Annotated in this window: 47 protein-coding genes (1 of these 47 running past the window's edge); 26 read left to right on the forward strand and 21 right to left on the reverse strand. The window is 34.9% G+C overall.

What is annotated here, in order from left to right:
* A protein-coding gene (locus ACFOWA_RS02175; protein WP_378981321.1) for a M1 family metallopeptidase crosses the window boundary here: on the reverse strand, window positions 1-690 show its beginning. It extends 1,683 nt beyond the left edge of the window; 690 of the gene's 2,373 nt are visible here — the first part of the coding sequence; the start codon lies at window positions 688-690; the stop codon falls past the left edge of the window.
* A 12-nt stretch (window positions 691-702) separates the two neighbouring features.
* Window positions 703-1,287, reverse strand: a complete 585-nt coding sequence (locus tag ACFOWA_RS02180) for a HupE/UreJ family protein (RefSeq protein WP_378981323.1) — start codon at window positions 1,285-1,287, stop codon at window positions 703-705.
* 90 nt (window positions 1,288-1,377) lie between these two features.
* Between ACFOWA_RS02180 and ACFOWA_RS02185 the strand changes: the two genes are divergently transcribed.
* From ACFOWA_RS02185 to ACFOWA_RS02225, 9 genes are all read left to right on the forward strand, one after another.
* A complete protein-coding gene (locus ACFOWA_RS02185) occupies window positions 1,378-1,890 on the forward strand; it encodes a DUF6702 family protein (RefSeq protein WP_378981325.1) in 513 nt (170 codons plus the stop codon).
* Window positions 1,891-1,955: 65 nt separating this feature from the next.
* Window positions 1,956-2,600 carry a uracil phosphoribosyltransferase gene (upp, locus tag ACFOWA_RS02190; RefSeq protein ID WP_378981409.1) on the forward strand — a complete coding sequence of 215 codons (645 nt, stop codon included), beginning with the start codon at window positions 1,956-1,958 and terminating at the stop codon, window positions 2,598-2,600.
* A gap of 111 nt (window positions 2,601-2,711) precedes the next feature.
* On the forward strand, window positions 2,712-3,410 hold the full coding sequence (locus ACFOWA_RS02195; RefSeq protein ID WP_378981411.1) for a YjjG family noncanonical pyrimidine nucleotidase: 699 nt from the start codon (window positions 2,712-2,714) through the stop codon (window positions 3,408-3,410).
* A gap of 21 nt (window positions 3,411-3,431) precedes the next feature.
* The gene (locus tag ACFOWA_RS02200; RefSeq protein WP_378981327.1) at window positions 3,432-3,956 is read left to right on the forward strand and encodes a DinB family protein; all 525 of its coding nucleotides are present in this window, start codon (window positions 3,432-3,434) and stop codon (window positions 3,954-3,956) included.
* A 19-nt stretch (window positions 3,957-3,975) separates the two neighbouring features.
* Window positions 3,976-5,295 carry a flippase gene (locus tag ACFOWA_RS02205; protein WP_378981329.1) on the forward strand — a complete coding sequence of 440 codons (1,320 nt, stop codon included), beginning with the start codon at window positions 3,976-3,978 and terminating at the stop codon, window positions 5,293-5,295.
* Window positions 5,292-5,939: an FkbM family methyltransferase gene (locus ACFOWA_RS02210; RefSeq protein ID WP_378981331.1), complete on the forward strand. Its 648-nt coding sequence runs from the start codon at window positions 5,292-5,294 to the stop codon at window positions 5,937-5,939. The genes ACFOWA_RS02205 and ACFOWA_RS02210 overlap by 4 nt, the downstream gene beginning before the upstream one ends.
* A gap of 17 nt (window positions 5,940-5,956) precedes the next feature.
* The gene (locus ACFOWA_RS02215; RefSeq protein ID WP_378981333.1) at window positions 5,957-6,718 is read left to right on the forward strand and encodes a class I SAM-dependent methyltransferase; all 762 of its coding nucleotides are present in this window, start codon (window positions 5,957-5,959) and stop codon (window positions 6,716-6,718) included.
* Between the two features lie 206 nt (window positions 6,719-6,924).
* Complete coding sequence (locus ACFOWA_RS02220; RefSeq protein ID WP_378981413.1) at window positions 6,925-7,833, forward strand: sugar transferase; 909 nt, start codon at window positions 6,925-6,927, stop codon at window positions 7,831-7,833.
* Window positions 7,834-7,863: 30 nt separating this feature from the next.
* The gene (locus ACFOWA_RS02225; protein WP_378981335.1) at window positions 7,864-9,315 is read left to right on the forward strand and encodes an alpha-L-fucosidase; all 1,452 of its coding nucleotides are present in this window, start codon (window positions 7,864-7,866) and stop codon (window positions 9,313-9,315) included.
* A gap of 1 nt (window position 9,316) precedes the next feature.
* On the opposite strand, the gene ACFOWA_RS02230 is transcribed toward ACFOWA_RS02225, so the two are convergent.
* Both ACFOWA_RS02230 and ACFOWA_RS02235 read right to left on the reverse strand, forming a co-directional pair.
* Window positions 9,317-10,063: a class I SAM-dependent methyltransferase gene (locus ACFOWA_RS02230; protein ID WP_378981337.1), complete on the reverse strand. Its 747-nt coding sequence runs from the start codon at window positions 10,061-10,063 to the stop codon at window positions 9,317-9,319.
* Window positions 10,064-10,200: 137 nt separating this feature from the next.
* Window positions 10,201-13,389 carry a S41 family peptidase gene (locus tag ACFOWA_RS02235; RefSeq protein WP_378981339.1) on the reverse strand — a complete coding sequence of 1,063 codons (3,189 nt, stop codon included), beginning with the start codon at window positions 13,387-13,389 and terminating at the stop codon, window positions 10,201-10,203.
* A gap of 141 nt (window positions 13,390-13,530) precedes the next feature.
* Between ACFOWA_RS02235 and ACFOWA_RS02240 the strand changes: the two genes are divergently transcribed.
* From ACFOWA_RS02240 to ACFOWA_RS02255, 4 genes are all read left to right on the forward strand, one after another.
* Window positions 13,531-14,802, forward strand: a complete 1,272-nt coding sequence (locus tag ACFOWA_RS02240) for a glycosyltransferase family 4 protein (RefSeq protein ID WP_378981341.1) — start codon at window positions 13,531-13,533, stop codon at window positions 14,800-14,802.
* A 1-nt stretch (window position 14,803) separates the two neighbouring features.
* On the forward strand, window positions 14,804-15,646 hold the full coding sequence (locus ACFOWA_RS02245) for a PDDEXK nuclease domain-containing protein (protein ID WP_378981343.1): 843 nt from the start codon (window positions 14,804-14,806) through the stop codon (window positions 15,644-15,646).
* A 1-nt stretch (window position 15,647) separates the two neighbouring features.
* Entirely contained in the window at window positions 15,648-16,394 is a 747-nt protein-coding gene (locus ACFOWA_RS02250) for a glycosyltransferase family 2 protein (RefSeq protein WP_378981345.1), read from the forward strand.
* Window positions 16,395-16,536: 142 nt separating this feature from the next.
* On the forward strand, window positions 16,537-17,097 hold the full coding sequence (locus ACFOWA_RS02255) for a type 1 glutamine amidotransferase domain-containing protein (protein WP_378981347.1): 561 nt from the start codon (window positions 16,537-16,539) through the stop codon (window positions 17,095-17,097).
* Between the two features lie 63 nt (window positions 17,098-17,160).
* Here ACFOWA_RS02255 and ACFOWA_RS02260 read toward each other — a convergent pair whose 3' ends face one another.
* Together ACFOWA_RS02260 and typA are read right to left on the reverse strand one after the other, a co-directional pair.
* Window positions 17,161-18,204, reverse strand: coding sequence for a hypothetical protein (locus ACFOWA_RS02260; RefSeq protein WP_378981349.1), 1,044 nt, complete (start codon window positions 18,202-18,204; stop codon window positions 17,161-17,163).
* A 398-nt stretch (window positions 18,205-18,602) separates the two neighbouring features.
* Entirely contained in the window at window positions 18,603-20,408 is a 1,806-nt protein-coding gene (gene typA, locus ACFOWA_RS02265; protein WP_378981351.1) for a translational GTPase TypA, read from the reverse strand.
* 351 nt (window positions 20,409-20,759) lie between these two features.
* Here typA and ACFOWA_RS02270 point away from each other — a divergent pair, with 351 nt between their 5' ends.
* Complete coding sequence (locus tag ACFOWA_RS02270; protein ID WP_378981353.1) at window positions 20,760-20,984, forward strand: hypothetical protein; 225 nt, start codon at window positions 20,760-20,762, stop codon at window positions 20,982-20,984.
* Between the two features lie 18 nt (window positions 20,985-21,002).
* Here ACFOWA_RS02270 and ACFOWA_RS02275 read toward each other — a convergent pair whose 3' ends face one another.
* Window positions 21,003-22,415 (reverse strand): tetratricopeptide repeat protein, encoded by a 1,413-nt coding sequence (locus ACFOWA_RS02275; RefSeq protein ID WP_378981355.1) that lies wholly within the window; start codon window positions 22,413-22,415, stop codon window positions 21,003-21,005.
* Between the two features lie 137 nt (window positions 22,416-22,552).
* Between ACFOWA_RS02275 and ACFOWA_RS02280 the strand changes: the two genes are divergently transcribed.
* Entirely contained in the window at window positions 22,553-24,313 is a 1,761-nt protein-coding gene (locus tag ACFOWA_RS02280; protein ID WP_378981357.1) for a caspase family protein, read from the forward strand.
* 12 nt (window positions 24,314-24,325) lie between these two features.
* Here the strand turns inward: ACFOWA_RS02280 and ACFOWA_RS02285 are convergent, their stop codons facing one another.
* Window positions 24,326-25,135: an alpha/beta hydrolase gene (locus ACFOWA_RS02285; RefSeq protein WP_378981359.1), complete on the reverse strand. Its 810-nt coding sequence runs from the start codon at window positions 25,133-25,135 to the stop codon at window positions 24,326-24,328.
* A 167-nt stretch (window positions 25,136-25,302) separates the two neighbouring features.
* Here ACFOWA_RS02285 and ACFOWA_RS02290 point away from each other — a divergent pair, with 167 nt between their 5' ends.
* From ACFOWA_RS02290 to ACFOWA_RS02335, 10 genes are all read left to right on the forward strand, one after another.
* Window positions 25,303-26,010, forward strand: a complete 708-nt coding sequence (locus tag ACFOWA_RS02290; protein WP_378981361.1) for an esterase family protein — start codon at window positions 25,303-25,305, stop codon at window positions 26,008-26,010.
* Window positions 26,011-26,070: 60 nt separating this feature from the next.
* Window positions 26,071-27,108, forward strand: a complete 1,038-nt coding sequence (locus tag ACFOWA_RS02295; RefSeq protein WP_378981363.1) for an ATP-grasp domain-containing protein — start codon at window positions 26,071-26,073, stop codon at window positions 27,106-27,108.
* Window positions 27,109-27,137: 29 nt separating this feature from the next.
* Window positions 27,138-28,238 carry a carboxylate-amine ligase gene (locus ACFOWA_RS02300; RefSeq protein ID WP_378981365.1) on the forward strand — a complete coding sequence of 367 codons (1,101 nt, stop codon included), beginning with the start codon at window positions 27,138-27,140 and terminating at the stop codon, window positions 28,236-28,238.
* A gap of 7 nt (window positions 28,239-28,245) precedes the next feature.
* Window positions 28,246-29,073 carry a type 1 glutamine amidotransferase gene (locus ACFOWA_RS02305; RefSeq protein ID WP_378981367.1) on the forward strand — a complete coding sequence of 276 codons (828 nt, stop codon included), beginning with the start codon at window positions 28,246-28,248 and terminating at the stop codon, window positions 29,071-29,073.
* Window positions 29,074-29,207: 134 nt separating this feature from the next.
* The gene (locus tag ACFOWA_RS02310; protein WP_378981369.1) at window positions 29,208-30,395 is read left to right on the forward strand and encodes a hypothetical protein; all 1,188 of its coding nucleotides are present in this window, start codon (window positions 29,208-29,210) and stop codon (window positions 30,393-30,395) included.
* A gap of 308 nt (window positions 30,396-30,703) precedes the next feature.
* Window positions 30,704-30,862 carry a FeoB-associated Cys-rich membrane protein gene (locus tag ACFOWA_RS02315; protein WP_378981371.1) on the forward strand — a complete coding sequence of 53 codons (159 nt, stop codon included), beginning with the start codon at window positions 30,704-30,706 and terminating at the stop codon, window positions 30,860-30,862.
* Between the two features lie 11 nt (window positions 30,863-30,873).
* Window positions 30,874-31,464 (forward strand): Crp/Fnr family transcriptional regulator, encoded by a 591-nt coding sequence (locus ACFOWA_RS02320; protein WP_378981373.1) that lies wholly within the window; start codon window positions 30,874-30,876, stop codon window positions 31,462-31,464.
* 163 nt (window positions 31,465-31,627) lie between these two features.
* Window positions 31,628-32,158 (forward strand): YceI family protein, encoded by a 531-nt coding sequence (locus ACFOWA_RS02325; protein ID WP_378981375.1) that lies wholly within the window; start codon window positions 31,628-31,630, stop codon window positions 32,156-32,158.
* Window positions 32,159-32,213: 55 nt separating this feature from the next.
* Window positions 32,214-33,083, forward strand: coding sequence for a pirin family protein (locus ACFOWA_RS02330; protein WP_378981377.1), 870 nt, complete (start codon window positions 32,214-32,216; stop codon window positions 33,081-33,083).
* A gap of 358 nt (window positions 33,084-33,441) precedes the next feature.
* The gene (locus ACFOWA_RS02335) at window positions 33,442-36,846 is read left to right on the forward strand and encodes a glycosyltransferase (RefSeq protein WP_378981379.1); all 3,405 of its coding nucleotides are present in this window, start codon (window positions 33,442-33,444) and stop codon (window positions 36,844-36,846) included.
* 57 nt (window positions 36,847-36,903) lie between these two features.
* On the opposite strand, the gene ispF is transcribed toward ACFOWA_RS02335, so the two are convergent.
* A complete protein-coding gene (gene ispF / locus ACFOWA_RS02340) occupies window positions 36,904-37,383 on the reverse strand; it encodes a 2-C-methyl-D-erythritol 2,4-cyclodiphosphate synthase (RefSeq protein WP_378981381.1) in 480 nt (159 codons plus the stop codon).
* A gap of 57 nt (window positions 37,384-37,440) precedes the next feature.
* Window positions 37,441-38,628 (reverse strand): type IX secretion system outer membrane channel protein PorV, encoded by a 1,188-nt coding sequence (gene porV, locus ACFOWA_RS02345; protein ID WP_378981383.1) that lies wholly within the window; start codon window positions 38,626-38,628, stop codon window positions 37,441-37,443.
* Between the two features lie 617 nt (window positions 38,629-39,245).
* On the opposite strand from porV, the gene ACFOWA_RS02350 reads away from it, so the two are divergent.
* A complete protein-coding gene (locus tag ACFOWA_RS02350) occupies window positions 39,246-40,904 on the forward strand; it encodes an SUMF1/EgtB/PvdO family nonheme iron enzyme (RefSeq protein ID WP_378981385.1) in 1,659 nt (552 codons plus the stop codon).
* Between the two features lie 100 nt (window positions 40,905-41,004).
* On the opposite strand, the gene ACFOWA_RS02355 is transcribed toward ACFOWA_RS02350, so the two are convergent.
* From ACFOWA_RS02355 to ACFOWA_RS02405, 11 genes are all read right to left on the reverse strand, one after another.
* Window positions 41,005-41,505, reverse strand: coding sequence for a biotin/lipoyl-containing protein (locus tag ACFOWA_RS02355; protein WP_378981387.1), 501 nt, complete (start codon window positions 41,503-41,505; stop codon window positions 41,005-41,007).
* 2 nt (window positions 41,506-41,507) lie between these two features.
* Complete coding sequence (locus tag ACFOWA_RS02360) at window positions 41,508-42,092, reverse strand: DUF4159 domain-containing protein (RefSeq protein ID WP_378981389.1); 585 nt, start codon at window positions 42,090-42,092, stop codon at window positions 41,508-41,510.
* 131 nt (window positions 42,093-42,223) lie between these two features.
* Window positions 42,224-42,928 (reverse strand): 16S rRNA (uracil(1498)-N(3))-methyltransferase, encoded by a 705-nt coding sequence (locus tag ACFOWA_RS02365; RefSeq protein WP_378981391.1) that lies wholly within the window; start codon window positions 42,926-42,928, stop codon window positions 42,224-42,226.
* A gap of 8 nt (window positions 42,929-42,936) precedes the next feature.
* On the reverse strand, window positions 42,937-44,361 hold the full coding sequence (locus tag ACFOWA_RS02370) for a hemolysin family protein (RefSeq protein ID WP_378981393.1): 1,425 nt from the start codon (window positions 44,359-44,361) through the stop codon (window positions 42,937-42,939).
* Window positions 44,361-44,912 (reverse strand): inorganic diphosphatase, encoded by a 552-nt coding sequence (locus tag ACFOWA_RS02375; RefSeq protein WP_123203820.1) that lies wholly within the window; start codon window positions 44,910-44,912, stop codon window positions 44,361-44,363. The genes ACFOWA_RS02370 and ACFOWA_RS02375 overlap by 1 nt, the downstream gene beginning before the upstream one ends.
* Before the next feature lie 2 nt (window positions 44,913-44,914).
* Entirely contained in the window at window positions 44,915-45,571 is a 657-nt protein-coding gene (locus tag ACFOWA_RS02380) for a DedA family protein (RefSeq protein WP_378981395.1), read from the reverse strand.
* A gap of 309 nt (window positions 45,572-45,880) precedes the next feature.
* Complete coding sequence (locus ACFOWA_RS02385) at window positions 45,881-46,528, reverse strand: OmpA family protein (RefSeq protein ID WP_378981397.1); 648 nt, start codon at window positions 46,526-46,528, stop codon at window positions 45,881-45,883.
* 19 nt (window positions 46,529-46,547) lie between these two features.
* Complete coding sequence (locus ACFOWA_RS02390; RefSeq protein ID WP_378981399.1) at window positions 46,548-46,850, reverse strand: hypothetical protein; 303 nt, start codon at window positions 46,848-46,850, stop codon at window positions 46,548-46,550.
* A 20-nt stretch (window positions 46,851-46,870) separates the two neighbouring features.
* Window positions 46,871-47,839, reverse strand: coding sequence for a PorP/SprF family type IX secretion system membrane protein (locus ACFOWA_RS02395; RefSeq protein WP_378981401.1), 969 nt, complete (start codon window positions 47,837-47,839; stop codon window positions 46,871-46,873).
* A gap of 58 nt (window positions 47,840-47,897) precedes the next feature.
* Complete coding sequence (locus ACFOWA_RS02400; protein WP_378981403.1) at window positions 47,898-48,242, reverse strand: gliding motility-associated C-terminal domain-containing protein; 345 nt, start codon at window positions 48,240-48,242, stop codon at window positions 47,898-47,900.
* A 122-nt stretch (window positions 48,243-48,364) separates the two neighbouring features.
* Window positions 48,365-49,705: Ig-like domain-containing protein (locus ACFOWA_RS02405; RefSeq protein ID WP_378981405.1), on the reverse strand; the 1,341-nt coding region annotated here is incomplete at its 5' end.

Raw genomic sequence — 49,705 nt, forward strand, 5'->3', positions numbered from 1 at the left:
CCAACCTTGAAAATCGCTGTAAACACATAAACGAGGATACCATTGTGCCATAGTAAACAGGTAGTTCCCATCAGCAGGGAAAAACTCGTAACCACCACGACCACCAACAGACATTCTATCGGTAATTTTATAATTCCAATCTATGTTAAAAATATATTTCTGCCCGGTTCTTAATGCTACAGGCAAATCAATCCTCATCATAGTTTTATTAACTGTATAGCTTAACTTTTTACCAGTTGCATCAGTTAATTTTAAAACGTTTATACCAAAACCATTATTTGCTGTAGAACTAAGGTTATCAATGCTTTGAGTAGTTCCAACTGCAGGCATTTTTGTTGCATCCTGATAATTTGCACTCTTATCAGTACTGTGCTCATTTTCATCAAGCTGTAACCAAATGTAAGTTAAGGGATCGGGCGAATTGTTGGTGTAGGTTACGGTTTCGCTTCCTGTTAACAAGAGATTTTTTTCATCAAGTGTACACTTAATATTGTAGTCTGCCCGCTGTTGCCAGTATTTTACACCGGGTGCGCCACTTGCAGTACGCTGTTCATTTGGTGTAGGCAAAATGGTTCCTAACTGTTCAAATTTGTTTCCATGGTTGCTTCCAGGGTTGTTTTGAATGTTCTGAGCCATTGCCAAGCTTCCGGCAAAAGCCATTAAACCTGTTAATGTAAATAGTTTATTCATGTTTATATTCTATTAAAATGGGATTCTCTCTAAAGCCATTTTTAAAGCCAGGCTAAATACGGCTGCTGATATAAATAAAACCCAACTTGGGCGTTTTATCTTACTATAATTTAAAATTATAAATGTAGCAGCTAAAATTATAATAACTACAAAAATTTGTCCTGCTTCTAAACCAACATTAAAACCAAAAAGTCCCCAGCCAATATTTTGGTCTTTGGCTAACATCATTCGTATCGAGTTTGCGAAACCCATGCCATGTATTAAACCAAAAATCAATGCCAAATAGTAGTTTATTTTTATTGATTTTAAAGAAAAATCTTTAATAAACAAATTACTAACAGCGGTAAAAACAATGGTGCAAGGGATTAAAAACTCTACCCATTTACTTTCAAAGCGGATAACATCAGTTACACTTAAAAATAAAGTTAACGAATGCCCAATTGTAAAAGCTGTTACTAAAATTAAAACTTGCTTTAAATTGTGATAGCTATAAATGGCTACTAAAGCCAAAATGAACAATTGATGATCTAAAGCATCGGCGCTTATGATGTGTTCCCAACCTAATTTAAAGTAAAAGATAAAATCTTGTAACGGCATTATAATAAATTAGCTTTGTGAGCGAAGCTTTAGTATTTTTGATTGCATAAAATTAAAGTTTTAATTATAAAAAAGGCAAAATCGATATAAATGCATTTCTTAAATACCAAATTTGTTACCTTATTATTAGTTTTTGCGTTTATCAGTGGTACAAAAGCAGTAAAACATCCACTACATGTAAGTACGACTGAAGTAAATGTTAACGCAAAAGATAAAACACTCGAAATTAGCACGAAGGTATTTAGTGATGATTTTGAATCTGTTTTGGCAAAACTATACAAACAGAAAACAGATCTATCTAATCCGGCGCTTAAAACACAAATGGACGCTCTAATTAAGAAATATTTGTTATCTCATTTGCAGATTAAAACCAACGGCAAAGTTTTAGCTTTAAATTATATTGGTTTTGAGCAAGACCATGAAGCCATAAATATTTATCTAGAAGCAGAAAAAATTAGCGCACCAAAATCTATTGATGTAAGCAGTACGATCTTATACGATATGTTTGACGATCAAATGAGTATTGTACATGTAGTTAAGGGCGATGTAAGAAAAAGCACAAAAATTTTATATCCGGATAAAACATTTAAGGCAAGTTTTTAATTGATTATGAATAGTTACCATTTGGCTTAAAATGAAGTTAAAATATGCAGACTAAATTAAATATGATGACATTCGATTTAAGTAAGACAAAATCTATTGCCAATACTTTCATTGCCGAACTCCGTGATGAAAACATTCAAAAAGATTCTATGCGTTTCCGCAAAAACATGGAGCGATTGGGTGAGTTTTTTGCATTTGAAATCAGTAAATCGCTTAAATTCATCACCAAAGAGGTAACAACTCCCTTAGGAATTTCACAATGTGATGTTTTGGAAACACAACCCGTATTGGCTACAATTTTACGAGCCGGTCTACCACTACAGCAAGGCTTGCTAAATATTTTTGATAAGGCTGAGTGTTGCTTTATATCTGCTTACAGAAAAGTTAAAAAGAATGGCGATTTTGTTATTCAAATGGACTACATCTCAACGCCTGATTTAGATGGCAGGGTATTGATAATGGCAGACCCAATGCTAGCAACCGGGCAAAGTATGGTTATGTGTTGTAAAGAATTAATGAACCGATATAAGGTTGCAGAATTGCATATTGTAGCTGCTATTGCCAGCATAGAAGGCATTGCACATGTGAAAGCTAACCTGCCAAAAGCCAAACTGTGGCTTGGTGCAATTGATGAAGAAATGACTAGCAAGGCTTACATAGTGCCAGGTTTAGGTGATGCAGGAGATTTAGCTTATGGTGAAAAAATTTAAAAAGGATTATTTTAACAGAATTTTATAATGACCAAGATTTACTCATCATAAAATAATATCCAACCTAAACATTTCAACGTTTTAACCGTTCAATGTTTTAACTATTTAAAAATTTTGGAAAACAAAAAACACATTTTTTTCGACCTAGACCATACCATTTGGGATTTTGACCGTAATGCAGAAGAAACTTTAAATGAGTTGTACCGAGTTTACAATCTTCAGGAATTAGGATTAAAATCATGCGAAGAATTTATAAGCACATATACCGAAAATAACCACCAGCTTTGGGCAGATTATCACTTAGGAAAAATCACTAAAGATTTTTTAAGAGCTGAAAGATTCAATAAAACATTTCTCCAGCTAGGCATTCAGCCGGATGCCGTTCCGCACCAGTTTGAAGATGATTATGTTAGCATCTCACCTACTAAAACAAACTTGTTTGATGGAGCAGAAAACGTATTAAGTTACTTAAAAGAAAAATACACGCTTCACATTATATCGAACGGATTCAAAGAAACTACCTTAACCAAAATGGATCTTTCTGGATTAAATCCATATTTCAAAAATGTTATCATATCAGAAGATGTTGGTGCGAACAAACCTAATCCGGTTATCTTCGAACATGCATTAAATAAAGCCAAAGCAGCTAAAGAAGAAAGTATTATGATTGGTGATAGCTTAGAAGCCGATATATATGGTGCATTAAATTTTGGTATGGAAGCGATCTTTTTTAATCCCACCAAAAAAGAAAAACCTTTAGATGTTAAAAAAGAAATTATCCATTTAGAAGAGTTACTAACTTTATTCTAAGCTTATCTGCTATCTTTATTTATGAATTCGAGCAAAGTTAAAACTTCACTTCATCATATCATTGATGCCTATAAGGCAAAACTATCTTTATATCCTGATGATATTTTTCAAACAATGCCACCAATTAATGGCTGGAGTTACAGTGAAGTTTATGCTCATATCTTCGACTCTAGTTTACTTTCGCTATTAGCTTTAGAGAATGCTGCAAAAGGAAACGGAGAAAAACAGTCAACACATTTTGCAGTAAAACTGATTTTGTTTTTTGGATCTTTCCCGCCTGCAAAAAAATACAAAGTACCAAAAAGGCTTGCTGAGAGGGTGAAAAAGATAAGTAAAGCAGAAGCATTAGATTTTATTTTAGAATTTGAAAAGGCGCTAGATTTAACCTATCCTTTAATTGCTACGGCTAATTTGCATTCAAAAACAAAGCACCCAAGGTTAGGTTATTTAAATGCAAAACAATGGTTTAGATTTATCGAAATTCACTTAAAACATCATTTAAAGCAATTGATTCGCATAGAAAAGAGTTTTCAGCAAAGCGTTTAAATTTTACATCTTTGCTTTAATGAAATTACCCGCAATAAAAGGTTTTGATGAGGAAGCATTTAACAAGTATTTAAAAAATACGGGTTGGTTGATGTTTGGTAAAGGCCTTAGCTTAATTGTAAGTCTTTTAATAGCAAGGTACTTAGGACCGATTCTTTTTGGCGATTTAAATTTCGGATTATCACTGGTGGCAATTCTGGCCGCGGTGGGTGCTTTAGGGCTAGATACCTTTATCATCAGGGAAATTATTCAGGAGCCAAATCATAGAGATGAAATTTTAGGCACATCCTTATGGTTGCGAATTGCAACAAATGCAATTTTAATTCCGGTAGCAATAGGGATATATTTAATAAGCCATAATTTAAGCCCCAATCCTGGCGAACCTTTAACCCTATTGGTAGGATTGCTCGCCTTTGCATCCTTTTTCAAATCTTTTAATGTAATCGATGCATATTTTCAATCGCAGGTACAATCTAAATATGTAGTTCAGGTACAAAATATCAGCCTGATTGTAATATCATTAATCAAAGTTGCAATTATTACGCTTAAGCTGCCATTAATTTATATTGTATTTGCCTATGTTTTGGAAGGATTAATTTTAGCAGTTGGGCTAATAATCGTTTATCAAAAAAGAGGACTAAATATCTTTGACTGGCACTTTAACAAGCAAAGAGCTAAATCATTATTAATAAAATCATCTCCACTTATACTTTCTGCTGTAATGGTTTCCATTTACATGAAAATAGATGTAGTGATGCTTAAAAGCGTTGGCAGTAAAGCTGTTGGTATATATAGTTCTGCACAAAATTTAAGCGAGGCTTGGTATTTTATTCCGGTTGCAATTGTTACGTCAGTTTTCCCTGCGCTTTTGCACGCTCGAAAAACTGATTTAGAAAGGTATCAAAAGCGGCTTGGAAATTTGTATGATTTATTGGTTTATATAAGTTTACCTGTTGCGCTATTTATCAGTTTTTTTGGCTCTGCTATTATTCAATTTATCTATCAAGGAAAATATGAAGGCGCCGGACCAATGTTATCAATCCACATTTGGTCGGGTATTTTTGTGTTTTTAGGAAGCGCAAGTTCTCAATATTTAGTAGCCGAAGGGTTTACAAAAATTTCATTTTACAGAACTGCTGCTGGGGCCATAATTAATGTATTGTTGAATATATGGCTAATACCATTATACGGTGGCTTAGGGGCATCAATCGCCACACTAATCGCTTGCTTCATATCCACTTTTTATCTTTTATTAATCCCGAAAACCCGCCATCAAGGTATAATGATGTTAAAATCGTTATTTTTGGTGACGGCATTTCAAAAAATATTTAAACGTTGAGTACTCTAAAAGCATTAACAACACTAATTGCTAAGCCAAACAGGCTAAAGGCATTATTATCTTACGGACATAAAGGCTATTTAAACAGCATCGGCTGGTTTACTGCTTTCGATAAAAAACAGGCTGTAGATGGGAAAGGCAATGCGCTTCCCTGGGTAACCTATTCTTTTATCGACTTTATAAACTTTCGAATTAAAAAAAGCCATCATATTTTTGAATACGGCTCAGGAAATTCTACTCTTTTTTATGCAGAAAGAGCAGCTACAGTTACTGCAGTAGAGCATGATAAAGGTTGGTATGATAAAGTTAAAAATAGCAGTCCGGCAAATGCAGAAATGATTTTTTGCCATTTAGAACGAGATGGCGAGTATGCTAAAAAGGCAACTTTATTAGATAAAAAATTCGATATTATTATTGTTGACGGTCGCGATAGAGTAAACTGTTGCAAATACAGTGTAGATGCTTTATCAGCAAATGGAGTATTGGTTTTGGATGATAGTGAACGCCGCACATACCACCATGCAAGAATTTTTTTACAAGAGAAAGGATTTAAAGAGATCAGTTTCAGCGGAATTTCCCCAGGCTTGTTTTACGAAAAAGCAACATCCGTTTTTTACAAAGCAGATAACTGCTTAGGCATTTAAACTTCATACTGGATTTTATGATAAGCGAAGAAGTAAAAACAGCTTACGATAATTTTTACACCAATAGCGATGTAGCTTGGCGAATGCTTGGTGCAAAATATAAGGCTCAAAACATTATTGATGTATGCAAAAACATAAAACCAAAAAAGGTTCTGGAGGTAGGCGCAGGCGATGGAAGTATCCTTCATTTTCTGAATGAATGGCGCTTTGCACCCGAACTGAATGCTTTAGAAATAGCCCAAAGTGGTGTTGATATTATAAGAGACCGAAAATTATCACTGCTAAAAGAAGCACAAACATTTGATGGATATAAAATTCCTTATGAAGATGATGCCTTCGATTTAGTCATTCTTGCACATGTTTTGGAACACGTTGAACATGAAAGAATTTTACTGCGTGAGTTAAAAAGGGTTGCAAAATACATAGTTGTAGAAGTGCCTAAGGATTATCGTTTTGGTGTAGATTCGAGAATGAAACACTTTTTAGATTATGGGCACATTAACATGTACACACCAACTTCGCTTAGATTTTTACTACAAAGTGAAGGCTTAGAGATTTTAGAAGATAAAGTTTCTATGACGGCACCAGAAACTGTTAAATTTAATGAGTTTGTTAATAGAAAAGCACCTAAAACTTTTAGCAAAAATTTAAAAATTGAATTAGAATATCGAATAAAAAAAGCTTTAGGCAATTTTTTAGGTAGAAAAAAGCAAGAACAATTTGCTAATGCTTATACGGTTTTAACACAAAAATCGGATTCTAACCTACATATATTTTAAATTCACCATATAAGAAATGTAAGAAAATATAAGCTCATGTTTTATTAAGTCTCTATTCATAAAAACATCCATTTTAAGTTTGGTTTCAGGCTTATATGAATCTTATATTCCTTAAATGGTAAAGATCTAAGTTGCAATACCTCACTCAAATAGAAAAATATATTAAACTAGAAATTAGCAATTTCTTAAATGGTAAAGAACCTAACATGCAAAACCTTGCTCCTATAGCACTATTTGTTTACAATCGTCCGAAACATACCGAACGAACAATTAAGTTTTTGCAGCAGAACAATCTTGCAGCAGAAAGTAGATTGTTTATTTTTTCTGATGGAGCTAAAACCAAGCAGGATGAAGAAAAAGTTGCGGAGGTTAGGGCTATTATCAATAAAACTGATGGCTTTAAATCTGTTAAGGTTATTGAACGCAAAACAAATGCTGGTTTAGCAAACTCGGTTATTGCAGGCGTTACCCAATTAATAAACGACTATGGAAAAGTAATTGTTTTTGAAGATGATTTAGTTACTTCCCCGCATACCTTAACCTATTTTAATGAAGGTTTAACTCGTTACGCAAACGATGAGAAAGTGATGCATATCGGTGCATACATGTATCCATTAAAACACGAAGAACTTCCAGAAACATTTTTTTATAGAGCAGCAACAAGTTGGGGCTGGGCTACCTGGGCAAGAGCCTGGAAAAATTTTGAACCGGATATTGATACCTTGATAAAGCAATTTGACGGGAAGAAAAAATCAGCCTTTGCTATAGATAATACCATGAATTTTTGGAAACAGATGCAGGAATTCAAAAGTGGCAAAAATAATAGCTGGGCAATCCGCTGGTATGCTTCAATTTTTTTAAAAGGTGGTTTAACGCTAAATCCTTCGCAATCCTTGGTTAATAATATTGGCCATGATGGTACTGGCGTTCATTCGGGCATTAACGATATTTATAATGTTATCATCAACCCTAAACCAATAACCGAATTTCCTGCTGTAATTGAAGAAAATCTTGAGGCTTATCAAACCATAAAAAAATTCTTATCTAATCGTAAGGGAAATCTTTGGGAAAGAATTAAGCGGTTTATTAAGGAGAAAATTAATAAACAAACATAATTTATTATCCTTGTATTTACATTCCCAATTATGAAATTCCTAACTATCCTACTTCTTTCATTTGCTACACTAACAAATGCCCAAAAAGCGCCAGAGCCCTATGGAGCGTTACCATCAAAAAGGCAATTAGCATGGCACGATATTGAAGTTTATGGATTGATACATTTTACACCAACAACTTTCGAAAATAAAGAATGGGGGTTTGGTGATGCTGACCCGAAAACCTTCAATCCGACAGATTTTAATGCCGAGCAGATTATTAGCGCAGCAAAAGCCGGTGGCTTAAAAGGAATTATATTGGTTGCAAAACACCATGATGGCTTTGCATTATGGCCTACTAAAACAACTGAATATAATATTTCTAAAAGCCCATTCAGGAATGGACAAGGTGATTTGGTTAAAGAAATTGAGCAAGCTACCAGAAAGAATGGTTTAAGTTTTGGCGTTTATTGTTCTCCATGGGATAGAAATAATGCCAATTATGGTACTTCGAAATATTTAGCCATTTATCAGGCACAGCTTAAAGAGCTTTATAGCAATTACGGTGAGCTTTTTATGAGTTGGCATGATGGTGCAAATGGCGGAGATGGTTATTACGGAGGCGCCAAAGAGAAGCGTTCTATTGATAATACAACCTATTACGATTGGAATAACACATGGGGCATCACCAGAAAAATGCAGCCTATGGCAAATATTTTCAGTGATATTGGGTTAGATATTCGTTGGGTTGGTAGTGAAGATGGAACCGCAGCAGAAACCAGCTGGGCAACTTTTACACCCCTTCCTCCTGAAGGAAAAAATGTGGCTGTTCCGGGGCAGGCAAACTATCCACAAAGCCCAATGGGTATTAGAAATGGGAAATATTGGATGCCTGCGGAATGTGATGTACCGCTAAGAAAAGGCTGGTTTTATCATCCTACAGAAAAACCAAAAACGCCGGAAACCTTGTTTGATTTATACTTGCAAAGCGTTGGCCATGGCGCTGGTTTAGATTTAGGTTTAGCGCCTGATACCCGCGGACAATTGCATGAAGACGATGTAGCATCTTTAAAAGTATTCGGTGATATGGTTAAACATACCTTTGCAAATAATTTAGCTGTGAAAGCAACTGTAAAGGCTAATAATATTCGAGGTAACGCTTTTGGTGTTGCTAAACTTTTAGATAATAATAAGCAGACTTATTGGGCAACAGCAGATAATATCCACACGGCGAAATTAGAGTTAGATTTAAAGACTGCTAAAACTTTCGACATCATCAGCCTGCAGGAATACATTCCTTTAGGACAAAGAATAGAGGAATTTAATATCGAGGTTTTCGAAAATAATGAGTGGAAGAAAATATACGATGGAACAAGTGTTGGCGCTAAGCGATTAATCAAATTGGATAAGCCCGTTACAACTTCAAAAATTAGATTAAACATTACAAAATCGCCGGTTTGTATTACGCTAAGCGAATTCGGGATTTATAAAAAGACACCGTAATTTATTTTCGTGCTTCTAAAATAATATATGGCGACAAGCTTTTGCTTTCGAAAGGAATAACCTTTGTAAAAACTTTTCCGCTAAGCCATACAAGTTTTTTGAATAAGCGAACACCTGTTGATTTTTGAGATTCATTTTCTAACCAAACACTAAACTTACCAAAATAACCAGCCTTTACTTCTTTTAAGCCAGCTTTTTCGCAAATTGACTTCAGTAACTCAGGGTTCATGCTATCAATGTTGTGTTTATCGTAATTTTCTTTGTCGAAGTTTTTTTGAAACCATCCGTTAACAGCTTTGAAATTTGGCAAGGTAATGAACAAAGTTCCACCTGGTTTTACGAAAGCAATGTGGCGGTTAATGATATCAGCAGTATCGGTAAAATGTTCTATTAAACCACAACTTAATACCAAATCGTATTGCTGTGTTGGTGTATAATTAAACAAATCAGTTTCAATAATATGAATGTCGGCATCAGTTAAATCGTTCTTTTCCAATAATTCTTTTACAACCGGAGGATGAACGAAATAATCTAAAAGCGTAACATCCAGCTTAAAATATTTCTTTAAAAAAATAGCATAATAGCCCGGAAAACCACCAAGCTCGATTGCAGTTTTTACATTATCTTTTTTAATAATATCTGCAAGTTGGTTATGAAATAAATAATCAGCAGGAAGTTTAACAGCAAGACCTTTTTTACTTTCCCAATAATTTACCCAAAATGCTCTGTCGGTTAATAAGTTTGCCATTTTTACATTAATTCAAAGTCGCAAAGAAACGGAAAAGAATAAGAAAATCGAAAGTTAAGATTGACGAATTGTTTTATTGCTGAATTGTTTCCGATAAATTTTACAAAACATAACAATCCAGCAATTTATCAAATACATTATTTCAAATCCTTCAATATCTCGGCAACTGCTTTTTCCAATTGCGGGTCTTTATCGGCTAGCCTATCTTCAAAAGTGTTTTTAACGAAAATGTCTGGTTTTACGCCTTCTTTTTCAATGTTTTTCCCATCCATAGTGTAACAACCCCAAGAAGGTAAACGATAAGAAGAACCATCTACCAAGCCTTTAGCAGATGTAAATATTATCCAACGGTAGGTTTCTGTACCAATAATTTTGCCCAGCTTCAGTTGTTTAAACCCCGCAGCTGTCATCTCTGCATCGCTTAAAGATTGTTCATTAACCAATAAAACAATTGGCTTAACCGCCGGACCAAAATTACTTTGAGGTGCCAATTTACCACCGCGGTATTTCCATTTTAAATAAGGTTTTTGAGATAGGAATTTCAAAACGGCATCATGTACATTACCACCTGTATTGTAGCGTAAATCTAAAATTATGGCATCTTTATTTTCTTCTTGCTCAACCATATCTAACATAAAACGTTCAAGCTCACCAGCTCCCATGTTTTTCATATAAGAATAGGCGATTCGATTGTTACCCCATTTATCTACATTTTGACGATTTTTGGCAATCCACTCATCGTATAAATTAGTTTTTAACGCTCCAGAACTTTGAGGATGAATGTTTACGAATATTTCCTTCCCACCGCGAGTAAATGTTAAATTCATTTCCTTATCTAAGGATGGTTTGCTGAAATAAAAATCGCGATCTAATTTATCATCTACTTGTGTTCCATTAACAGCAGTTAAAACATCGCCGGGAAGAATATTTACAGTACCATAAGATGCATTACTTTTAGCAATAATTCGCTCTACCTTATATGGATTTTCGTTGTCAAACATAATTCCGGTTTGGTTGGTAATGTAGTTTAGGCTTTTACGCTCTTCGGCTCCAAAACTGTTAAAACCCATGTGCGATGAATTAAGTTCACCCAACATATCATTTAATAAAAGCCTTAAATCGCTCCTATTATTTACGTAAGGTAAATAAGTCGAATATCGGGCTTTCATTTTTTCCCAATCTACACCATGAAAGTTTTCATCATAGAAGTTTTCATCCAGACCAACCCAGGTTTCGTAAAACATTTGGTTAAACTCTGCATTTAAATTACGAGCGAACTTATATACATGGTCTATTTTATCCAATTTATTGCCATCAAGATTGTATTTACTTATTACACCACCGGCAAGTGCAAAAAATTTATCACCCGCCTGAACAAGGCTATACTCTTCACCATCACCAACTTTTTCTGTCTTATTTGCCTCAAATGGCTCGATAACGGTACGATAAATCCCAAACTTTCCACCTTCATGGTTGGAAGAATAGAATACATATGTTTTATCGCCTTTGGCAAAAACATCCGTTCCAAACTGGGAGCCAAACGCCGGGCTAACTAATTCTATTCTATCTAAAATATTTTGAGTGTTTATGGTGATAACACTAGCTGGTTTCGGTGTTGGCTTAACTTCAGTTTTCTTCTTTGCACTGTCTGTTGTTTTTGTATTTTTTTTATCGATTACAGGTTTTACATCTTTTGGCTCGGGTGCAGTTTCTTTAAATAAATCATCAAACTTATCAGAACGATAAGGCGCATCATAATTATTCAGTGCCATACGGTAAATATGAACGTTATCACTTCCTGATGGGTATGCTGGTTCTGTTCGGGCGCTTGTAAAGTAAATGTATTTTCCATCTGGCGACCATGCTACACCAGTTTCAGTTACTCCAGTATTGGTAAGATTAATGGTTTTATTGGCTTTAATGCTATGTACTAAAATATCCTGCTCAAAATTTCTGTAAGCTGTAAATAGTACATATTCATCATTTGGAGAGAAACTTGGGGTAGAATTTTGAATTGCCCAAAATTCATCGGTTACAATTGTTTTACTTTCTAAAGTTTTCAAATCCAATAGCTTTAGCTCATTTCTTCCGCTCAAATAAACACCCATTGTTTTTGTTTTATTCAGCGTAATATCTCTATTGTTTGCTTTGTCTTTAGTAATTTGTTTAATGGTTCCTTTCCCATCACCTGTTATGGTAAACCAGTTTTGATAACCATTCCATGTTTGAGAAAACAGAATTGTTTTATTATCGGCAAGCCATTTGCACTGCAAGGCTCTTTCGCCACTATTGGTAATTTTGCGTATAAATTTACCATCAGCATCGCTAACAAATAATTCTCCCCGCGAAATAAAGGCAATTTTTTTCCCGTCTGGCGCTACATCAAAAGCAGAAATATTGCCTTTTACATCGTATTCTTGTGCCTTAGTTAAAACCTGGTTTCTCGAGGTAGAAATATTAACCTTCTCTGTTTTCTTGGTAGCAACGTTATAGGTGTAAAGCTGGTAATCCTTTTCAAAAACAACAGTAGAACCATTTGCCGCTATAAATGGCCGTTTTATAGATGTATCAAAATTGGTTAGGCTGGTTTTCTTCCCTCCTAAAAAAGTATATAGATTGTATTCTTCATTGCCTTCATCAGAAACAAAATACACATTGCCTTTCGCATCTACGGTAGTCCAAAAATCTTTTCCAATGTAATTTGTGTATTGTTTATAAGCCTTTGTTTTAGGATTATAAGATTGAATATCAGGATTATATGCCCCTTTATAATGCTTTCTATTCGCAAATCGATAGCTTTCCCAAGTATCGTTAAAAAACAATTCACCATTTGGTGCTTCTGCAATATGATGCGTAGTGTTAAAATAATTTTCAAAAAGCCGTATTGCAGTGCCACCATTTATGCCAACTTTATAACTCGAAAATGAATTAAATCTACCCGAGGTAAAATAAATGGTTTTAGAATCCCAACTCCAATTATCCACTTCATCACTGGCATCATTAAAAGTAAGTTGCTTTATATCTCCTCCTGTTACAGGCATAATATACACATCGTAGTTTCCATATTGATTGGATGAAAACGCCATCCATCTACCATCTGGCGATATTTTTGGATTTATTTCTTCGCCTTGCATTGCGGTAATTCTTGATGCCAAACCTCCATTTACCGGAACTTTCCAGATATCACCATCGTAACTGAATACTATTGTTTGTGCATCGGGCGTTAATGCTGGGTAGGCTGCAAAGTAAGTTTGACCTTGAGCCAAAGAAATGAGTGGCAACGAAAACGCCATTGCCAATAGCGATTTAAATAGGGTTTTGATCATGATTTTGTTTGTTTGGCTTTGGAAAGATGAACTCAATTGTAAGATTGAGTACACTCCCAATAAAAAAAGCGATAAATAATAAGATGAAAATACAAAACAGATTTTATATTCGTAAACAATAAAATGTATTTTTGAATTGATTTGAAGATATTACACTTAAATACTTACGATGGAAACGGTGGCGCAGGAAGAGCATGTTTGCGACTTAGCGATGCACTTAATGCAAGGGGAATTGACTCGAAGGTTCTGGTGTATTATAAACTCGGACAAAACCCAAAAATTGATACCTTAAGCAAATCGCCTTTTCAAAAAGCGTTGGCTGTATATAATATTTTTTCTGAAAGATATTATGCTAAATGGTTAAGCAAATCGGTAAAAACTCCATTTAGTTTACAATGGTTTGGTCGCTCTATAAAGAACCATCCAGAGGTTAAAAATGCAGATATTATTCATTTACATTGGGTTTATCACGGCTTTTTAACCCCAAAATTTTTGGCAGAATTAGATGAACTGGAAAAGCCTATTGTTTGGACTTTTCATGATAGCAATGCCTTTACAGGTGGCTGCCACGTACGTTATGACTGCGAAAACTTTCACCAACAATGTGGTAATTGCCCCATTTTAAAGATTAGTGGCGATAATGATGTTTCGCACAAAACTTGGTTAAGAAAACAAAAAGCCTATACTCAGTTAAACTTCCAAATTGTAGCACCAAGCAATTGGATGGCCAGTTCGATTAAGTTTAGTAGCCTATTAGGTACCAGGAAAGTAAGTGTAATTCCAAATACCATCGAAACCAACATTTTTAAACCTTATGTAAAGAGTGAGGCGAAGAAAATTCTTAAAATTGTTCCAGAAAAATTTGTTTTGATGAGTGGCTTTATGCCCTCCAAAAACGATAAACATAAAGGAACACCTTATTTACTAGAAGCGCTGGAGATTTTATCAAGACGAAAAGGAATAAATAAGGAGCAAATAGAACTGGTAATTTTCGGGAACAAAGAAAATGCAGAAATGCCCGAATTTCCATTTAAAACAACTTTTTTAGGCACAATAGACAAAGATGAACATTTGGCCAAATGCTACTCCGCCGCTGACGCTTTCATAACACCCTCGTTAGAAGATAATTTACCTAATACTGTTATGGAAAGCCTTGCTTGTGCTACGCCAGTTATTGCTTTTACAACAGGTGGCATCCCAGATATGGTTAAGCATTTAGAAAATGGTTATTTAGCAGCTTACAAAAATGCTGATGATTTAGCCAACGGGATAGAATGGCTATACCATCGTCCACATAAGGAGGAAGTGCAAAAAGCTGCCAGATTAGGCATTTTGAATGAATTTTCTGAAAAAGTTATTGCCGCAGAGCATATTCATTTGTATAAAACATTGATTGATTTGCAACCGAAGTAGAATGGAACTATCTAAAAGCCATCTCGAAAATATCAAGGCCTTAAAATCAGCAATTTTACAGAGTCGCTATAGGGCTGCATCTCTTGTTAACAAAGAACTTTTAACCCTTTACTTTGCTATAGGTAAATTTATTTCTCATAAAATCAAAGAAGAAAAGTGGGGAGCAAAAGTTATCGAAAATCTTTCAGCTGATTTACAATTAGAATTACCTGGCTTAAGAGGTTTTTCTTCAACTAATATTAAGCGAATGAGACTCTTTTTTGAATCTTGGGAAGAACAAACTCAAATTAGACCAACATTGTCGGACCAATTACAAACAATTGATTTAGAAGAGATTACATTTAGACCAACAGTGTCGGCCAAATTGGAGAAATCATTTTTTGGATTAAGTTTTTCGCATCATTTAGAAATTATACAGGGAACTCAGAAAATAGAGGAAAAGATATTTTATATTCAAAAAACAGCATCAAAATTTTGGAGTTTAAGCACGCTAAAAAATCATTTAAATAACCAAACTTTTCAAAAAACGGGCAGCTTGCCTAATAACTATTTCAAAACTATAACCAATGATGAAGTAAGGCAAAAAGCATTACAATCGTTAAAGGATGAATACCTACTGGATTTTATCAATATCGAAGATAATGAATATGTAAAACAGCCACATGAACGGGCATCAATTGGAATTATCCTTTGTAAGGAAAAGAAAAATAAGATAGTCGAATTTTCTTTCAAAGATTTTAACAAGGCGATGGGTGTTTCTACATATAAAACAAGTACAGTTTTGCCAACAGCATACAAGGGCGTTTTACCTGATGCCGAAACGCTTAAAAAACTAATGGATTAGCATGCCTAAATTAACCATCATCACCATTGTGTACAATAACGTTCGAGACATTGAACGAACAATTAAATCCATTGTAAATCAAACTTTTAAAGATATTGAGTATTTGGTTATCGATGGTGCATCTACAGATGGTACATTAGCGGTTATTCAAAAATATAAAAGTCAAATTTCGAAGATTGTTTCAGAGCCTGATAAAGGAATATACGACGCAATGAATAAAGGATTGGCTTTAGCCACAGGCGATTATATTTTATTTATGAATTCTGGTGATGAAATTTATGATGAGCATACTGTGGAAGAAGTATTTGAATCATCTCCAGGTGCCGATATTTATTATGGCGAAACAGAAATGTACAATGATAAATGGGAGAGTTTGGGCCGAAGACGACATGAGGCACCTGAATCTTTCGATTGGAAAAGCTTTAGGTATGGAATGAGTGTTAGCCACCAAGCGATTTACATTAAAAAAAGCATTACCACAGCTTACGATTTACAGTACAAATACAGTTCGGATATTGATTGGATAATCAAAGCGGCTAAAAAATCATCAAATATTGTTAATGTACATAGGTATGTTGCCAAATATTTAGTTGGCGGCATGAGCAAAAAGAAACATCGCGAAAGCCTGAAAGAACGCTTTCAAATTTTTACAAAATATTATGGTTTAGTACCCAATATTCTAAATCACATCATCATTGCCGGAAATTTGGCTTTCTATTTTTTGAAAAATAGAAGAACAAATGATTAACTGTAAGGCATAGCGGAAATAGCACTTTTAAGATAGTACCAAAAGTTAATCTGACCACCTGTAGCCACCAAAACCAAACTTCTAAAACAATAATTTCTTAATTCTGTATTTAGATATATCACCTATTTAAAAATAAAGAATTATGGGACAATTAAGTAATCGCAACATAGCTGTACTTTCAGAAGATGGATTTGAAGAAGTAGAATTAACTGAACCAGTAAAAAGGTTAAAAGAAGAAGGTGCAACTGTACATATCATTTCATCAAAAAGCGGAAAAATTAAAGCTTGGGATGAAGACCATTGGTCGATAGAGGTTGATATAGATAAAACCATTACCGAAGCAAATGCTGATGACTATGATGGTTTATTGTTACCTGGCGGAGTAATTAATCCAGATAAATTACGTGTTAATGAAGATGCCATTGCATTTGTAAAAGCGTTTTTTGAAGCCGGTAAACCTGTGGCAGCAATTTGCCACGGACCACAGACTTTAATTAGTGCAGGTGTTGTTGATGGAAGAAAACTAACATCGGTAAAAAACATTGCGCAAGATTTAATTAATGCTGGAGCAAACTGGTCGGATGAAGAAGTTGTTGTAGACCAAGGTTTAGTTACCAGTCGTACACCGAAAGATTTACCTGCGTTTAATGATAAAATTGTAGAGGAATTTGCCGAAGGCGTACATGATGGGCAGCATGCATAAATGCGCTCATCGCTCTCCTAAGTTATTCAAAGGCGGCTGGTTTTTATCAAACCAGCCGTTTTTTTATAATTTAACCTGTCTAATAATATTTTTAATATTTAGTTCGATAATATCTGTCATTGTTTTACACCTTAGATAATTATTATCTTTAAAGTAATCAGACATTGATTGTTTAAGTAAAGCGATATTTTCTGGCGTTGTTAAAGCTTCTTTATTTGATACATCACGTAAATCAGTTAAACGATGACGCTCACTCCTAACCCGATGTACTATCGATGAACGTTCTTCTTGTTGGTATTGTAATACAGTTTTTTCCGTAAGCTGCTCCATACTCATTTTTACGTATGGCAAATTCTCTTTAAAAAACTGAGGTAAATAAACCTTTAGGTTTCCTTCGTAAAATTGCTGATCAAAATCTATCGCCCTGATTCTAAATTGTATATCATCAAAATCTGGTGTAATTTGAACAACGAAATTATATGCTCTCATATCACCCAAAAGCATAATTAAACAACGTTCGTTAAATTTTACAAACTCTTTTGCAATACGAGTTGGGTTAAATTCTGGCGTATATAACTGCCCCTTTGTAAAAACATCACCAGGAATTCCGGCAATGTGCTCTTCAACCAAAGTTTCTCCATCTACCAAATAATTAACTTGGTTTGGAGATAAAATTTCTTCTAACTCTAAACCATAAATTCTAGATGCGTCAGCCTTTTTAATATAGAAATAATCATAAACATCGTTCAATCGGTTAACAATTCTAATACGAAATGGATGTGTGTTTCCAAACGTACAATATTCAATTTTATCGATGTATTTGTGCTCAACAATACGCAAATTTCCCGAAGCCTTTAAATTTGCATAAATCTCCTTCAAGCCCTTATGCAAATTGTCAATTAAATCTTGTGCATAAATTGGTCCTTCCCATAACGAATCTTTTCCAAACTTATCCATTAAAGGAAAGGCTTCATTAAACTGCATTAAATCATTATACGAAATTGGCAATTTTGCATCACGCTGATATAAACGCAAATACTTTTGTAGCGCAGGCGTAACCGGAAAAATCGGTTTTTTCTTTAGAATTTTTACGTCTTCTTGTTCCATTAATGAACAATGTAGCATTTTAATAATTTAACCGCAAAGATTTTTAAGATAAGCGCAAAGTACGCAAAGCCGGATGCAACCTTATATTTCCTGTGGGAAGAACTTTGTATTTATAGCGTTGAAAATTTCTAATTCTGGATATTTTTAAACATTTATAAAGTGCAGCTATAACCGGAAAAATCATTCTTTTTACTTTAGGATTTTTTTGTCAAGATAGTATTTTATCCTTTTTACCACAAAGTTTGCTGAGGAAACCTAGAAGCAAAATAATATTAAACCCTGCTAAGATGTTCTTAGATGTCTTAGGTGGTAAAAAACAAAAAAGCCCCGATTTACATCGAGGCTTATATTTAAACTATATTTTTAAGTCTTCCCCAAGAGGGAGGAATTAGTTAAGATTAAGCGAATTGCTTTCCTTTAACTTTACGTTCTTGTTCTGTTAAAAAGATTTTACGTAAACGCATGCTTGCCGGTGTAACCTCGATGTATTCATCTGCCTGGATGTATTCCATAGCTTCTTCTAACGAGAATTTAATAGCAGGTGCAATACGAGCGTTATCATCGGTACCAGATGCACGCATGTTCGTTAATGCTTTTCCTTTAACAATGTTTACTACCAAATCATTATCACGGATGTGCTCACCCATAATCTGACCTTCGTAAACATCAACTCCTGGATCAACAAAGAAACGACCTCTATCTTGCAACTTATCAATTGAATAAGCAGTAGTTTGACCTTTTTCCATTGAAACCAACACACCATTAGAACGACCAGGAATTGTACCTTTCCAAGGCTCATAAGCTTTGAAACGGTGTGCCATAATCGCCTCGCCAGCAGTTGCAGTTAATACGTTATTACGTAAACCAATAATACCACGAGATGGGATTTCAAATTCTAAGTGCTGTAAATCGCCTTTTGGCTCCATAATTAACAACTCGCCTTTACGTTGAGTTACCAATTCGATTACTTTACCAGAAACTTCACCCGGTACATCAACAATCAAAGTCTCAATTGGCTCACATTTTTTACCGTCAATTTCTTTAACAATAACCTGTGGCTGACCAACCTGAATTTCATAACCTTCACGACGCATCGTTTCGATTAATACCGATAAATGGAGAATACCACGACCGTAAACCAACCACGAATCTGGAGATGCTGTTTCAACAACCTTTAATGCAAGGTTTTTCTCAGTTTCTTTAATTAAGCGTTCTTTAATACGTTGCGAAGTAACCAATTTACCTTCTTTACCAAAAAATGGAGAGTTGTTGATGGTAAACAACATATTCATCGTTGGCTCATCAATACTGATAACTGGCAATTGTTCTGGTGCATCAAAATCCGAAATGGTATCACCAATATCAAATCCATCAATACCTACAACCGCACAAATATCTCCTGAACCTACTTCTTGTGTACGGATTTTTCCTAAACCTTCGAAAGTATAAAGTTCTTTTACTCTAGTTTTAACAACTCTACCGTCGCGTTTAATTAAAGTAACTGGTTGGTTTTCTTTAATTGTACCACGATGAACACGACCAATTGCAATACGACCCACGAAAGATGAGTAATCTAACGAAGTAATTTGCATTTGTAAAGTACCATCATTAATTGGTGCAGGTGGAATGTTTGCTACAACAGCATCCAATAAAGCGAAAATATCAGTAGTTGGCACTTTCCAGTCTGTACTCATCCATCCTTGTTTCGATGAACCGTAAATAACAGGGAAATCCAATTGCTCTTCAGTTGCTTCAAGGTTAAAAAACAATTCGAAAATTTGTTCATAAACCTCTTCCGGGCGACAGTTTTCTTTATCTACTTTGTTTACAACCACAATCGGTTTTAAACCAAGTGCCAAAGCTTTTTGCGTTACGAAACGCGTTTGAGGCATTGCACCTTCAAAAGCATCGCAAAGTAAAAGTACACCATCTGCCATTTTCAAAACACGTTCTACCTCACCGCCAAAATCCGCGTGACCAGGTGTGTCAATAATATTAATCTTTACATCTTTATACTGTACCGATACGTTTTTAGATACGATTGTGATACCACGTTCGCGTTCTAAATCGTTATTATCCAATATCAAATCTCCTGTTTGTTCGTTATCACGAAAAATAGAACAAGAATGTAAAATCTTATCAACCAACGTAGTTTTACCGTGGTCAACGTGTGCTATAATAGCTATATTTCTAATCTTTTGCATAAAATGCGCCTCAAATTTGGCGCAAAGATAGTGTTTAGAAATGGATTTTCTACTATATAGCTTGCTATTTAATGCTATGATAATATTGTAATCAGCTCATTTTTAATAAGAAAAGCAGTTAAGGAATCTTTTCGGTTTGCATTCTTATTGTTTTCCATTTCAATCCTGTTTATAAAATTTTGATGGTTCAAATATTTCAAAGTTGTATTAAGACAAAAAAACAATAATAGGTGAAAAGCTAGATCATTTTAAACATGTTGACATTAGTCAATATTTTATAACTAAATGAAAAACAGAAGATTATAATAAAAATATTTTTTAACTTCAATAAACCTTAATCTCAAATTAATTATGAAAAAAACAATCATCTCAACTAGCACACTCCTGATTGCTTTATCTGCATTATCATTCCAAGGTTGTAACAGCGAAAAAAAAGCTGAAACAACCGATACAACGACCACTATTACAACAGATACAACGGTTGTAGATAGTTCGGCTTCAATGTCAAAAAATATGACAGATACAACGGATACAGGAGGCAGAGCCGGACAAGCGCCACCAGCTGTTAAGAAATAACATTTGCCAGTAGAATTTTCAGCTATTTTCTGAATCTAGTGCAACATCTTCAGAGGTTTCTTTTGTCTGCAATTTTGGCTTGCTTAATAATTGTTGTTCCCTGTATTTAGTTAATTTATTAATCAACCAATGCTCTACTCGGTGATGCGTTGGCGTTAATAAAGAAGCTATAATTACAAAAACAATAATTTCGATGATTGGAGAATGATGTGATTTTTCGGCTACAAACGGATGAATAAACAAAGTCAGATATTCAAACAACATTAGTAAGGATAAAATACCTGAAAATTCTATTACTTTTTTTGAAATTTTCCTCCGGCTTAAAAATATACTTAAAAAAAATAGAATTGGGATAAATATGCCGATGGCAAGTAGTTGTAATTTTTGCTTCCTCTCTTCGGCCTCTTTTAATTTTGATTCTTCTATTTCCTTTTGCCTAAATTCTTCCCCAATTGTAATACTTTGAACTTCCTTGGCTCTTTCTTTACTATCTATTGAATTAGAAAGGTTTACAGCAATTTCCTGATATGCAAAAGCACTATCAATTTTACTTATTCCTTTATAAAGTTTTACAAGAAATGTACTTGCATCTACAGCTCTTGCGAAGAATTCATTTTTAATTGCCAAATCGTAAACTTTTCTGGCATAATAAACCGCTGAATCAATTTTTCCTTCTTCTTTGTAAACCTTTGCCAAGCCCAAATTACACTCTGCCAAAGTATTTAAATCACTTACTTTTTCTAAGATTGGCATACTCTTCCTGTAATAGTTAAGTGCATTTAAATAATCTTTGCGTTTCAAATAAATGTTGCCAAGGTTATTTAATGATGTTCCGGTAATAAGATCGTTTTTTTGAAGCAATGAAAGTTCGTAAGCACCATGTGTATAAATCATTGCTGATGAAAGCTGGTTCGATTTCTCATAAATATCTCCAATGTTTAGTTTCGAATAAAGAATTAAATCTGCAAAACTATTCTTCTTGGCAATTTCTTCGGCTTTAAATGCATAAGAAAGTGCCTTTCCATATTCCTCTTCGCTACTATAAACCAGTGCCATACTAATATAAGTATTAGCCATATTTTCAGGCATACCCCTCTTTTCATGAATCTTCAGTTCTTCTATGAAATATTCTATAGCCCGAGGATAATTATGTAAAGAATGAAAGGCATTTGCCAGCCCGTTTAAAGCCCATGATTCACCCTTTAAAAATTTAATTTTCTTCGCCAATTTATAAGCTTGTTGCGCAAGGATTAAGGCAGAATCGGGTTTTGATTTATGATAAGAATAACTCAAATCATACAGTACGCTAACTCTTCCGCTATCTGTTTTTTGAGAAGCTAAATCTTTATACAAACTATCCAAAACTTGCTTCTGAGCAAAACTTGTAACTGAAACAAATAAAAAAAGATTTAAAAGAGCTATCAATTTCATTTTTAGGGATTTATAAGTTAAATTTAATACATATAATTATGTTTATCCTTAAAAAATCTGGATATTTTACAATCGTAATCTTTTACTTTCTATCTAATTTGTAAAAGACAGCTTCCTAAAATTAATCTTTCTCGAAAATGAAAACATCCCTGTTTTTACTTTTATTTTTCTCCTCCTTACTGAGCTTTTCTCAAAATAAATATGCAGTTATTGTTGGCATTAATGAATACTACGATAAGCCAGGTGTAAAGAGCAACGAATACAGTTTAAAAGGTTGCGTAAATGATGCTATTAGCATGAAATCACTTTTAATAAACCGCTTTACCTTTCCTAAAGAAAACGTAAAAACATTAATAAATGCTCAAGCTACACAGAAAACGTTTTTAGCTGCAATGGAGAATATCCTCGAAAAAAGTAAACCCGGAGATGTTGCGGTATTCTTCTTTTGTGGCCATGGTGTTTATACAATCAATCCGGAAAATAAAGCCGACTCGATTAAACAGGGTTATAATCAGGCAATTTGTATGAGCGATTTATATTCGCCAAACTATGAATGCCTGGTTAGAGATAATACATTAAAGATACTTTTTAATCGATTTGTTGAAAAGAAAGTTACCTTAACTAGTATTCTTGACTGCTGTTACAGCGAAAATATTCCAATGGCACCACTACCACCCGTGTATCACAATCCTTACCGAGTGGTAGATGTTAAAACAAACAAAGTTGTTCCAACAGGCGTAATTGATTTGAGGTCGTTCAAACTTAACAAAACCCTTACAATCGCCGATAAAACTGTAATCGAACGACCGTCAGAAACGCCTAATTCTCGTTTTGCAAATTTAGCTGCCTGTTCATGGGCAGAAAAGGCAGTAGAAATTTGGGATGAAGGAGGCAGGCCACATGGCGCATTTACCAAAGCAATTATAAATATTTTCGAGCAAAGTAAAGTCGATTTACCCCTATCTGAAATTATTGCAAGGATAAAAAATGATATTGATGACGTTCAGAATTTACAGCAAAGACCTGGATTTCGCTATGATACACTATCGCGTGATAAATTAAATTTTATCGGCCTACCCGTTCAGCTGAGCATTCCTTTATTGCAAACCCGGGTTGTTAGCAGCCTACCCGGAAAAGTTGTAGTAGATGTTGGCGCTAAAGACGACATTATGATTGGAAACATATTTTCGACAAAAGACAAGGCAATTAGTTTTACGATTTCAAAGGTTTTTCCTGATAGCGCATTAGCTGTAATCGACCCAAAAATTACGATCAAGAAGGACGATGTGTTTTTTATTAGGGATAGATACCGTGTGTCTAATCCGATAATAAAAATTTATGTTCCAGCATCAACACTTAAATCTGCAGCGTATATGGATATGTTTAATAAGCAGGTTTTGCCATTTACGAAAGAAAAAACTTATCAGGATTATTTTAATTTTAACGACAATCAAACAGCAGCAACTTTCTTATTCAATAACCAGAAAAATTCGGGTTTGGAAATTTCGAAAATCATCAAGCAAAACGAGTTTTTTATATTAATGGCTATACCTTCAGATATCGCAATCGTAATCAATTCTACACTACGGAAAGAACAAAGTCTTAAACTTGTAAGTACACCTGCCGAAGCAGATTTTGCCTTGTACCTAAATTATGCAGCGATATCTGACGATAATAAAAGCCCTAAATTCGTTTTTAGTTTTCGCAAGCCCTTGCCTGCTAATGTTAATTCAAAAAAAAATGCTGAAGTAATTTTTTGGGCTGATAATGTAGCTTTTCCTAGTCTTAACCTAAACAAAACTCAGTTAAACCAGCTTAGTAAAGGCATACAGAAAATAAGTTACGCCGCTATTCGCAGCACAGGAACTCAGTGGATTAATACATATCCGAGAAGATAGACATTAAAAAGCTTAAACCTCAAATGCCCAGTTTAAAAATGCAGGCATTGCGTTTTCCCAGGTCGGAACATCGTGTTTACCGCCAACTTTTTCGTAATAAAAAATATTTTCGGGGCGTTTATAGCCTTTCAATAAAAGCGATTTTACTACATCAATGGTATCATCTATAGAATCAATAATCAAATTTTTATTACGGTCAGCTTTTTCATCTTCCGTTCCCGTCATTAACCAAAATTTCATATCAGGTTTAGTAGAAGATGTATCGATAAGCGAATGCATAATTCTGTCGGCATCTGTATAACCATCAGCTAAATCTTTCTTACGCCACCAAAAAGCACCCGAAAAAACACCAATCGAATCAAATACCGAAGGGTTATTCCAGGCGATATCAAAAGCAGATAAACCACCTAAAGAAAAACCACCAAAAGCAACTTTACCGGTTATCGGCATGGCAATTTTCTTTTTAACAAACGGTAGCAGTTCTTTTATAATAAAATCGCTGTAAAGACTGGCCTTCGCTCCGCGACCTTTAAAATCTGGCACACCAGCAACGCCGTATTCCATTAAGCGCTCTGCAGAAGCCTTAATTGCAACCACTATTAACCTATGATTCCTTTTATTATGATGGGCTTCTTCTAAAATCTTTTTAAAATCCATTTTAGCAACATCCTGCCCATCATTAAGTAAAAGCAGCTCTATTTTTTCATTACCTAAAATGCCTTCAGGTACATAAATATCTATATCAACCTCACGGGCCAAAAAAGCCGAAGGCACTTTAAATGAAATGGAATTAACTTTTACTGATAATATTGTTGTGTACATAATATTCAAACTCACTGTAATTAGGCATAGCCTCAATTAGTGCAAAGGTACAAAACCAAATAAATTATTAATTAGTAGCCATCAATTTTTACATTACCCATAATTTTGACGCATTTAGATTCATTTTATTAAATTTAATTTATACCTTAAAACATTAAATTTTATATATGGTTAAAGAAGAACATAAAAAGTGGTACAGCCCAAATTTAGGTACTGATATCGACATGCTCATCTTTGGTCACGGTGGTATCCCTATTCTACTGTTCCCAACAAGCATGGGTAGATATTTCGAAACGAAAGACTTCAAATTAATTGATTCTGTGGAAGGATTTATAAGTGAAGGCCGAATTAAGATTTATTGTCCGGATGGTATTGATAAATTAAGCTGGTATAACAAAGGCATACATCCCGCAGATAGAGTTAAAAATCATATTTGGTATGATAAATACCTACTGGAAGAAGTTGCACCTTTAGCCAGACATGAAACCGGGCACAGCAAAATTATTACTGCTGGCTGTAGTTTTGGAGGATACCATGCGGCAAATTTTGCTTTTAGGCATCCGTGGTTGGTTAGCCACATGTTTAGTATGAGTGGTGCATTTGATATTAGTGGCCAGCTTGATGGATTTTATAACGATGATGTTTATTTTAATAATCCTGTAGATTATTTATTAAACAACAGTAACCCAGAGTTACATTACATGAAGATAGTTCTAGGTACATCAGATAGAGATATTTGCCGCTCAGAAAACGAAAGATTATCCCAAATTTTAGCACAAAAAGGTATAAATCATTGGTTAGATGTAAGACAGAATGCCGATCATGATTGGCCTATTTGGCGAGAAATGTTTCCGAATTATATTGCACAACTTTAAAAGATAAATGTTTTTCATTTTTCGAAAAACGAGCATTAAAATTAATAACAACAAAAATTTATGAAAAAAATAGGGATTTTATTTGGTCAGGAACGCTCATTTCCTGAAGCCGTAGTAGAGAGAATTAATCAGAAAGCAGAAAAAGGAATCACTGCTGAACCTGTTCAAATAGAAAAGATACTTCAAAACTCGCCGTTAGATTACGCTGTAATTATCGACAGAATTTCGCAAGATGTTCCATTTTATCGTGCATCATTAAAAAATGCAGCAATAACCGGAACAGCAGTTATCAATAACCCATTTTGGTGGAGTGCCGATGAAAAGTTTTTCAATAATGCCTTAGCCGAACAAATTGGCGTGCCAGTACCAAAAACTGCATTAATTCCATCAAGACAACATCCAACAGGTACAACAGGCGAATCGTTTTCTAACTTAACAATGCCTTTAAACTGGGATGCCATTTTTGAATATACTGGTTTTCCTGCTTATATGAAACCTTATGATGGCGGCGGATGGAGAGATGTTTACAAACTTCATGATAAAGAAGATTTTTTTGATAAACATGCCGGTACCGACCAATTGGTAATGCTTTTGCAAGAAGAAATTATTTTTGATGAATATTTTAGATGTTACTGTATAGGTGGAAAGCATGTCCGAATTATGCAATACGAACCTCGCAACCCACATCATTTGCGTTACGCTGTGGATGGCAAAAGTCCAGATCCAAAATTGCTAAAAACTGTTGAAGAGTATACATTGAAACTGTGCCAGTATTTAGGTTATGACTTTAATACAGTAGAATTTGCGGTGCGGGATGGTATTCCAATTGCTATCGATTTCTGTAACCCTGCACCAGATGCTGACATTAAAAGTGTTGGACAAGACAATTTTGATTGGGTTGTTGAAACAACTGCAAACTATGCAATTGAGAGAGCAAAAGCACAAAAACCTGGTCAGGATAATTTAACCTGGGGCGAATACATTAGAGCTTCTGTTGCTGGCAGACCATTAATAGCAAAAGCAGAACCAAAAGTAAAGGCAGAAAAAGCACCTGAAAAGCCAAAAGCTGCCGCAGCTAAAAAAGCAACAAAAAAATAAAAGGGATTTCTAACCAAATATTACTAAAAATGAATGAATTCACGCTTGGCATAGAGGAAGAATACATGGTAATTGATCCCGTTACCAGGGAACTTACCTCGCATGACCAAAAAATTGTAGAGGCCGCACAGAAAATACATAAAGACCAGGTAAAAGCAGAAATGCATCAGGCCGTTGTAGAAGTTGGAACCGGCATTTGCAAAACAACTGAAGAAGCCCGTAAAGAAATTTCTCAATTGAGATATACGGTTTCGCAACTTGCCGGAGAGCAAGGCTTAAGAATCGGCGCAGCCGGAACACACCCATTTTCGCACTGGGAAAAGCAATTAATAACTGAACACCCGAGGTACAATGAAATTGTAAATGAATTACAGGAAGCTGCCCGTTCAAATTTAATTTTTGGCCTTCATGTTCATGTTGGTTTTCAATCTCGTGAATTGGCTATTCACATTGCAAATCAGGTAAGATATTTCTTGCCTCACGTATTTGCATTGTCAACCAATTCTCCTTTTTGGGAATCAAGGAATACAGGTTATAAATCGTTTAGAACTAAAATTTTCGACAAATTTCCACGTACAGGCATTCCTGATATTTTTAACAGTATTGAAGATTACGACAATTACGTAAAACTTCTAATTAAAACCAATTGCATGGATAATGCAAAGAAGATTTGGTGGGATATTCGTGTACATCCATTTTTTGATACGGTTGAATTTCGCATTTGCGATTGCCCGATGTTAATTGATGAAACCATGGCTTTTACGGCTTTATTCCAAGCATTATGTGCCAAACTATATAAACTCCGTTTGCAAAACATGGAATTTATTAGTTATTCGAGAGCCTTGATTAATGAAAATAAATGGCGTGCGGCTCGTTACGGAATTGATGGAAACCTGATTGATTTTGGTAAAGAAATGGAAGTGAATTGCCGCAATTTAGTTTTAGAATTGTTGGATTTTGTAGATGATGTTGTAGATGATTTAGGCTGCAGAAGTGACTTAGAATATGTTCATAAAATATTAGAACATGGCACAGGTGCAGATAGGCAGTTGGCAGTTTACGCACAAACTGGTAACTTTGAATCGGTAGTAGATTACATTACTACTCAAACACTTATAGGCGCTAAGTAATTTTACAATGGATAAAAGCAGTTTAAAGGTCGCCGTTATTGACATGAATAACGGCGCTCCAAATCAGGGTATGCGGGGAATTCAGGAAATTTTATCCCGATTTGGCAAAGACAATAACATTAATCTTTCTTTCGATATTTTTGATTTAAGGCAAAAAGGAGAAATTCCGGGAATTGAGTATGATGCTTATATCTCGAGTGGTGGCCCTGGTAGCCCAATTGCAAGCAAAGGCGAGCAATGGGAAAATGATTTTTTCAATCTTCTTGACGAAATAGAAGCTTTCAATCTCCAAAATGATGAACAGAAAAAATATGCTTTCCTAATATGTCATTCTTTCCAACTGGCTTGTAGAAAGTTCGAATTGGGAAATGTTACTCAAAGACGTTCAAATGCTTTTGGCATTTTCCCAATCACACTAACTGATGATGGAGAAAAAGAGCAAGTTTTTGAAGGCATTACAAACCCATTTTTTTCTGTAGATAGCAGAGATTGGCAAGTTATAGAACCCGATTTTGCTGCATTTGAAGCAAAAGGAGCTAAACTTTTGGCAATAGAAAAAGAACGCAAACATGTAGATTTAGAACGTTGCATGATGTCTATCCGCTTTACCGATGAGATTATCGGCACACAATTCCATCCAGAGGCTGACCCAATTGGCATGAAAATGTATTTGTTGCAAGATGAAAAGAAAAAAGCGATTGTAGATTTACATGGAGAGCAAAAATATTTAGATATGTTAAATAGTTTAGACGATCCAAAAAGGATTGTACTAACTCAAAGCGTTGTTCTACCTAACTTTTTGCAAAAAGCTATTGGGAACTTCCAAGAAGCTTAAAATCAATATTAATTATTTTACAAGCGGTCGTAATTGCGAGGCACGAAGCAATCTCAATCCATTGGCTAATTTACTTATAGCATTAAGATTGCTTCAGGCTTCGTAAACCGTTTTTGCAAAACACATACCCAACTATGATACCTGCTCAACGCCAACAATACAACCAACAATTTACGGAAGAAAAGTATAAAAACTTTATAAAAGAACTAGAAAACGGCTATAAGGAAATTCCATTTCGTGTTGCAGAAACCCCAGTGTTTGTACCAAAAGCATTAAAAGAAAAATTAATTGCCGCTGGTGAAGAAATTATAAATCTTATAAAACAACCCAACTTTAAAGCATTAACTCAAAAATCTATTCCTGCAGACTGGAATGTACCAAATGAAAACAAGCAACCGCATTTCTTAACTTTCGATTTTGGTATTTGCAAAAATGAAAATGGCGAATTATCACCCATGTTGATTGAAATGCAAGGTTTCCCATCGCTTTATGCTTTTCAAATTCATTTGGCAAATACTTTTCGCAAATGTTTCGAAATTGATAACTCTGCCAACCATTTTTTAAATGGTTTTAATGAAGAAAAGTATTTTAAATTGTTTAAGGAGGTTATTATTGGTAATCACCAACCGCATGAAGTTGCGATAATGGATGTTGATGCATCAAACCAAAAAACAGCAATTGACTTTTTTGTAACCCAAAAAATGCTCGGCATTAAAATTCTTGCCTTAGAGGATATTAAAAAAGTTGATAACAAATTATTTTACGAAGAAGGCGAAAAACTAGTTCAATTAAAGCGAATTTACAATCGGTTAATCTTTGATGAGGTTGCTGATAATAAAGATATTTTTAAAAATAGTTTCGACCCGCGAGATGAATTGGAAATAGAATGGGTAACGCATCCAAATTGGTTTTACAGAATTAGCAAATACACCATGCCGTTTCTTAAAAGCGAATTTGTACCTGAAACCAGATTTTTAAATGAGGTTACAGAAATTCCTGCTAATTTGGAAAATTACGTACTAAAACCATTGTTTTCTTTTGCAGGGATGGGTGTTATAATAGATATAACTGAACAAGATATTAAAAAAATCTCTGACCCGGAAAATTGGATTTTACAAAGAAAAGTAAAATATGAGGCCGTAGTTCAATCTCCAGATGGTGGAGTAAAAGTAGAAATTAGGATGATGTATTTATGGCCTGACGGTGGTGAACCACAACTTTGCACAAATTTGGCTCGATTAAGTAAAGGTAAAATGATTGGTGTGAGATACAATGCCGATTTTGATTGGGTTGGTGGCACTGTAGGTTTTATGGAGGTATAATTGTTTCTCTAAAAGAATAGCATTTTTAGAGCTCATAAAATATTGGCTGAAAAGCTTTTACGGAATTTGGCGGTCGTCATGCTGAATTTTTTTAGCATCTTTTATACTAAACCACCTAACTATTAAGCTTCTGAAACAAGTCTAGGATGACGACCACTCTTTATGGGCGCCATTCAAACCTAATATTGTTATTAAACTATTTCTGCGTTTTTTTTTAATTTTCGACTCCTTGCTTCTCAAAATTTCGCAATCAACCTTTTTTACATTCAACTGAAAACTAAAATATGAATGAACCTTATATTTGTTTTATGAACACGCAAACAATTTTAGTTTTTTTGCTTTTTGCAGTTGCCTTAATTTATGTTGCTCGTTTAGTTTATAAATCTTTACAGGTTAAGAAAGATGGTTGTGGTGGTAATTGTAAGTGTGGGGTCGATTTTTCTGACATCAAACCCATCAAAAAATAATCCCGCCACTTATGATTAATCAGTTTAAAAATTATTTTCAATCCAAAATAGAAATAACTGATGAGCAATTTGAAAGTATTTCATCTACATTAAGGGTTAAAAAATTCGATAAAAACGAAATCTTGCAATACAAAGGCGATATGCTTAAATATGGCTTTTTTGTAGGAAAAGGCTTGCTTCGTTCTTATTCTATTGATGCAAAAGGCAAGGAACACATTCTTCAGTTTGCACCAGAAAACTGGTTTATTTCAGACAGGAACCAAATGCATGAAGAGCCATCTGATTTTTTTATAGAAGCAATAGAAGCTACTGAATGTGTTATCGTTCCAGACAATTTTATGAGTGAAGCATCTCGCAAGGTTCCGTGCTTACTGGCATTAAACGTAACCATGCTTCACAATTCAATCCGCTTTATGCAAAAAAGAATTAATATGCTTTTAAGTGCTACGGCAGAAGAAAGGTATCTTGATTTTATAAAGCTTTATCCAAGCCTTACTCTACGCGTTCCGCAATGGATGATTGCATCCTACTTAGGCATAACCCCAGAATCATTAAGCAGGGTTAGAAAAGAATTGGCAAATAAACATTTTAGGCCTTCATAAATTTTGAATATTTGAATTTTGATGGAGTGATTACGAAGTTTGCTAACATTCATTCAATCTATCATTCGTTAATTCACTCATTTAATTATCATACATCAATTCTACATTCCTATCTGTGCTATACTTTTGTGTTGTTATATTAAACACCTCAAAAATAAAATTTATGGCAACTACAAAATGGATTTTAGATCCAACCCACAGCGAATTACAATTTAAAGTAAAACACTTAATGATAACTACTGTAACTGGTAGCTTAAAATCTTTCACTGCCGATTTAACCTCTGAAGATGATGAATTTGAAAACGGTGAAATTTCTTTTAATGGAGAAATTGCTTCTTTAGATACAGGAAACACGGATAGAGATAATCACTTAAAAAGCGCTGATTTTTTCGATGCAGAAAAATTTTCGACAATAGAATTTAAATCTTCGTCAATTGAAAAAGACGGTGGCGATTATACTGTGAAAGGCGATTTAACTATTAAAGGTGAAACAAAGCCAGTAAAATTAACTGCTGAGTTTGGTGGTATTGCAACCGACCCTTGGGGAAATACAAAAGCGGGCTTTACATTAAGCGGCAAAATTAATCGCTCTGATTTCGGCTTAACCTGGAATGCAGCCTTAGAAACTGGCGGTGTTATGGTTAGCGAAGAAGTACGCATTTTAGGCGAATTGCAATTCGTTAAACAAGCATAGAGTTTCGAGCATAAATTTTTATGCTCAAAAACCCTTGCCTTAATTATTAAAGGTAATGGAAACTAAAGAAATTGCACAAGTATTAAAAGCACCAGCGCCACACATGGTTGGTGACGGCTTTAGGGTACATAATTTTTTCCCTAGCGGATACAAGATAGATATGAGTCCGTTTTTTTTAATGGATTACGGTTCTAAAATAGAATTTTCTGCAAGGAAAGATCCTCGTGGAGTTGGCGTCCATCCACATCGTGGTTTTGAAACTGTAACCATAGCTTACTATGGATCCGTTGCTCACCACGATAGTGCCGGAAACAGTGGTGTTATTTATCCCGGTGATGTACAATGGATGACCGCAGCAAGTGGTATTCTACATAAAGAATATCATGAACAAAGTTATAGTTTAGCTGGTGGTCCTTTTCAAATGATACAACTTTGGATTAATTTACCTGCTGCATATAAAATGAGCAAGCCAAAATATCAGCCAATAAAACAAACTGATATGGCAAGTTTTACTTTACCAAATAACGGCGGAAAAATTGAAGTAATTGCTGGAAAGTACAAAGGTATTTTTGGAAATGCCAGCACATTTACACCTATAGAATTGTATAATGCTCGTTTAAATAAGGGCGGCAAGGCAAGTTTTACATTTGCGGCAGCTTTTAATACAGGCTTTATGGTAGTAGAAGGAGCAATTAAGGTAAACGAAAAAGATACTGTTGAAGTAAATAACTTCATCCATTTCGAAAACAAAGGAGAAGAAATTTGTATCGAAGCTTTACAAAACAGCATTATTCTAGTGCTAAGTGGCGAACCAATTGATGAACCCATTGTACAATACGGACCATTTTTAATGAACACACAAGAAGAAATAAATCAAGCAATGTGTGATTATAATGAAGGCAAATTTGGTTATTTAGAAGGATAGGTTATCTCATAAAGAAATAATCGCCGATGTTGTAACAAGCATCGGCTTTTTTGTGCTTTAAAAATTTGTTAAACTAAAAAATCAGCTATAAACCTAAGTTCGGTTATTAATTTTCCTTAACATTATTACTAAGCTGCCTTTTTTGTTTATGTCACACTGAATTCATTTCAGGCTCCCTTTTTTGCAGGAAAGATGCTGAAATAAGTTCAGAAAGACGTGCTTTACAAGCAATACGGCGATAAAACATCAAAATAGCAAGTTTAATAATCGAACTCCGGTTATATAATTGCATTCCTATAATCATTCATACAATCTTCATATTGCATTGTCATATTTGTTTATAAATCAGAACCGAAAAATGTCCGGAAAACAAATATTTCAAACTGAGACTAAAAAAAGGTGGCATGCCTTTACATGGGTTAGTCGAACATTCTTTATCGTATTTATTGGAGCTATAATATGTGTTGTGCTTACACTTTCATCCGTTCAATATCCAAGCCTTCCATACATAAATACCAATAGGCCTTTAACTCAAAAACAGTTAGAGAAACTTAAAAAATCGCAGCGATACAAAGATTTTACCATAGAGAAATCTAAACTTCAAAAAATCAAAACCGATAGAGCGAATAGAATTTTAGCCAAACATGGTGATAAAAAGCGCATAAATATGGCGTTTTATGTGAGCTGGGCAGGAACAGTTGGTAAATCATTACCCGATCTGAAAAGAAATATCGGGCATTTAGATATGGTTGCGACAGAATCGTTTTTTCTAAATGGCGATTCGATAGTTGATAAAGCAGATACCGCAGCATTAAGGGTAATTCATGAAGGAAAAAAATCGGCCATAGCGGTAGTTTCTAATTTTAACAAAGATCGTTGGGATGGCGCAGCAGTACGAAGACTATTGAGCGATATGCCTGCGCAGCAAAAACTAATTTCCAATCTGATAAACATTACAAAAAAATATGGCTACAAAGGTATTAACATAGATTTTGAAGAACTTAATCTTGAAAACGGTGAAGACTTTAATAATTTCATGAAAAACCTATATGCTCAATTTCATGTAAAGAATTTAATTGTTTCGCAAGATATTTCTCCAGAGAACGATGATTACAGTCCTGAAGTTTTACAGCATTACAATGATTACATCGTGTTAATGGCCTACGATCAACATACAGAAGGTAGTAACGCAGGAGATGTTTCTCATCAAGAATGGGTAGAAGAAAAGCTTGATGATATCTGTAGCAAGATGGATGCAAATAAGGTGATTTTAGCCTTGGCTTGTTATGGTTACGATTGGCCTGAGAAAAGTGTAGGAACCCCAATAACTTACGAAACTGCAATAACCACCGCCGTAAATTACAAAAGCCGTATTAATTACGATTCTGGCTCTGCAAACTTAAATTTTAGCTACAAAGATGGGAGCGGCATAAATCACAAAGTATATTTTACTGATGCGGCAACCAATTTTAACTTAATCAGAAAAGCAGATGATTGGGATATTGCCGGCATTGCATTATGGCGCCTGGGGTCTGAAGATAAGCGACTATGGCAGTTTATTTCTAATGATTTGAGTTTAGCTGGATTAAAGAAAAAACCAGTAGATTTTAGAAAAATATCTTCGCTGAATATGGGTGGCATAGCCTATATCGGCGATGGAGAAATTCTGGATTTAATTTCTACACCAAATCCTGGTGCAGCAAGGTTTACACTAAATAAAGATAATTTTACTATTGCAAATCAGCAATATATGAGATTGCCTTCGCAATATGTTATTAAAAGATTTGGTGAGGCTAATAAAAAAATTGTTTTAACATTTGATGATGGCCCAGACCCGGTTTACACACCACAGGTTTTAAGTATCCTTAACAAAGAGAATGTACCTGGTTGTTTCTTTGTAGTTGGTATTATGGCCGAGAAAAACATGGAACTGTTAAGGCAGGAATATGATGGCGGCTACGAAATCGGAAACCATACTTTCTTTCATCCTGACATGTCTTCCATCGGACCAAGGCGAGTAAAGTTTGAGTTAAATGCTACCCGTCGCTTAATTGAAGCCGTAACAGGGCATAGTACCATTTTGTTTCGGGCGCCATTTAATGCTGATGCAGAGCCACAAAATACTTCAGAAATCTTACCTGTTGCGCAAAGCAGAAAAGAAAATTACATCAACATTGGCGAGCTCATAGACCCAGAAGATTGGGAGCCAGGCAAAACTGCCGACCAGATTTTTAATGAAGTTGTTAAGCAGAAAGATAACGGCAACATTCTTTTGTTGCATGATGCAGGTGGAAATCGCGAAGCTACTGTTGCTGCTTTGCCAAGAATTATAAAATACTTTAAGCAACAAGGGTACACATTTACAACTGTTGGTAATTTGATGGGCAAAAAGAGATCAGAATTGATGCCTGCTGTAAAATCAAGTGCAAATAGTGGTTTTCTCGGTTCTGGTGATTACTTTTTTATTAATTTCTTTTATTACGGAAATATAATTCTAAACGTTGTATTTAGCGTTGCAATTGTATTGGCGATTTTAAGAACAATATTTATAGCCTATCTAGCAATAATACAGCGAAAAAGGGCAAGAAAAAATTCACATAAGCTGGTTAAAGATCCATCAGAAAAGGTTAGCATAATTATTCCTGCTTATAACGAGGAGATCACAGCTGTACAAACCATTAATAGTTTATTAAAAACCACATATCCAAATTTCGAATTAATTTTTGTGGATGATGGTTCTAAAGATAAAACCTTCGAAATGATAAAAAATCACTTTGGTAACCATCCGTTGGTTAAGGTTTTTAAGAAAGAAAATGGCGGTAAAGCATCAGCATTAAATTTTGGAATTACTAAAGCAAGTTCAGAATTTATCATCTGTATTGATGCAGATACTCAACTTAAAACCGATGCCGTAACCGAATTGATGCGTTATTTTTATGCTCCACAAATTGCTGCCGTTGCAGGTACGGTAAAAGTTGGCAATGCACATAACATGATTACAAAATGGCAATCTATTGAATACATTACCGCTCAAAATATGGATCGCCGTGCCTTTGATTTACTAAACACAATTACAGTTGTTCCGGGTGCTATTGGCGCATTCCGCAAAAATGTGGTGTTAGAAGTTGGTGCGTTTACTACAGATACACTTGCCGAAGATTGCGATTTAACAATGCGCATTTTGAGAGCCGGCTATAAGGTAGAAAACTGTAATACTGCTATTGCATATACCGAAGCACCCGAAAGCGTAAACATGCTTTTGAAACAAAGATTTCGCTGGAGTTTTGGTGTTATGCAAAGTTTTTGGAAGAATAGAAAAACATTGTTAAATAAAAAATACGGCTATTTTGGTATGGTTGGAATGCCAAATATCCTAATTTATCAAATCATATTGCCGCTATTTTCACCGCTGGCAGATTTGTTTATGTTGATATCCCTAATCAGCGGTTTATTTTCGCTAAGCGCCATTAACAATTTAACACTTACTGGCTTTACAGGAATTTTAAGTTTGCACAATGGCTTTGGACAAGTTTTATTTTACTACCTCATATTTATTTTGGTAGATATGATTTTTGCGGCAATAGCATTTAAAATGGAACATGAAAAATTTAAAAATCTATTATACATATTTCCGCAACGTTTCTTCTGGAGGCAGTTAATGTACCTGGTACTTTTTCGCTCTTTTCGCAAAGCGATAAAAGGAGAGTTAGAAACTTGGGGAACACTTAAAAGAACAGGAAATGTTAAAGAAGCAATAAGCTAATAAAAAAGGCCAGACTAAGAAGATTAGTCTGGCCTTTTGATTTTTATAAACAGGAAACTATATTTTTTCAATTAAACACACCGCATAAGCAACAACACCTTCTTCCCTACCTACAAATCCCATCATTTCATTCGTTGTAGCTTTTATAGAAATTTCTTCGGTAGAAATACCAATTGCAGCAGCAATATTTTCTTGCATAGCAGGAATATGTGGATTAATTTTTGGGGCTTCCAAACAAAGCATGGCATCTATGTTTCCTACTTGCCAACCTTTTTCAGTAAGTAATTTCACAGTTTCTTTTAATAAAATTATACTGCTGATGCCTTTCCATCTATCATCGGTATTTTTAAAATGAAAACCAATATCCCGTAAGTTTGCGGCTCCTAAAAGTGCGTCGCAAATGGCATGCAACAACACATCAGCGTCTGAATGACCAAAAGCGCCTTTGTGGTGTTCGAGCGTAACTCCACCAACCACAAAAGGATGCTGATCTTTTAACTGATGGACATCGAACCCAATACCTACCCTTATTTTCATAAAATTTTTATTAAAATTTATTGGCACGAAATTGCCAAAATAATTTTGATTAGAGGGCTATCTTAAACCTTTTTTATCACCAAAATTGAATAACAAACTAAAACGCAATGTATTGGCCAGCGGACTTGTTTGTGCGTTTGCAATCAAATATGCGAAGTCAATGTTAAACACATTATATTTTAAACCAGCACCTAAGGTAAAATAACGGCTATTTCCTTTTTGCGGACTTTGATAATTATATCCACCACGAATGGCAAACTGTTGGTTGTACCAATATTCGAACCCTGTCGAAATGCCAACTTCTTTTAGTTCTTCACTTAATCCACCTGGTGCATCAGCAAATGAACCAAATATACCAGAAGGCACTGAACGATTTGGATCTTTACCACTTACAATGTTTCCACTTAAATCATAAATCGGTTGCGTAGGAACAAGTAATTTATTAAAATCTAGAGCTAATGTGAACGTGTTAAAATCATCTACCGCAATTGTACCTGCACCGCCAAGTTTAAAATTGGTTGGTAAGAAATAGTTTTCTCCGCCATCCGAGTAACTCATTTTAGTACCAATATTCGAAATATTTGCACCGGCAGAAAGTATTGTGTTTTTATCAAATAAAGTAGCAGATGTTTTGTACAAACCAGCAATATCAATTGAAACCGCATTGCCACCACGAACTTGCCCGGCAGATGAAAACTGACCCGAAGCCAAATTAGAATAAATGTATCTTAACGAACTTCCTAGCGAAAACTCTTTACCAAATGAGCGGGCAAAAGTAAAATCAAGCGCCAATTCGTTAGGGTTAGAAATTCCTAAGTCTTGTTGATTAATATCAGTTAATTGAATTTGACCTAAAGAAAAATATCTTAATGATGCTCCAATCGTATTTCTATCATCCAACTTATAAAAACCACCAACGTATGCAAGGTTAATATCCGGCACCAAACTTTTTAACCAAGGGCTATATGATAGTGCAAAACCGTAGGGTTTATCAAGAAAAGCTAATTTTGCTGGGTTAATACTAGCAGAATTAATGTCTCCGGGAACTGCCACACCAGCATCGCCCATGGATCCTGCCCTTGCATCTGGAGTGATTAATAAAAACGGAACTGCAGTTACAATATTATTAGATTCGCTTCCATTGGTTTGAGTGCCTGAAATAGTTGCTTGAGCATTTGCTTTTCCAAATACTAGTGCAACAGAAAGTGCATAAAAAGCAAGTTTACCAATGTACTTGAAATTCATCGTGATAGGTACGTGATTTAAGATTTTGCGTAAGTTAATATTTTTGAAGAATATATTTATCAAACGAACAGGCAGTAAATATATTTTACAATAAACTTACGGATTTTTAAAATCGGCCTAAATAAATCTGCAATTTTTATACATAAATCTTTCCGCTGGATATTCTAAAATCTGCTTAGTTTTTTTTTAATAAACAAGTTATATAATTTATCAGAAATTGATTCATTAATTTTTCCAGTTACTGTTAATTTTTATCCTCAAGTTAAGGGAAAAAATTATGAGGCTTAAATCGGAATTCTTGAAATTTCCCTTAGTAGATATTAAGAAGTATAGATGATAGTGCCAATTATAATGGAAATTCTTTTAACATGACTTTACCTTTTTGTAAAATTTATTCGGAATGATTTAATAGACAATAAATACACTAAAATTAGCACTCAACTTGTGCATATATCCATACCTATAACTATTTTAAGGTTTACACAATACATTAATCATTAATCCGTTTTGCTTAAAAACCATACAACAAATTTTTATTAACACAATTATTACTAAATCACTAAAATTTACGTAATTTTATCAGTTGAATAAGCTTTAGTTCACACTATACAGCATTTATGAAAAAACAACTACTATATTCTTTTTCTTGCCTTGCCCTTGCAGCTATGCTTTCTTCTTGCGGAGGAAATAAAGGTGGTGCATCTAGCAAAACAGGTATTCCTTATGCAGATAAGAATAATAAAACTTACGGCAGTTTCGCCGTAGCAAGCAACTACAAACGTGCGCCAGGACCAGGTTTAATTCCTATTGAAGGTGGTGTTTTGGTTGTTGGAGGTAGCGCAATTGAGGTTGCAGGAGTTGAACCAAACATATATAACTATAAAAGACAGGTTACAGTTCCTTCCTTTTATATGGATGAAACTGAGGTTTCAAACACCGATTGGTTAGAATATCTACATTGGATTAGAACCAGTTACCCTGAAGACCGTGAATATTATTATAATGAACTGCCTGATACTTTGGTTTGGCGCAGGGCTTTATCATATAACGAACCTTACGTTGACAACTATTTAAGGCATCCTGCTTATAGAGATTACCCTGTAGTTGGTGTAAGTTGGGAGCAAGCATCTCGCTTTTGCGAATGGAGAACTTCTCAGGCTAATGAATACATTTTACGCCAGAAAGGAATTTTAACAGACTATAAAACTTTGGCCGCAGGCAATAACCCAGCAAGAGGAAATACGACAACAGGTACTACTACTGCTGCAAGACCTGATAAACCTTTTAATACTGATGCTTACTTAAACGGCCAGTATGATGATAAAGGTAAAAATGCACCTAAAGATTACAACGCTAAAGCAGGAGCATCTATCGGCGCTGCAGGTGGAAGAGGTGGTAATGCAATTCCAACCAGAAATGCAACTTTAGAGGATGGTGTAATTATGCAGCCATATCGCTTACCAACTGAAGCAGAGTGGGAATATGCAGCTTTAGGATTAATTGGTAATACAGAATACGAAAATATTAATCAAAATAAAATTTACCCGTGGAATGGATTAGGTGTTAGTTCGGCTAGTAAAAAAACCCGAGGTTTAATACAAGCCAACTTTAAAAGAGCACAAGGTGATTATATGGGTGTTGGTGGCTCACTAAATGATAAAGGTGATTTAACTGTTCCTGTAATATCATACAGTCCGAACGATTTTGGCTTATACAATATGGCTGGTAATGTTAACGAATGGGTTAATGATGTTTACCGTACCGGAACTTTTACTGATGCCGAAGCCTTCAATCCATATCGTGGTAACCAGTTTCAAGATAAACAGCTTTCTGACGCTGCAAATGGAAAAATTGCATTAGATAAATATGGCAAACCGATTAAAGAAAATGCTTATTCGGGTAAAAAATTAAGCTGGGCTGATAAACAGGCTTTAGCAAAAAGAGCCGATTCAATTTCTAAATCGCCAGACCCTAAAGGTATGGTAACTTCATATCAAGCTGATGAACGTGGATACCGTGACAGACAGAATAAATTATTGAATGAGGAAGGTGTTTCTTTAGTTAATGATAAATCAAGGGTTTATAAAGGTGGTTCTTGGAATGATATGGCTTATTGGTTAAATCCAGCCACTCGTAGATTTTTACAACAAGACGATGCATCTGCAGAAGTTGGTTTCCGTTGCGCTATGACAATGCTTGGCGCTCCAGAAATTAGTACCGCTGGAAAACGAAACTTTAAACAAGCTAAAGCAAAACCTTTTAATCCAAAAAGATAACAAAAAAAATCCCGATTTGAAATCGGGATTTTTTTTGTTCTAAATTTTGAGTAATGTGAAGCTATTTAATAAATACCTCGAGTAATTATGCTTTAATTTACTATTTAAATTGGATTAAGATTTGGTTCTTTTCAACCTTATCACCTTGTTTTATCATAACCTTTTTTACAATACCATCAGTTGATGATTTTAGAATGTTCTCCATCTTCATAGCTTCTAAAATTAATAAGTTATCCCCTTTTTTAATTTCCGAACCTTCTGCAACCATTACATTCAAAACCAATCCGGGCATAGGCGCTTTAATTTCTGAAACTTTGTTAGATGCTAAATTATCAAGCCCTAATTGTTTTAACAATTGATCAAACTTATCCTCTAAAGAAACCGTGTAAATGTTCCCGTTAACTTTTATTTTACAGCTTTTCTCAGCCTTATTAAGCTCAACAACTTCCGTATTGAAAGATTTATTTTGATAGATAACATTAGATAAATTACTGTTCGATGCACTAATGTCAATATCTATGGGTTCACCGTTTAATAAAGTATTTACACCATTCGTATCTAAATCAAAAAGAAATTTTTCATTAACCTTTACTTTGTACATAACTATCGAGTTAAAGCATACTGAACTAAATTAGCGCCCATTTTTAAGGCTTTTGAACGGGTTTCTTGCGAATCTTCAGGATATGTGCCAAAGTCTTCCCAGCCATTGCCTAAATCACACTCAAACGTGTAATAACAAACAACCTTTCCTTTATAAATTAACGCAAAACCTTGTGGGCGTTTGCTATCATGTTCATGTATTTTAGGCAATCCATTCGGAAATTTAAATTTCTGATTATATAAAACGTGGTTAGCCGGCAATTCTACAAACCCCAATTCAGGAAATACCTTTTTCATTTGTGGTCTGATAAATTTATCCAATCCATAATTATCATCAATATGAAGAAAGCCACCGCCAATTAAATATTGCCTCAAATTTTTAACCTCCTGATCGTTGAAAACGACGTTCCCATGCCCAGTCATATATACAAATGGGTAATTGAAAATTTCTTTACTACCAACTTCTACAATACTTTCTTCAGGATAAAAATTTGTTTTGAGATTCGAATTGCAAAAAGCAATCAGGTTTGGCAAAGCAGTTCTATCAGCATACCAATCTCCTCCACCATTATATTTTAATTTTGCCATTCGATAAGAAGGTGGTGCAAATGAAACGAAGACAAGTAAAATGGAGCAAGAAATAAAGATACAAGAGCATAAGAGTAATCGTTTCAATAACAATGAACTCATAACTTTTAACCTACCAAATTTAACTTTTCTCATCGGTTAAGGTAATTTATTTCAAAGCATGCAGCAAGCGCCGCTGTTTCGGTACGTAGCCTATTATTACCTAAAGTTAATGCTTTAAAACCCTTTTTCAAAGCTAAGCTAACCTCTTCGGGAGTAAAATCACCTTCCGGACCAATAAGAACTAAATATTTATGGTTAGGAACAACAATATCTGCAATATATTTTTTTTCTTCGTTATCGATGCAATGCGCAATTAACTTATCTCCATCAAAAGGAGTCTTCAAAAATTCATTAAATGAAATGGCTTCATTGAGTTTAGGATGATAAGCTTTGATAGATTGCTTCACAGCTGATGTTACTACCTTATTCAACCTATCTTCTTTCACAATTCTACGTTCAGAACGATCAGAGATAATTGGAGTAATTTCATCGATTCCTAACTCTGTTGCCTTTTCCAAAAACCATTCTATCCGATCGATATTTTTGGTAGGTGCAACTGCGATATGGAGATAATGATTTCTTTTGTGGAATTCCCTTTCTACGTTTTGTATAGATAGCGTTACTTTTTTAGGGTTATCGGAAGTAATTTCAGCGGTGTAGAATCCGCCTATACCATCAACCAAATTTACCAAAGTGCCAACCGGCAAGCGCAAAACTCTTATGCAATGCTTGCTTTCTTCTTCATTCAGCGTGTAGGTATTTTGGGTTATATCTGGCGTGTAAAAAATATGCATAGTTGAAATTAGTGATTATCAACCATATCCGATTTATTTATAACCAATTCTAACTTAATTGTTTCGATATTCTGTTCCGTTTTCTTTAGGATGGTAAATAAATACCCGTAAGATTCGTTGCTTTCTCCAACTTCAGGGATTCGTTCAAACACATGAGAAACTAAACCACCTATAGTATCAAAATCCTCATCTTCTGGCAAATCATGCGGCAAATGCTCATTCACATCATAAACTGTTGCAAAGGCATTAACTATAAATTCGTTATCAGATATTTTTTCAACCAGCGGTTTCTCTTCATCATACTCATCCTGAATTTCGCCAACAAGTTCTTCTACGATATCTTCTAGGGTAACCATACCTGCTGTTCCGCCAAATTCATCTAAAACAATTGCAATTTGAATGCGGTTGCTTTGCAACTCGCTCATTAAATCGTTAATCTTCTTTGTTTCTGTAACGAAATATGGCTTACGAATAATGTCGTTCAATGTCCAATGTTGATTACCTGCCGCAACCAATGGTAAAATATCTTTGGCATGAATGATACCTACAATTTTATCCATTATTTCATCGTAAACAGGCAAACGAGAATAACCTTCTTTAATAATTGTATCAATAACTTGTTCTTTTGGAGAAGTCAGTTCAACACCCGAAATTTTGGTTCGTGGAACCATGATGTTTTTAACTACACGCTCATTAAAATCGAATACGTTTTTAATAAGTTCGTGCTCGTTGTTATCTAACGCACCGCTTTCTTTACCTTGATCTAATAAATATTGAAGTTCTTCTGTACTATGTAAGGATTCATGCCCAGCTGAGGTATCAATACCAAATGGTTTTAAAATGATTGCAGCAAGGTTGTTAAGCGTCCATATAAATGGCCTAAAAACGACATAAAATATTTGAAGCGGAACGGCAATAAAAAGTGTAGTGGCTACAGGTCTTTGTATTGCGAATGATTTAGGAGCCAACTCACCAAAAACAATATGCATGATGGTTATCACCGAAAATGCAACAACTGTAGATGCAGAATGTATGAAAGCTTCGCTAAAACCCCATTGCAAACTATCGAAAAGATTTTTGAAAATGGTATGCATAACGCCTTCACCTACCCAACCTAAACCAAGTGATGCAAGCGTTATACCAAGCTGCGTTGCGGCAAGGTATCCATCTAAATTATGGATAATGCCTTTAGCCATTTTGCCAACGCGGCTGCCCGATTTGGCTTTAATTTCTATTTGTGATGCCCTAACTTTTACAATTGCAAACTCGGCAGCAACAAAAAATCCGTTAAGTAAAACTAAAAATAATGCGAAGATTAATCTCCATCCAATTGATGATGTATCTGGTTCTTGTAAAGCAACCAGAACTACGTTTGTTGGCAGGATAGCACTTAGCTCTAAATTTAAAAACAAACAGACCGTGGGTAAATCCATTAAGCTAATTCTCTAAATGTTGTGTTATAAAGTTCTATGCTTTCTTTAATTACCTTATGCGCATAACGAACACCAAGTAAATGTTCGATGGTTACGTTTTTTTCTTCTAACGCTTTATAATCCTGGAAGAAACGAACGATTTCTTTCATTTGGTGTGGTGGCAACTCATCTAAATCGTTAATGTAATTTACCGACATATCATGAGCAGCAACAGCAATAATTTTATCATCCTGCTCGCCATTATCTACCATGTGCATAACACCAACAACTTTAGCTTCTATTAAAGTCATAGGAAATACATCTACAGAACATAATACCAATATATCTAACGGATCTTTATCATCACAATATGTTTGCGGGATGAATCCGTAGTTTGCCGGGTACATTACTGATGAAAAAAGAACTCTGTCTAATTTAATTAAACCAGATTCTTTATCTATTTCATATTTGGCTTTTGAGCCTTTTGGGATTTCAATAATTGCGTTTACAACTTCTGGAACATTTTTACCAGGAGATACGCTATGCCATGCGTGATGATCGTCTTTTGCCATTTTTAATTTAAATCTGTCTTTTCCTCTTCAGAACTACTAACTTTACTTTTTACAAAGGTAATCAATAAAGGGATAGTTGTTATAAGTATAAATCCAATAATAATATATAATAAATAATCGTTTATTTCTTCTTTAAACTTTATGCCTAAAAAATAGCCCAATAAAGTTAACGAACATGCCCATAAAACACCCCCAACTATATTATAGAAAGCGAATTTTTTAAAGTCCATTTTTACTACACCAGCAAAAATCGGTGCAAAAGTTCTAACTATTGGAACAAATCTTCCCATTATAAGCGCAAATGCACCTTGTTTGTTATAATAGGCCTCTGCTGAACGTAAATATTTTTTCTTAAAAAAAAAGGAATCTTTCCTATGATACAGTGATGGGCCTGTTTTGTGTCCAAACCAGTACCCAACAAAATTACCAACTATTGCGGCAATACTTAAACATGTTATGAGGGTAATGATATTAACATCCAGTTGTTTATTGGCAACAAACATGCCTGCAAGGAATAATAAATAATCGCCAGGGAGAAAAAAGCCAAAAGCCAAACCTGTTTCTGCAAAAATTACAAATACAACAAGGTAAAAGCCGCCCTCTCTCAACAATGTTTTGGGGTCAATTAAGTGCTGTAGGCTATTCCAGAAATCCTGCATATTTCGATTATCCGTAAAACTACAAATAATTATCTACAACAAAAGTTCTTTTGCGTTGCAAAACGATAATTATATGAGTAGCACAATACTAAACAACTATATTTAATTATCTGGTTTATTAATTTATAACATCATTAACTATATCGCACATATTATGAGGATTAATTCTAATATAAAATATATTAATGCATATGACACATAATAGTTGATAGAAGTGTATTGAATGATGCCTCATACAATAATATAGTTAAAATAAATATAGCCTATTATTTTTTCAGAATAATAGGCTATTCATTAACAAGCTAATTTTTATTGTTTTGTGATCTCAAATTCAGTTCTTCTGTTTAATTGATGTTCGGCTTCTGAGCATTTTATACCATTAGCACAATCATTTATTAGCTGGCTTTCTCCATAGCCCTTAGCTGTGATGCGGTTTTTATTTATTCCGCGATAAATGATATATTGTACTGCAGAGTTTGCTCTACTTTGTGATAACCTTTGATTATATTGATCGTTACCTCTGCTATCTGTATGTGAGCTTAGTTCTATCCAAATGGTTGGGTTATCCTCAAGTACTTTAACCAACTTATCAAGTTCAACTGCTGCATCTGGCCTAATATCAGCCTTATCAAAATCATAGTAAATGTTTTCAAGTTTTATTGCCTTATTCAGGACTATTGAATCTAGAAACAGACCCCTTTTAATTGTAGTAGATGTAGTTAAATTTTTAGTAGTTAAACTGGTTCTATCACTTAAATAATTGATTTTATCTCCTATTAAATTGTAATCTGAATTTTCTTCTAAATTAAATTTAAATTTTCCATCATTATCCGTTTCTAATCTAAATGTGCTCCCATCTATTCTATTTAAAGTAACGTGTGCGTTACCTATAGGTTCATTGGTCTTTTTGTTGTAAACAATCCCTTCAAGTTTTAAAACTAATATCTTTTGCTGCACAAAGCTATAAATATCATCGCTACCTAATCCTTTCAGCCGAACCCCCAGTCATTTTTGATGCTATTGAATACCAGCTTTCTGCTTCTTTATAATTTTGGGTTAATTGGTAAGCAGAAGCCAAACGCTCTGCAGTATGTAAAGTTTCTTTCTTAGCCCAGGCCTGTTCGTATAAATCAATTGCTTTAACATAGTTAAATAAATCATACTGCGCATCAGCTTCTTTAATTACAAATTGAGCCTTTACAGGTTTAACTGAAATCATTAACAAAAGCAAAATTACTAAATAGGCTCTTCGTGCTATTATTATATATGTATTTCTCATTGTTATCTCTCTAATCATCATTAAAAATATCGTGGGGTTAACATTCTTATGTTTTTATTTTTAAAGAAATATCCAATAGAAATCTCGTGAGTTCCTCCGCTGTAACTTTGTAAAGCACCAATTGAAAAATCGTATGCATAACCAATTCTGAAATTACTATTTGGAAATACTTGTATAGTAGCAACGGCAGAATTTAAACTTGATAAATCTTTTTGAAGATAACTTTTATCATAAAGTTTTACTCCCGTTCTATAAGAGCCACCAAGCCAAAATTTATCTGCCATGATAACAAAAGCACTCAAATCCAAACTTGTTGGACCACCTCGATCATCTTTTAACAGAAACGAGGGTTTTAATTGAATGGCTTCATTCATAGGAAGCAACATCCCAGCAGTTAAGTAATAATGAGGTTTTGGCTGGGGAATAAACGCATATCTATCTAAATTAATGTATTGTGACACGAGGTTATCTGCACTAAACCCTACATAAAAACGGCTATTTGAAAAAAAAACTCCTGCCCTTGCATCTGGTACAATACTGCTTTGCATGCCTCCGGGCTGATCTCGCTCTGCATCGTTAGGATTCAACATCGATCCATCTATACCCAATTGAACCATACCTGCACCCACACCAAATGCTAAACGCGAAGTACCATCTGCATTCATCTTAATTCGATAAGCATAATTTGCATAAGCGGCTAAATTACTTTGAGCCCCAAGTTTATCACTGGATATTTGCAGGGCGAGTCCCACATTTCCATTATTTGCAATAGCATCAACAGCTAATGACATTGTTTTAGGTGATCCTGTAATTCCTGTCCATTGATTTCGATAGAAACCATGAATATTTAGTTGCTCCCTGTAACCAGCATAAGCCGGATTAATATAAATTCCGTTGAACATATACTGACTAAACTGTGCATCCTGCTGAGCATAAGTTAACTTAACATCAAACTGAAGTATCGTGAATAATATCAATAGTCTTTTCATATATGAATGATTAATAACCGAAGAAACTTTTAATACCTCTTCGGTTAATCTTACTCCTTTATTTATTAAATGCTCTGATTAAAGTGATGTAACCTTTATAAACTTTCCAATTTGAGCCAGTAGTATCTTTTACACGTAGCACATAATAGTATGTTCCTTCATTAAGCCCCTCACCTGACCAGTTGTTCTGGTAGTTATTTTGTTTGAAAACTTCATTACCCCATCGGTTTACGATAACCAAATCATTTTCGGCAAACATTTCCAGCCCTTTTATTACGAAAGTATCATTGGTACCATCGCCATTTGGAGTGTAAAGGTTAGGAATAAAAAGATCAGTAATCGTTGTTGGAATCTCTACATAAGGTTTATCAGGGTTATTTGGCTCTATTGGATCCGTTACCACAGCTGTATTCCTGATGTTAGTAGTGGTTGCAGGTAAGTTAGCTTTTACTGTTGCATTAAAACTTAAGATTAAGGTTGCATTAGCTGGTACTGTTAAATTATTCCAGTTAATTACACTACCTGTTAATATGCCTGCATTATTAATGCTAGTAATCTTTTGTAGTTGAATCGAAGATCATCACTTACTTTAACTCCTGTTTTTGCTGTGCCATAGCTGTTTGTTAAAGTAATATTATAGGTTATTATATCGCCAGACTTTACACTTGCAGGATTACCAACAATCGATTTCGTTGAAGTAATCTTGCCTTCTGTCGGTACCACAACTTCCGGTAACTCAGGGTTGTTCGGGTCAATCGGATCTACAACCGAGGCAACGTTTTTAATCTGTGTTGTGCCTGCTGGAAGTGTTGGTATAACTGTAGCCTGGAAACTCAATACGAGTGTTCCTTTTGCCGGTACTGTTAAACTATTCCAGTTGATGGTATTGCCTGTCAAGCTTCCGCCATTGCTGATTGCCGTAATGTTTGTCAACGTAGCAGGAACCGCGTCACTTGCCGTTACGCCCGTTTTTGCTGTGCCGAAACTGTTTGTTAAAGTAATATTATAGGTTATTATATCGCCAGACTTTACACTTGCAGGATTACCAACAATCGATTTCGTGGAAGTAATCTTGCCTTCCGTTGGTACCACAACTTCCGGTAACTCAGGGTTGTTCGGGTCAATTGGATCTACAACCGAGGCAACATTTTTAATCGTTGTTGTGCCCACAGGTAAATTTGGAACTACCGTAGCGGTAAAGCTTAATGTTAAACTGCCGTTTGCTGGTATCGTTAAAGCTGACCAGTTAATTGTATTGCCTGTTAAGCTTCCGGCATTACTGATTGCCGTAATGTTTGTTAAGGTAGCAGGAACCGCGTCACTTGCCGTTACACCCGTTTTTACTGTGCCATAGCTGTTTGTTAAAGTAATATTATAGGTTATTATATCGCCAGACTTTACACTTGCAGGATTACCAACAATCGATTTCGTTGAAGTAATCTTGCTTTCTGTCGGTACCACAACTTCCGGTAACTCAGGGTTGTTCGGGTCAATCGGATCTACAACCGAGGCAACGTTTTTAATCTGTGTTGTGCCTGCTGGAAGTGTTGGTATAACTGTAGCCTGGAAACTCAATACGAGTGTTCCTTTTGCCGGTACTGTTAAACTATTCCAGTTGATGGTATTGCCTGTCCAGCTTCCGCCATTGCTGATTGCCGTAATATTTGTCAACGTAGCAGGAACCGCATCACTTGCCGTTACGCCTGTTTTTGCTGTGCCGAAACTGTTCGCTAAAGTAATATTATAAGTAAGTACATCATTTGGCTTCACGCTAGATGGATTACCAACAATAGATTTCGTTGAAGTAATCTTGCCTTCTGTCGGCACCACAACTTCTGGTAACTCAGGGTTGTTCAGGTCAATCGG

Origin of the sequence: Pedobacter lithocola, from assembly GCF_042650845.1 — a bacterium.
GTDB lineage: Bacteria > Bacteroidota > Bacteroidia > Sphingobacteriales > Sphingobacteriaceae > Pedobacter > Pedobacter lithocola.

What these genes read in the sequence shown, in the direction of transcription:
- ACFOWA_RS02280 (WP_378981357.1), top strand. Translation starts at nt 22,553, where the DNA reads ATGAAAACATCCCTGTTTTTACTTTTATTTTTCTCCTCCTTACTGAGC.
- typA (WP_378981351.1), bottom strand. Translation starts at nt 20,408, where the DNA reads ATGCAAAAGATTAGAAATATAGCTATTATAGCACACGTTGACCACGGT.
- ACFOWA_RS02295 (WP_378981363.1), top strand. Translation starts at nt 26,071, where the DNA reads ATGAAAAAAATAGGGATTTTATTTGGTCAGGAACGCTCATTTCCTGAA.
- ACFOWA_RS02290 (WP_378981361.1), top strand. Translation starts at nt 25,303, where the DNA reads ATGGTTAAAGAAGAACATAAAAAGTGGTACAGCCCAAATTTAGGTACT.
- ACFOWA_RS02330 (WP_378981377.1), top strand. Translation starts at nt 32,214, where the DNA reads ATGGAAACTAAAGAAATTGCACAAGTATTAAAAGCACCAGCGCCACAC.
- ACFOWA_RS02180 (WP_378981323.1), bottom strand. Translation starts at nt 1,287, where the DNA reads ATGCCGTTACAAGATTTTATCTTTTACTTTAAATTAGGTTGGGAACAC.
- ACFOWA_RS02215 (WP_378981333.1), top strand. Translation starts at nt 5,957, where the DNA reads ATGATAAGCGAAGAAGTAAAAACAGCTTACGATAATTTTTACACCAAT.
- ACFOWA_RS02255 (WP_378981347.1), top strand. Translation starts at nt 16,537, where the DNA reads ATGGGACAATTAAGTAATCGCAACATAGCTGTACTTTCAGAAGATGGA.
- ACFOWA_RS02225 (WP_378981335.1), top strand. Translation starts at nt 7,864, where the DNA reads ATGAAATTCCTAACTATCCTACTTCTTTCATTTGCTACACTAACAAAT.
- ACFOWA_RS02245 (WP_378981343.1), top strand. Translation starts at nt 14,804, where the DNA reads ATGGAACTATCTAAAAGCCATCTCGAAAATATCAAGGCCTTAAAATCA.
- ACFOWA_RS02395 (WP_378981401.1), bottom strand. Translation starts at nt 47,839, where the DNA reads ATGAAAAGACTATTGATATTATTCACGATACTTCAGTTTGATGTTAAG.
- ispF (WP_378981381.1), bottom strand. Translation starts at nt 37,383, where the DNA reads ATGAAAATAAGGGTAGGTATTGGGTTCGATGTCCATCAGTTAAAAGAT.
- ACFOWA_RS02380 (WP_378981395.1), bottom strand. Translation starts at nt 45,571, where the DNA reads ATGCAGGATTTCTGGAATAGCCTACAGCACTTAATTGACCCCAAAACA.
- ACFOWA_RS02275 (WP_378981355.1), bottom strand. Translation starts at nt 22,415, where the DNA reads ATGAAATTGATAGCTCTTTTAAATCTTTTTTTATTTGTTTCAGTTACA.
- ACFOWA_RS02305 (WP_378981367.1), top strand. Translation starts at nt 28,246, where the DNA reads ATGGATAAAAGCAGTTTAAAGGTCGCCGTTATTGACATGAATAACGGC.
- ACFOWA_RS02325 (WP_378981375.1), top strand. Translation starts at nt 31,628, where the DNA reads ATGGCAACTACAAAATGGATTTTAGATCCAACCCACAGCGAATTACAA.
- ACFOWA_RS02230 (WP_378981337.1), bottom strand. Translation starts at nt 10,063, where the DNA reads ATGGCAAACTTATTAACCGACAGAGCATTTTGGGTAAATTATTGGGAA.
- ACFOWA_RS02370 (WP_378981393.1), bottom strand. Translation starts at nt 44,361, where the DNA reads ATGGATTTACCCACGGTCTGTTTGTTTTTAAATTTAGAGCTAAGTGCT.
- ACFOWA_RS02315 (WP_378981371.1), top strand. Translation starts at nt 30,704, where the DNA reads ATGAACACGCAAACAATTTTAGTTTTTTTGCTTTTTGCAGTTGCCTTA.
- ACFOWA_RS02365 (WP_378981391.1), bottom strand. Translation starts at nt 42,928, where the DNA reads ATGCATATTTTTTACACGCCAGATATAACCCAAAATACCTACACGCTG.
- ACFOWA_RS02260 (WP_378981349.1), bottom strand. Translation starts at nt 18,204, where the DNA reads ATGGAACAAGAAGACGTAAAAATTCTAAAGAAAAAACCGATTTTTCCG.
- ACFOWA_RS02390 (WP_378981399.1), bottom strand. Translation starts at nt 46,850, where the DNA reads ATGAGAAATACATATATAATAATAGCACGAAGAGCCTATTTAGTAATT.
- ACFOWA_RS02335 (WP_378981379.1), top strand. Translation starts at nt 33,442, where the DNA reads ATGTCCGGAAAACAAATATTTCAAACTGAGACTAAAAAAAGGTGGCAT.
- ACFOWA_RS02270 (WP_378981353.1), top strand. Translation starts at nt 20,760, where the DNA reads ATGAAAAAAACAATCATCTCAACTAGCACACTCCTGATTGCTTTATCT.
- ACFOWA_RS02355 (WP_378981387.1), bottom strand. Translation starts at nt 41,505, where the DNA reads ATGTACAAAGTAAAGGTTAATGAAAAATTTCTTTTTGATTTAGATACG.
- ACFOWA_RS02235 (WP_378981339.1), bottom strand. Translation starts at nt 13,389, where the DNA reads ATGATCAAAACCCTATTTAAATCGCTATTGGCAATGGCGTTTTCGTTG.
- ACFOWA_RS02285 (WP_378981359.1), bottom strand. Translation starts at nt 25,135, where the DNA reads ATGTACACAACAATATTATCAGTAAAAGTTAATTCCATTTCATTTAAA.
- ACFOWA_RS02320 (WP_378981373.1), top strand. Translation starts at nt 30,874, where the DNA reads ATGATTAATCAGTTTAAAAATTATTTTCAATCCAAAATAGAAATAACT.
- upp (WP_378981409.1), top strand. Translation starts at nt 1,956, where the DNA reads ATGACATTCGATTTAAGTAAGACAAAATCTATTGCCAATACTTTCATT.
- ACFOWA_RS02200 (WP_378981327.1), top strand. Translation starts at nt 3,432, where the DNA reads ATGAATTCGAGCAAAGTTAAAACTTCACTTCATCATATCATTGATGCC.
- ACFOWA_RS02350 (WP_378981385.1), top strand. Translation starts at nt 39,246, where the DNA reads ATGAAAAAACAACTACTATATTCTTTTTCTTGCCTTGCCCTTGCAGCT.
- ACFOWA_RS02185 (WP_378981325.1), top strand. Translation starts at nt 1,378, where the DNA reads ATGCATTTCTTAAATACCAAATTTGTTACCTTATTATTAGTTTTTGCG.
- ACFOWA_RS02375 (WP_123203820.1), bottom strand. Translation starts at nt 44,912, where the DNA reads ATGGCAAAAGACGATCATCACGCATGGCATAGCGTATCTCCTGGTAAA.
- ACFOWA_RS02310 (WP_378981369.1), top strand. Translation starts at nt 29,208, where the DNA reads ATGATACCTGCTCAACGCCAACAATACAACCAACAATTTACGGAAGAA.
- ACFOWA_RS02250 (WP_378981345.1), top strand. Translation starts at nt 15,648, where the DNA reads ATGCCTAAATTAACCATCATCACCATTGTGTACAATAACGTTCGAGAC.
- porV (WP_378981383.1), bottom strand. Translation starts at nt 38,628, where the DNA reads ATGAATTTCAAGTACATTGGTAAACTTGCTTTTTATGCACTTTCTGTT.
- ACFOWA_RS02220 (WP_378981413.1), top strand. Translation starts at nt 6,925, where the DNA reads ATGCAAAACCTTGCTCCTATAGCACTATTTGTTTACAATCGTCCGAAA.
- ACFOWA_RS02360 (WP_378981389.1), bottom strand. Translation starts at nt 42,092, where the DNA reads ATGGCAAAATTAAAATATAATGGTGGAGGAGATTGGTATGCTGATAGA.
- ACFOWA_RS02300 (WP_378981365.1), top strand. Translation starts at nt 27,138, where the DNA reads ATGAATGAATTCACGCTTGGCATAGAGGAAGAATACATGGTAATTGAT.
- ACFOWA_RS02205 (WP_378981329.1), top strand. Translation starts at nt 3,976, where the DNA reads ATGAAATTACCCGCAATAAAAGGTTTTGATGAGGAAGCATTTAACAAG.